This is a genomic window from Cohnella sp. GCM10012308, assembly GCF_042649185.1.
Taxonomy (GTDB): Bacteria; Bacillota; Bacilli; order Paenibacillales; family Paenibacillaceae; genus Cohnella.
This window is the reverse complement of record NZ_JBHRYU010000014.1, coordinates 57,672-115,342: the sequence shown is the minus strand read 5'-3', so window position 1 is coordinate 115,342 and position 57,671 is coordinate 57,672. Positions and strand designations below refer to the sequence as shown.

At 54.2% G+C, this 57,671-nt stretch carries 53 protein-coding genes (2 of these 53 cut by a window edge); 14 read left to right on the top strand and 39 right to left on the bottom strand.

All coding sequences use genetic code 11. The features are described 5' to 3' along the window. From dndB to ACFOTD_RS16775, 7 genes are all read right to left on the bottom strand, one after another. On the bottom strand, positions 1-837 hold the 5' portion of the coding sequence (gene dndB / locus ACFOTD_RS16805; RefSeq protein WP_378120725.1) for a DNA sulfur modification protein DndB. Its footprint begins 264 nt before the window's first position; the window shows 837 of its 1,101 coding nt (coding positions 1-837); it begins with the start codon at positions 835-837; its stop codon lies beyond the left edge, outside the window. Positions 838-1,907: 1,070 nt separating this feature from the next. Next, entirely contained in the window at positions 1,908-2,684 is a 777-nt protein-coding gene (locus ACFOTD_RS16800; protein WP_378120723.1) for a hypothetical protein, read from the bottom strand. Continuing rightward, the gene (locus ACFOTD_RS16795) at positions 2,665-3,213 is read right to left on the bottom strand and encodes an RNA polymerase sigma factor (RefSeq protein ID WP_378120721.1); all 549 of its coding nucleotides are present in this window, start codon (positions 3,211-3,213) and stop codon (positions 2,665-2,667) included. The genes ACFOTD_RS16800 and ACFOTD_RS16795 overlap by 20 nt, the downstream gene beginning before the upstream one ends. A gap of 113 nt (positions 3,214-3,326) precedes the next feature. Further along, positions 3,327-4,364: a hypothetical protein gene (locus ACFOTD_RS16790; RefSeq protein ID WP_378120719.1), complete on the bottom strand. Its 1,038-nt coding sequence runs from the start codon at positions 4,362-4,364 to the stop codon at positions 3,327-3,329. A gap of 35 nt (positions 4,365-4,399) precedes the next feature. Then, positions 4,400-4,660: an immunity protein Imm33 domain-containing protein gene (locus ACFOTD_RS16785; RefSeq protein ID WP_378120816.1), complete on the bottom strand. Its 261-nt coding sequence runs from the start codon at positions 4,658-4,660 to the stop codon at positions 4,400-4,402. Between the two features lie 278 nt (positions 4,661-4,938). Beyond that, a complete protein-coding gene (locus ACFOTD_RS16780; RefSeq protein WP_378120717.1) occupies positions 4,939-5,217 on the bottom strand; it encodes a TetR-like C-terminal domain-containing protein in 279 nt (92 codons plus the stop codon). A 78-nt stretch (positions 5,218-5,295) separates the two neighbouring features. Then, a complete protein-coding gene (locus tag ACFOTD_RS16775) occupies positions 5,296-5,472 on the bottom strand; it encodes a hypothetical protein (RefSeq protein ID WP_378120715.1) in 177 nt (58 codons plus the stop codon). Between the two features lie 116 nt (positions 5,473-5,588). On the opposite strand from ACFOTD_RS16775, the gene ACFOTD_RS16770 reads away from it, so the two are divergent. The 7 genes from ACFOTD_RS16770 (at position 5,589) to ACFOTD_RS16740 (ending at position 11,424) form a co-directional block, all read left to right on the top strand. Then, on the top strand, positions 5,589-6,632 hold the full coding sequence (locus tag ACFOTD_RS16770) for an SDR family oxidoreductase (RefSeq protein WP_378120713.1): 1,044 nt from the start codon (positions 5,589-5,591) through the stop codon (positions 6,630-6,632). Between the two features lie 153 nt (positions 6,633-6,785). Further along, complete coding sequence (locus ACFOTD_RS16765) at positions 6,786-7,769, top strand: DUF4303 domain-containing protein (protein ID WP_378120711.1); 984 nt, start codon at positions 6,786-6,788, stop codon at positions 7,767-7,769. Between the two features lie 74 nt (positions 7,770-7,843). Beyond that, positions 7,844-8,263, top strand: coding sequence for an Imm70 family immunity protein (locus tag ACFOTD_RS16760; protein ID WP_378120709.1), 420 nt, complete (start codon positions 7,844-7,846; stop codon positions 8,261-8,263). A 640-nt stretch (positions 8,264-8,903) separates the two neighbouring features. Continuing rightward, complete coding sequence (locus tag ACFOTD_RS16755) at positions 8,904-9,680, top strand: sigma-70 family RNA polymerase sigma factor (protein WP_378120707.1); 777 nt, start codon at positions 8,904-8,906, stop codon at positions 9,678-9,680. 121 nt (positions 9,681-9,801) lie between these two features. After that, a complete protein-coding gene (locus tag ACFOTD_RS16750; RefSeq protein ID WP_378120705.1) occupies positions 9,802-10,158 on the top strand; it encodes a hypothetical protein in 357 nt (118 codons plus the stop codon). Positions 10,159-10,221: 63 nt separating this feature from the next. Beyond that, entirely contained in the window at positions 10,222-10,572 is a 351-nt protein-coding gene (locus ACFOTD_RS16745; protein ID WP_378120703.1) for a hypothetical protein, read from the top strand. A gap of 288 nt (positions 10,573-10,860) precedes the next feature. Beyond that, positions 10,861-11,424, top strand: a complete 564-nt coding sequence (locus tag ACFOTD_RS16740; RefSeq protein ID WP_378120701.1) for a dihydrofolate reductase family protein — start codon at positions 10,861-10,863, stop codon at positions 11,422-11,424. A 79-nt stretch (positions 11,425-11,503) separates the two neighbouring features. Here ACFOTD_RS16740 and ACFOTD_RS16735 read toward each other — a convergent pair whose 3' ends face one another. Continuing rightward, positions 11,504-12,229: a VCBS repeat-containing protein gene (locus tag ACFOTD_RS16735; RefSeq protein ID WP_378120700.1), complete on the bottom strand. Its 726-nt coding sequence runs from the start codon at positions 12,227-12,229 to the stop codon at positions 11,504-11,506. Positions 12,230-12,505: 276 nt separating this feature from the next. Between ACFOTD_RS16735 and ACFOTD_RS16730 the strand changes: the two genes are divergently transcribed. After that, entirely contained in the window at positions 12,506-14,008 is a 1,503-nt protein-coding gene (locus ACFOTD_RS16730; protein ID WP_378120698.1) for an alpha/beta hydrolase family protein, read from the top strand. Between the two features lie 123 nt (positions 14,009-14,131). Here ACFOTD_RS16730 and ACFOTD_RS16725 read toward each other — a convergent pair whose 3' ends face one another. Both ACFOTD_RS16725 and ACFOTD_RS16720 read right to left on the bottom strand, forming a co-directional pair. Then, entirely contained in the window at positions 14,132-14,536 is a 405-nt protein-coding gene (locus tag ACFOTD_RS16725; protein ID WP_378120696.1) for a VOC family protein, read from the bottom strand. Between the two features lie 261 nt (positions 14,537-14,797). Continuing rightward, positions 14,798-15,376 carry a cupin domain-containing protein gene (locus ACFOTD_RS16720; protein WP_378120694.1) on the bottom strand — a complete coding sequence of 193 codons (579 nt, stop codon included), beginning with the start codon at positions 15,374-15,376 and terminating at the stop codon, positions 14,798-14,800. Positions 15,377-15,519: 143 nt separating this feature from the next. Here ACFOTD_RS16720 and ACFOTD_RS16715 point away from each other — a divergent pair, with 143 nt between their 5' ends. Further along, positions 15,520-15,807 (top strand): hypothetical protein, encoded by a 288-nt coding sequence (locus ACFOTD_RS16715; RefSeq protein WP_378120692.1) that lies wholly within the window; start codon positions 15,520-15,522, stop codon positions 15,805-15,807. Positions 15,808-15,901: 94 nt separating this feature from the next. On the opposite strand, the gene ACFOTD_RS16710 is transcribed toward ACFOTD_RS16715, so the two are convergent. From ACFOTD_RS16710 to ACFOTD_RS16685, 6 genes are all read right to left on the bottom strand, one after another. Next, the gene (locus ACFOTD_RS16710; RefSeq protein ID WP_378120690.1) at positions 15,902-16,831 is read right to left on the bottom strand and encodes an NHL repeat-containing protein; all 930 of its coding nucleotides are present in this window, start codon (positions 16,829-16,831) and stop codon (positions 15,902-15,904) included. A 247-nt stretch (positions 16,832-17,078) separates the two neighbouring features. Further along, complete coding sequence (locus ACFOTD_RS16705; protein WP_378120688.1) at positions 17,079-17,315, bottom strand: hypothetical protein; 237 nt, start codon at positions 17,313-17,315, stop codon at positions 17,079-17,081. Positions 17,316-17,438: 123 nt separating this feature from the next. Beyond that, positions 17,439-19,340, bottom strand: coding sequence for a glycoside hydrolase family 127 protein (locus ACFOTD_RS16700; protein ID WP_378120686.1), 1,902 nt, complete (start codon positions 19,338-19,340; stop codon positions 17,439-17,441). A 60-nt stretch (positions 19,341-19,400) separates the two neighbouring features. After that, a complete protein-coding gene (locus ACFOTD_RS16695) occupies positions 19,401-20,270 on the bottom strand; it encodes a carbohydrate ABC transporter permease (RefSeq protein WP_378120684.1) in 870 nt (289 codons plus the stop codon). After that, the gene (locus ACFOTD_RS16690; protein ID WP_378120682.1) at positions 20,267-21,193 is read right to left on the bottom strand and encodes a carbohydrate ABC transporter permease; all 927 of its coding nucleotides are present in this window, start codon (positions 21,191-21,193) and stop codon (positions 20,267-20,269) included. The genes ACFOTD_RS16695 and ACFOTD_RS16690 overlap by 4 nt, the downstream gene beginning before the upstream one ends. Positions 21,194-21,265: 72 nt before the next feature. Then, positions 21,266-22,684, bottom strand: coding sequence for an ABC transporter substrate-binding protein (locus ACFOTD_RS16685; protein ID WP_378120680.1), 1,419 nt, complete (start codon positions 22,682-22,684; stop codon positions 21,266-21,268). A gap of 324 nt (positions 22,685-23,008) precedes the next feature. Between ACFOTD_RS16685 and ACFOTD_RS16680 the strand changes: the two genes are divergently transcribed. Both ACFOTD_RS16680 and ACFOTD_RS16675 read left to right on the top strand, forming a co-directional pair. Continuing rightward, positions 23,009-23,899 carry a helix-turn-helix transcriptional regulator gene (locus ACFOTD_RS16680; RefSeq protein WP_378120678.1) on the top strand — a complete coding sequence of 297 codons (891 nt, stop codon included), beginning with the start codon at positions 23,009-23,011 and terminating at the stop codon, positions 23,897-23,899. A gap of 87 nt (positions 23,900-23,986) precedes the next feature. Next, positions 23,987-24,367, top strand: coding sequence for a hypothetical protein (locus ACFOTD_RS16675; protein WP_378120676.1), 381 nt, complete (start codon positions 23,987-23,989; stop codon positions 24,365-24,367). Positions 24,368-24,725: 358 nt separating this feature from the next. On the opposite strand, the gene ACFOTD_RS16670 is transcribed toward ACFOTD_RS16675, so the two are convergent. From ACFOTD_RS16670 to ACFOTD_RS16590, 17 genes are all read right to left on the bottom strand, one after another. Further along, entirely contained in the window at positions 24,726-24,977 is a 252-nt protein-coding gene (locus tag ACFOTD_RS16670; RefSeq protein WP_378120674.1) for a type B 50S ribosomal protein L31, read from the bottom strand. 99 nt (positions 24,978-25,076) lie between these two features. Beyond that, complete coding sequence (locus ACFOTD_RS16665) at positions 25,077-25,403, bottom strand: DUF3024 domain-containing protein (RefSeq protein ID WP_378120672.1); 327 nt, start codon at positions 25,401-25,403, stop codon at positions 25,077-25,079. Positions 25,404-25,433: 30 nt separating this feature from the next. Then, positions 25,434-25,703 carry a 30S ribosomal protein S14 gene (gene rpsN / locus ACFOTD_RS16660; protein WP_282912893.1) on the bottom strand — a complete coding sequence of 90 codons (270 nt, stop codon included), beginning with the start codon at positions 25,701-25,703 and terminating at the stop codon, positions 25,434-25,436. Between the two features lie 100 nt (positions 25,704-25,803). After that, entirely contained in the window at positions 25,804-26,664 is an 861-nt protein-coding gene (locus ACFOTD_RS16655) for an AAA family ATPase (protein ID WP_378120671.1), read from the bottom strand. 20 nt (positions 26,665-26,684) lie between these two features. Beyond that, complete coding sequence (gene rpmG, locus ACFOTD_RS16650) at positions 26,685-26,834, bottom strand: 50S ribosomal protein L33 (RefSeq protein ID WP_378120669.1); 150 nt, start codon at positions 26,832-26,834, stop codon at positions 26,685-26,687. Positions 26,835-26,947: 113 nt separating this feature from the next. Then, positions 26,948-28,156, bottom strand: a complete 1,209-nt coding sequence (locus tag ACFOTD_RS16645) for an MFS transporter (RefSeq protein ID WP_378120667.1) — start codon at positions 28,154-28,156, stop codon at positions 26,948-26,950. A 78-nt stretch (positions 28,157-28,234) separates the two neighbouring features. Further along, positions 28,235-28,822, bottom strand: coding sequence for a TetR/AcrR family transcriptional regulator (locus tag ACFOTD_RS16640; protein ID WP_378120814.1), 588 nt, complete (start codon positions 28,820-28,822; stop codon positions 28,235-28,237). A 454-nt stretch (positions 28,823-29,276) separates the two neighbouring features. After that, positions 29,277-29,657 carry a hypothetical protein gene (locus ACFOTD_RS16635; RefSeq protein ID WP_378120665.1) on the bottom strand — a complete coding sequence of 127 codons (381 nt, stop codon included), beginning with the start codon at positions 29,655-29,657 and terminating at the stop codon, positions 29,277-29,279. Positions 29,658-29,704: 47 nt separating this feature from the next. Continuing rightward, entirely contained in the window at positions 29,705-30,199 is a 495-nt protein-coding gene (locus ACFOTD_RS16630) for a hypothetical protein (protein WP_378120663.1), read from the bottom strand. Between the two features lie 225 nt (positions 30,200-30,424). Continuing rightward, positions 30,425-31,051, bottom strand: coding sequence for a hypothetical protein (locus ACFOTD_RS16625; protein WP_378120661.1), 627 nt, complete (start codon positions 31,049-31,051; stop codon positions 30,425-30,427). Between the two features lie 223 nt (positions 31,052-31,274). Beyond that, positions 31,275-32,636, bottom strand: coding sequence for a M56 family metallopeptidase (locus ACFOTD_RS16620; protein WP_378120659.1), 1,362 nt, complete (start codon positions 32,634-32,636; stop codon positions 31,275-31,277). 9 nt (positions 32,637-32,645) lie between these two features. Beyond that, positions 32,646-33,020 (bottom strand): BlaI/MecI/CopY family transcriptional regulator, encoded by a 375-nt coding sequence (locus ACFOTD_RS16615; RefSeq protein ID WP_378120812.1) that lies wholly within the window; start codon positions 33,018-33,020, stop codon positions 32,646-32,648. A gap of 202 nt (positions 33,021-33,222) precedes the next feature. After that, positions 33,223-33,699 carry a hypothetical protein gene (locus ACFOTD_RS16610; RefSeq protein ID WP_378120658.1) on the bottom strand — a complete coding sequence of 159 codons (477 nt, stop codon included), beginning with the start codon at positions 33,697-33,699 and terminating at the stop codon, positions 33,223-33,225. A 902-nt stretch (positions 33,700-34,601) separates the two neighbouring features. Then, positions 34,602-35,033, bottom strand: a complete 432-nt coding sequence (locus ACFOTD_RS16605; RefSeq protein WP_378120656.1) for a DoxX family protein — start codon at positions 35,031-35,033, stop codon at positions 34,602-34,604. Positions 35,034-35,086: 53 nt separating this feature from the next. Beyond that, on the bottom strand, positions 35,087-35,482 hold the full coding sequence (locus ACFOTD_RS16600) for a VOC family protein (RefSeq protein WP_378120654.1): 396 nt from the start codon (positions 35,480-35,482) through the stop codon (positions 35,087-35,089). 162 nt (positions 35,483-35,644) lie between these two features. Next, positions 35,645-36,439 (bottom strand): alpha/beta fold hydrolase, encoded by a 795-nt coding sequence (locus ACFOTD_RS16595; RefSeq protein ID WP_378120652.1) that lies wholly within the window; start codon positions 36,437-36,439, stop codon positions 35,645-35,647. Positions 36,440-36,668: 229 nt separating this feature from the next. After that, a complete protein-coding gene (locus ACFOTD_RS16590; protein WP_378120650.1) occupies positions 36,669-42,203 on the bottom strand; it encodes an Ig-like domain-containing protein in 5,535 nt (1,844 codons plus the stop codon). Positions 42,204-42,533: 330 nt separating this feature from the next. Between ACFOTD_RS16590 and ACFOTD_RS16585 the strand changes: the two genes are divergently transcribed. Together ACFOTD_RS16585 and ACFOTD_RS16580 are read left to right on the top strand one after the other, a co-directional pair. Next, complete coding sequence (locus tag ACFOTD_RS16585; RefSeq protein ID WP_378120648.1) at positions 42,534-43,388, top strand: helix-turn-helix domain-containing protein; 855 nt, start codon at positions 42,534-42,536, stop codon at positions 43,386-43,388. Positions 43,389-43,518: 130 nt separating this feature from the next. Continuing rightward, on the top strand, positions 43,519-44,427 hold the full coding sequence (locus ACFOTD_RS16580) for a haloalkane dehalogenase (RefSeq protein WP_378120646.1): 909 nt from the start codon (positions 43,519-43,521) through the stop codon (positions 44,425-44,427). An 868-nt stretch (positions 44,428-45,295) separates the two neighbouring features. Here ACFOTD_RS16580 and ACFOTD_RS16575 read toward each other — a convergent pair. Both ACFOTD_RS16575 and ACFOTD_RS16570 read right to left on the bottom strand, forming a co-directional pair. Further along, positions 45,296-45,673: a VOC family protein gene (locus ACFOTD_RS16575; protein WP_378120644.1), complete on the bottom strand. Its 378-nt coding sequence runs from the start codon at positions 45,671-45,673 to the stop codon at positions 45,296-45,298. A gap of 83 nt (positions 45,674-45,756) precedes the next feature. Further along, entirely contained in the window at positions 45,757-46,590 is an 834-nt protein-coding gene (locus ACFOTD_RS16570) for a DUF6597 domain-containing transcriptional factor (RefSeq protein ID WP_378120642.1), read from the bottom strand. 87 nt (positions 46,591-46,677) lie between these two features. On the opposite strand from ACFOTD_RS16570, the gene ACFOTD_RS16565 reads away from it, so the two are divergent. Next, positions 46,678-47,811, top strand: a complete 1,134-nt coding sequence (locus ACFOTD_RS16565) for a serine hydrolase domain-containing protein (RefSeq protein WP_378120640.1) — start codon at positions 46,678-46,680, stop codon at positions 47,809-47,811. Between the two features lie 263 nt (positions 47,812-48,074). Here ACFOTD_RS16565 and ACFOTD_RS16560 read toward each other — a convergent pair whose 3' ends face one another. The 4 genes from ACFOTD_RS16560 to ACFOTD_RS16545 form a co-directional block, all read right to left on the bottom strand. Continuing rightward, positions 48,075-52,433: an S-layer homology domain-containing protein gene (locus ACFOTD_RS16560; RefSeq protein WP_378120638.1), complete on the bottom strand. Its 4,359-nt coding sequence runs from the start codon at positions 52,431-52,433 to the stop codon at positions 48,075-48,077. A 194-nt stretch (positions 52,434-52,627) separates the two neighbouring features. Beyond that, entirely contained in the window at positions 52,628-55,681 is a 3,054-nt protein-coding gene (locus tag ACFOTD_RS16555) for an ATP-binding protein (protein ID WP_378120636.1), read from the bottom strand. After that, the gene (locus ACFOTD_RS16550; RefSeq protein ID WP_378120634.1) at positions 55,678-56,832 is read right to left on the bottom strand and encodes a response regulator; all 1,155 of its coding nucleotides are present in this window, start codon (positions 56,830-56,832) and stop codon (positions 55,678-55,680) included. Before ACFOTD_RS16550 ends, ACFOTD_RS16555 begins: the two co-directional genes overlap by 4 nt. Positions 56,833-56,996: 164 nt before the next feature. Then, positions 56,997-57,671: the 3' portion of a hypothetical protein gene (locus ACFOTD_RS16545; RefSeq protein ID WP_378120632.1), read on the bottom strand. The gene runs 87 nt beyond the window's last position; only the last 675 of its 762 coding nucleotides appear in the window; its start codon lies beyond the right edge, outside the window — the gene reads right to left on this strand; its stop codon occupies positions 56,997-56,999.

Below are 57,671 nucleotides of genomic sequence, written 5' to 3'. Positions count from 1 at the left end.
AAATGTCCCGTGTGCATTAATGTAATTAGCACGGAACTCTGTGGGCGACAGCTTCTTTTCAAGCACTTGGTTCCATTCGAGGATAGAAACACACAGCTTGTCCCAAAACTGAAGAAGAAAGGCGCTCTCTTCATCTGTGACGCTGTTGCCTTTTCGCTTATTTATAATTTTACTATTAGTATTATATAAGTTGCTCAATACAAAAAGCTTAGGTGACAATTTGGAGAGTGACTGCTTCTCCTTATCAGTATATCGTTCAAGAAGTTTTATCTGGCGGACAATCTCTTTCGTAACAGTCGCCAGTGGATCTCGATGTTCATAAAGTATTCCGAGAGAAGACGTTGTATTAATGGCATGACGATTAAGATCGGCAAAAATTTGCTGACTTTTCCTGAGCCCATCATCTTTGAAGAAAACAACAGAGATGTTTTCATGTCCGAGCTCCGGAGTAATTTTGAGTGCTTCTTCGATAGCTGCTCGTCTGTGCTGACCGTCATTGATCAGAAATCTGGCTTCTAATGAAATAAAAAGTCGCCCTAAATTTCGAAAATCAGGGTCGTCTGTATATGGTTTAAATTGCATTTGTCCATCAACAGAAGCCGTCAACGAACTGAACACATAGTCCGTCGGATTATTCAATATGTAGCTCGATATCTCAGGTATCCGCGAACGATTCAACGTACGTTGAGCCCGAAATTCCGGCGGAATTTCTTCTTCATCGAACAGAAAGATTTTAGGAATGAGCTTCAGTGGACACATCACAACGAAAAACTCACCCGATGCTTGAATGCCGCGCAAGGCTGGGAAGCTATAACTAAAGGTTGCATCCAACTGCATCTTCACCTCATTTACGTACGTATTTTACAATTACTATGTTAAGTGAAGTGTGAAACCTGGTCAATAGAGATTGGAGGAGTTGAGTTGCTGCTGCAAAACAACAAAAAACTTCGCTTTTCACATGCGATGGAGCCGCAACATCCCCATGAGTAAGCAAAGCGTGAAACTCGAAATGTCAAAAAGCCCTTTTCAATATCGTGCTTGGATTTTTCTTGTACTTCCGCGCACTGGAGTACTCCCCGGCCTCGTTGATCGCTAGCCTCACCTTCTTCACTCCGTTGTCACGCTTGTCTTTATCGTCATGATACTGGGCGAAAAGCTGACGGTTACGGACTATCTGGCGGCATTGCTGATCATCTTAAGCGTCCCGATCCAGAAGGCGGGCAATTGATCCATAAAAGACGAGCGGCAATCTTCTCCTCTTGCTCGTCAATGCCATTACCATTCTTTCCGCCGCATTCGCCATGCAGAAGGAGCATCCGTTCTTTTGAAACTGAAGGTAATCATCGCGGCTGACTTGGTCAGATGGACCGTGCTGCTTAGCGGAATTCTGTGTAAGATGAGGATCGCAAGATCCATCTGCAACTTTTTCCAGGGAAACCGTCAAATATCATAAATTCGAACTAAAGGGGTTGCTAAAAACCATGGGAGGGCGAGGGCTCAGGTCAAAAAGATCGAAGAAAATCGTGCTTACTCTCGTGGTGATCTTATTCGTCTACTTTTTATTTCTTCCCTCCATGACGCCTGAGCTAGCTGTACGAAAGCAACTGTTTATTTCCTTCCACCCCATTAAAGCAGTAACGTCTGAAGTGCGGCAAGGCAGCATAAAAAACGACCCGAAATATGGAACGCTCTATGAAGTAGCGGATCAAGCTATAACGGAACCATTCATCTATGTTAAAAATTCATGGTTAGGTTGGCGCGTGACCTCTGTTGGCTCAGGACCGTAAAGCGATCGCGACATCATGAAAAAGCTCCGCCGTCTCATAGGGACTGCGGAGCTTCTCCTCATTGTAGCTCGGTTGAATTACCACTAGTTTAATGCACTTGCATGGTTCTTTTCCCTGCTTCTACTCTCCATCAAGCTCAATCTGCTCCAATATCTCCATACATTCCTCTACAGTCCCTTCATTGGTCATGACCGTGAATATATGCTTGTCCGTTATTAAATGAGCAACTCTTCTTCCTTTGCCGTCTACGTAGATGACTGCATGTCCTTGAATCTCGGTTTGTTCCTTCTTTTCAGTTCCATAGGCATTGCTTGTCAAAAACCATTGAAGCGTCTCCTCTTCAGGGACCGGCTCAGCGGCCTGTATAAATAAAAACTCTACGCCATCCGATGTACGATAAGTAGTTCTGAGCGTGAATCCTCTTTCCGTTTTCTCAGCCGATATAGCCGATCCTTCTAAGTAAGAGGTTGCGTCTTCTTCGGATGCATGTGAGAGCTGAACCGACTTGGGCACGAAATTCTCGTCAACTGGCACCTCCGATAAATCGATGTGACCGAGCGGCAGATCACTAGTGATGTCCGTTGACTCCGGCACGGCAGGCTCTTGTTCCGGCAAGTCCTCCAAGCCTCCAGCTTGTGCTTGTCCGCCTTGTTTCACAATTGGGTCCGGTTGGTGCTCAATCCCCACCGATCGATGCGTAACGAACAGCACCGTCAATACGACGAGCAATGACGCCAGACTTACATGAACCAACCAGGAACGGATCGGCTTTGACGCTGTAGCTTCGGCATTTTGAGAACGCAGCACTATTTTTTGCAGCAACCGATCGTTAAACTTTTTTTGTTTAAAAATATCCGCCTGCAAGTCCTTATACCAATCAGGATCTGAATGGTTCATACGCGTAGTCCTCCCCCAATCGTACATTCATTTTTTTCCGTGCCGCGAATAGTCTCGATCTGACCGCTCCTTCCGAAATATCGAGCAGTTGAGCGATCTCCGGTATGGATAGCTGATATTTGGCGTGCAGGATCAGGATCTCTCTGGATTTAACAGGCAGCTTCAGGACAGCGGTCCAAACCTCATTCGCTGCCTCATGATCCAGGTAAGTCTGTTCTGCGGATCGGCTGCTTTCCTTTAAGCTCACGTTTCCGACAAGAAAAACCTTACGGATAAAAGCGGACTTCCGGTAGTTGTAGCTGATATTGCGCGTTATTTTCAGCAGCCAAGTCTTCATGGACGACTCGTTCCGGAAGGATACGACATGACGGAACACCTGCAGAAACACATCCTGGGTAATGTCCTCCGCCATGCTCTGATTTTTGACAATGGAATAAGCGTAGTTCCAGACCTCTTGACCGTATTCGTGCATCAGCGCTTCAAATGTGATGGGATCTAAATTTGCCATCGTTCGAATGGAGCCTTCCATCAATTCTCACCACCTCGATATATAGACAACTCAAACCAAGTTCTGTTTGCACAAAAAAACCAGCGGCATGCTTGGACCGGAAGTGAAGTCCCAGGATGCGCTGGTACACTCATCTATCGAACATTAAGGTTGGTCAAGTTTTTAAGTAGCGACTGACGCTTTGTATCTTTGTAGAACTGATTGCGATTTCCATCATAATAGAAAATGTTCTCCTGCTCTGCAGACTTCTGTGTCAACCGAATGCGATAGAGTCCCTCAGGCATCAGAAAAGTATCGCATGTAATGTCGTAATTCGTGCCGGCCGCAGACGGCTTGAACCCAAACCGCTTGGCAAATAGCCCCCTGACCTGCTGGAGATCCCACTCTAAATTCTCGCCCGTTTCCCCATAGAACACGGCCGCTCCATTCTCTACTTTAGCGTACCACCTTGCTATGACCGTATCGCTGCTTCTTGGCATCCCAATGACATATTCGTTCCATCCATTCTTGTTCTTTTCCGAGAACGATAAGACGTAATTCAGATACAGATCGTCGGGGTTGCTAGGCGCTGTTGATGAACCTGGCGAACGCCAGTAGAAATATCCCGTCTTCTTGTCTTTTTTAATCCACCGAGCGTTCGTTGCCGCATCAATCAAGTTGTATTCTTTGCGAAGCTGCTCCACATTCTGATCCTGGCCATCATAGGAGAGCCCCGTCAGCTGCCGCTCATGCGCTTTGACCACAATCAGATGATGCGGCGTGCGGATCTCAAAGTCCCAATATCCGTTTGCCTTTACCATGGCTTCTGTCGTCCCGTTCAGATAATCATTGATTACTTCAGCTAGGCTCCAATCATAACGCATATAAAAAACAGGATACGCTTTGGTTGGAAATTCAATTTTCATCAAACCTCTATCCATTAAATAGGGCTTGATCGGGTGATCCCAATGGTCGATATCGGAAATGATCACCGGGGAGGATGCGCTTTTCTTTGGCTCTTGTGGGGCAGTCGGCGACGGTAGATTCGTGTGTTGGGCTGAATGAGCAGCGCTGCTTGCCGTGTTTAATCCATTAATTTGCGATGAATGAGATGGATCTAATCCACCACAGCCAGTGATCACTTGCAGAATAAGGACTAAAAAGATGCCATATGCGATCAATGAACGCTTCATGCGGCCCCTCACCTGTTATCAAATTAAACGCAAACTTACAGTCCGTCCCAATCGTTTATTTGGGTCCAGGGACGGTTAATATCCTCTCGTTCGAAGGCAGTTCCGAACTCACCTCTAAGCGGCGTTATCAGGCTAGGATCCTTATCGAGTAATGCGTATACGTTTACGATGCTAATGTTTGAAGCATGGCTGTTATATTCATCGTTCTCGGTGCCTTCGAACAACCTCCATCCGCTGTCCTCCTCCCGATCTGGCTTTTCACGATAGAGCCAGCGGACACTGCCGCCTTCTTCCATGCACTTATTAGAGACTAGAGCCATTTGTTTCTTTCCGCACGAGGCTCATCCTCTTCCGGATGCTCGAGTACAAAGTGCAATCTGACCATATCGCCTTTCTTTTGCTTTTGCCGCTCTTTAAGACTTGGGATAAAAAATGTATTCGGATTGCATAGACTCGTTTGCTCGACGTCCTCTAAGCTCCATTCCAAATGAATATCCCCTTTCATCCAGGCAATTAGAAAACCGCTCCGCTTCACGCGTTGGCGTTGACGCAATCAATTCCTTCTAATTTGTTCTTATTTATGAAAAAGCCGAATGAGCGCTTTGATCTCTTCTATGCTTTCTTTTTGACCGTTTTTGATCCACATCAGCCAAACTTCAAATACGCCGGCGCTCATAAAGTCGATCCAATAGCTTCGCTTCGCCCCCGTCCAGTCGGGAAAGGGAATGATCTCATCGTACAGCTGCGTAACATGAGATTTGAAGATCTGATAGAGCAGTTCTGTGTAATCCCCTTCAATGGCCATTTGAAAATCCTTGGACAGCGCATTAAAAAAGCGGGTCAAATCCTCCATTTTCTCTTCGTGGCTCTTTTGAAGGGCAACTTTATTGAATATATCCGCAAATTTAGGTTCGTAGTACGCCCTCAATACTTATTCAAGACTATCGTAATTACGATAGAAGGCCATGCGGCTGACGCCAGCTTTTTTAACGACCTCCGATACGGATAATTTCGGTAACCGCTTGATCTGTAAAAGCTCCAGCAACGCAATGGCGATCCATTCTTTGGTGTCTTTTTTGATGCTCCGGGCGTGATCCGTAGCTGCCATTACACTTCCTCCATTCTGTCACAGATGCCTGTTAATCGCTTGTTTTCGATCAGGTTCGGCCTTAAACTAATCAAAACACGTTACACCTGTAACGTCAATAGAAAGGAAGGTTGACGATGCCGCAAGATAACAATCCTTTGGTGCTCGTGACCGGAGGCTCCGGATTTATCGCCGTTCATATCATGTTGAAGCTGCTTGAGCAAGGGTATCGTGTGCGAGCAACGCTTCGTACCATGAGCAGACAAGATGAAGTGAAAGCCATGTTAATGTCAGGCGGCGTAACCCATTTCGAAGGCTTGACCTTTATCCAAGCAGATCTATCTTCTGATCGCAACTGGGACGAGGCTGTTCAAGGGGCGGATTATGTCATCCATGTCGCTTCTCCGACGCCCAATAAAGTGTATAAAGATGAAAATGAAATGATTCAACCGGCGCGCGAGGGCGTATTACGTGTATTGAGAGCAGCACGGGATGCAGGCGTCAAACGCGTTGTTCTCACCTCTGCTTTCGGAGCGATCGGCGTGGGACATCACAATCATAAAGGACCGTATACCGAAGAAGATTGGTCCAATACGGACGCCAACCTTCATCCTTATCAGAAATCGAAAACCATCGCTGAAAAAGCGGCTTGGGCATTTATCCGCGAAGAAGGCCATGGATTAGAGCTTGCGACTGTCAATCCGGTTGGGGTGATGGGGCCGATCCTGGGTAACGATTACTCTCATTCAAATGATTCTGTTCGCCAAATGATCGAAGGCAAACTCAAGGCTGTCCCTAAAATTTATTCCGATTATGTGGACGTCCGAGACGTTGCCGATTTGCATATCCTGGCCATGCTGCGTCCCGAAGCAAACGGAGAACGATTTATCGCTTCCAGTGCGGAAAATCGATCGATGTTAGAGGTTGCACATATACTGAGGAAGCACTTAGGGGAAGACGCTAATCAGGTGCCGCGCAAGGAACTTCCGAATATCGTCGTGCGTATCTTGGCGATTTTTAATCCAAAACTAAAAATGATCGCTTCTCTCCTGGGACAAGACATGTCGACTAGCAATCAGAAAGCCAAGCGACTGCTTGGATGGACGCCGCGTTCGGCTGAAGAAGCCATCGCAGCAACCGGCAAGAGCATGGTCAAAATCATTAAAGGGCAAATGAAGTAGTAAAGACAGTCGCTCATTTCACATCAACATTTAATGAAACGAGTTAAAAAGCTTGCCGGACGATTGAGTCTGTTCAAACCTTTCCCGCTCACTCTTCATCTATTCAGATAGACTTCCGATAAAGGAAATATCTGGGCAATAAGGAGTTAAAACATGCCAAAATCAATCGACTTTGAAAAGCTAAAAAGATTATTAATCCAGCACGGAGAAAATACAATACGAGCCTTTGCGAAAACGCCGCAAAATAAAGAATTATACGCATTTGTTATAGATTCGCAAGCATTTTACGGCGTCATTAGCTTTAGGTGGAATACTAGTGAAGGGTTTGCGTATACACGCGCGCTTGACTGTTATAAACATTACCCTGACTATAGGCTTTTTGGGCATCGTGGACTTAAATATAGCGTTGGCGATTTTCGTTTTGAGGACAAGCGTAATAAAAAGCTTGAAAAATGGGGTATGCAGTACGCAGAGATATTAGAAGATCTTTGGGATGAGGAAGAGGAGGAAAAGGCCGATCAAGTCACAGATGCATTCATGGCAACCTTGATCGAAGTGATAAAGGAGTTGGAGCCTTCCCTCAGGCAACTTAACCTCACTGACGACTTTATCGCCTACGTAGTCGAACACGATGCGAGCGATATGACGTACCTCCCTGAGACGGTTTCCCCATCGCAGCTGGACAAAGCGTTTCCTGAGCTAAAAGCATATGAGACGTATAAGACCCGCCTGCAATCTTTACGGCCAGATGAGCAAGTGGCCTTTTGGTGCCAAACCCTTGCAGATTTTGAAGATGAGATAGAAAGCGAGGCTGTGATACAACTGCGGACCCTTTCACGTTATTCGTTCGATGCGAAGGACGAACTGGTGAAGCTGGGGGAGATTTCAGTACCGCTCCTCATTACATATCTAGAAAAGACAGTTGAAGAACTATTTGCACTAAAAGAGAACGTGAACTTAATGAAGGCATGGACGTTCCAAAGCACGATTATCAACATAGCTAAAGCAGGGGAAAACGAGATCAGCCGTCTGCAGGCACTTTATTCGCGCCAAAAGCAGGAACGCCCGGAAGCGCAGGACACGAGAAATACGGGACGAGTGCTTCATGCACTCGACCCGTTACGCTTTCCTGAATGAATAAATTTAATTAGCAGCCGATAGAGAATTAAGTAAAAAATAATCAGAGCTTATGTCATTGGAGGATTATTAAAATGGCTGTAGGACTAATGCTAGGTGGTCATAGTTGGTATCAAATCGGTTCAGGAGATTTCCTTCATTGCTTCTTCTCAACGGTCTGCTACCGCCTTGAAGCGAACAGTTGGGGAAGCAAATATCCTCTATTTATGAATAAGCTGTATCACGAAGCTTTGGAGAAAGAGGATAACGAAAAACTGCTTGAAGAAGTTAAAAGCATTCATAAAGCGTTTGAAGATTTTAGTCCGGACAATGTGGTTTGGGATGTAGAGGATCTATCGAAGCAACCGCCTTGGGGAACCAATATAGATCCATCCATTACGAGCCTAGCCAATTACTTTGTGACCAGCAACGGAGTAGACCTCTTCTTTTTATTCTATAGCGCGTTAAATTCAGCCATTCAGGATGATTATGACGTTAAAATAATTAGTCTTTAGTACGTCTGTTGATTATCAAAAAAATGGTAGCAAAAAGACCGCTCATTCTATAAGTGTTTGTACCCCTACAAACCCTACGGAAGGTGAGACGGTCTTATGAACCATTGTACAATGTTTGTCTCTAATCTTTAATCTCTTGTTCCTAACGAGGAGATTCAACATCTCGGACATACTCTGGATATGATTTCAACAGACGCCTGTTTACACAAATGGATTTCGTACGCCCAACTTGAATAAAAGACATGATTTTATCGGTATTCAATTATCTATGGCGTCTCCAATCACGACCAGATTCTCATTTATTCGATTCTCATACGTTTAACTACATATCCGTCGTTTTCAAGTGCACTCTTGTATAGCTGAGTATCTACTTTATGAAAAGAAGTCCATCCGGATGCTTCTAGCAACTCCCTCGTATTTCTTTTAAACTCCACCATGGTCACCTCCTTATTAGCATGAGCGATTCAATCTATAGACAACTGAAACTGGATATTGTTTTTACAAAACGTTGCTATCAAATCTTGATCGTCGAATTCACAATGAATATACAATGAATGAGGCAACTATTTTTTGATCTTCTTGAAACCCCACCCACCATCTCGCTCATCTAATATACGTCAATGTGAAAGGGGGGCGATCGGTGGACGCAGCTCAGCAATTCAAGAAGGCGCAAAGAGGCTACATGGCTGCCTTTGAGCACCTGATTCACGCGCACAAGACCGTCATGTATCGGGTAGCTAAAACGATCCTTGCGAGCGATGCGGATTGCGAAGACGCCATTCAGGAAGCCATTATTAAGGCGTTCAAGCACATCGGCACGTTAAGGGAGCCGGCCTACTTCAAACCTTGGCTGCTTCGGATCTTAATCAATGAATGCCATCAGATTCACCGGCGAATGAAGAAGGTCATCGAAATGAATGAATTCATGGAGCCTTACGCCAACGAGAGCGGATATGAAAATGTTGAGCTTAAGCAGTTGCTCGAGACGCTTCCCGAGGAAGATCGCAACCTGCTCAAGCTGTACCACATCGAGGATATCTCGATCAAGGATCTGGCCGAGCTGTATCGGAAGCCCGAGAACACGATTAAAACCTGGCTGCGCCGCGCGGTCACCTTATCGCAAGGGAAAGCAGGCGCACTGACCATTTTGGATGAGAAACGTGAAAATAACCAAATGACGCTCACCTATGAAGTGTCGGGCGCCCGTATCTTTGATCAGGTGCAACACATCTGGCTCGAAGACGGCAAAGGCAACCGATACGACAAGGAAAACGGCACGATTCGCAGGGAAGGCGGCAACAGGTATCAAGTTACTTTTTCAAATATAAGCGATGTCGATGCGCTATACATTTGCACCTATCAGTTAAACGTGCATTATCTGAAGGAGCTTGAGGTTACGGTGGATTTAGCGAAGTGATATTGCGGCAGCCTGTCAGAAGGATCGGCTGCTTTTTTCAATTGAAGTTTTGGGGAGGATTGCGCCATTGTTTCACGAATTTTCATGGATGAGACCATGAACGCGAGAAGGGGACATTGAGGTGGGTATTGAAGCAGTTCTCATTGGAGCCGAACTCTTTTGCGTAACTTTTGTTCGCGATTATGTTCAATTCGGATTTCATTGCAAATCGGAAGATGCAAGCTTAAGTGCTTATACATTACCAAAGGTTACGGTAAAAGGTAAACAGTATGCTTTTGCAGATATCGGCTATCGGGATGCCCTGTGTGGGCTCATTAACCAAACTGTAGAGGCTGTTTCTATAATGGCCGGTATATCGATAAAAATAAAGTTTAAAAATAGTGATGAACTGCTCATTAAACTTACTGATACAGAACATAAAACACTTGTTGAATTTGCTCAGTTTCAATGCGGGGATATCGTTCAAGTATGGAATTAAAATGTAAACGTTATGAGCCTTCAAAAATGTAAAGTAAAGCGAGAAGCATGAAAATAGGTTGAGGTGAAATTTATTTATTACTATATCAGCATCCATTCTGATGACTATACAAGAAAAGTAGAATCCAGCGTTTTGGAACAATTCTTGATTAGCAGCTTGGGTTTCAACAAGACGAGTCACCTACGATTTTGGAAAGAAATCAGTGGAGAACGTATTTATGTCAAAGGCATTTCCGCTGAATTAAATGGTAATTATGCGATCGACACCCAAGATGGGGTCAAAGAAGTCAATTTAATTGAAATTGATTTGCCACGATCTATTGATAACATTCTTGAGCTAGCCATAACAGGGATTGCTGTCCGTATTGCGAAGGAGTTTTCTTGGATCATTGACGAAGATCATGGCTTAGACTAACGAGAATTGAGCTCAGCGGTACGAAACGTGTCCTTTTGCTTCGCTGTATTTTCGATCAGGATGACGCCCAAGTTGTTTCTCGTAATCTTGGATGGCCGTCACCGGGAAGGAGCTTGATGTTGCGATAGATTTAGCTCAATAAGAAAGATAGCTGAGCCTGAACATGAGCAATCCATGAGAAGCCCGGCCTCCTTTGGGATGATAAGATGTTGTTGAATGACGAAGCCTGCCGGGTGCCGCCGGCGGGCCGTTCAACCAACGGTCACGAAAATGGGAGGCGTTATTGAAATGGCTAAACTAATCTATCCCATTAACCTATCCTTGGACGGCTACATGGAGGATGAGCGCGGCGATCTCGATTGGTCGATCTCCGATGACGAGACCTATGCGTTCTGGACCGGCTTCCAGCGGACGATCGGTACCTACCTGTACGGGCGACGGATGTACGAGTCGATGGTGTACTGGGAGACGGCGCACGTCGGCGACGACGAACCGGAGGACAAAGCGCGGGAATTCGCGCAGATCTGGCGGGCGGCCGATAAGATCGTTTATTCCGGGACCCTTCCGGCGGCAACAAGCGCCAAGACGAAGGTTGAACGTGAATTCGATCCCGATGCGATCCGGAGGCTGAAGGCGTCATCGGAAGCCGACATGACGATCGGCGGCCCCGAGCTTGCTGGACAAGCCATGCGCGCGGGACTGATCGACGAGTGCCATCTGCTTCTTAATCCGATCGTCTTAGGCGGAGGCAAGCCAGCATTGCCCGACAACCTCCGCATGCAGCTCGAGCTGCTTAGTGAGCGCCGTTTCCGAAGCGGCGTCATCCATTTCCATTATCGCGTGATCGTTTGACCGCCAGCTCAGCGACAATAAGCTGCCGGCAGATCGGCAGCTTGTTGCGTGAATGGTCACTTAACGGAAGGAAAAAAGATTAGAATAGACTGATCAACTTCGCCCCAAGTATGGCTACGGTCAATCGGGAGGATACCAATTGCGTGCCGTTCCACGTCAGTAGGTTCTCGACATATCCTAACGTATCGGCATTCGTCGTGCCAATAATGCGTTGAAGCGCAAGCAAATCGTATCCCACGCCTCTTTCGTTTGCCACGATCGGATACAGTCCGCCCAGAGCAAGAACCTCGCCCTGGACAGGCTGTTTCAGCTTGCCGTCGTCGTCGTAATACTGCGATAAATAGTCGTAGCCTTTATTGCTGATGTCTATCGTAAATAGTACGTCAAGCTGAGGACTCGATACGCTCACCTTGTAGAAGTCCTCATAATTCACGTTAAACTTGTACGCCTCGTTATATTTTTCAACGTCAAACATCTCGTGAAGAACATGGTTCTTAAAGGAATACAAATAAAAAATGCCGTACCCGCCGCTCCCTCCGGTATCGATGCTTACTAAGATGTCCTTCACGTTGTCCTTAGAAAAATCTCCAAGGAAGAGCCTAGCGTTGTACCCCGCGTTGTTCGGAAGATTGACCGCCGTGCTCCGGTTCGAATGTCCGTCTTGAATGATAAGCGTTATGTGATCTGCGAAGGGACCATCCGATTGATTGCCGTATAAATACACGTTATCGATGATTCCGTCCCGGTTGACGTCTCCTTGCTTCACATCGAGCAGCACAATGCTTCGTAAATGCGCGTGATACATTCGAACATCCCCTATCCGCAGTCGAATCCCCTATGCCTACAAATATGTAGGTCGATACCTAGCGGATTGTGTAGATGCCCAGGATAAATTGAATTTCTGCAGAAGAGCGCGGTTTATGCGCTCTCGGATAATACGACCTGCCGGCGATCGGCAGGTTGTATTATTCCGCGCCTTACAAAACTGCAAGGTAGATGTAAGGCAAATCGATAGCTCAGGCCCGCCCGCTCGGATAAAATTGGAAGGCAACATACCAATTTATTTTAAAGGAGCATCGGAATGCGGCTGTTTGAGCTGTTGCTTTTTTTGTCCGACATCGGCTTGTTCGCGCTAACCGTCTTTTTAAAAAAAGGACGCCGCAGAATGCCTGTATTCGTCGCAAGCGGGATCGCCATGCTGTTGCTGGTCGTTCATGGGACGGTGGAAGGCTACAGGGTTCAGCTGATATTCCCCTACTGCCTGACCATTCTTTTTTTAGCCATTTCAGGTTATCGCTATTTTAGTAAAAGTGGTCCGAAAAAAATCCCGCGATTCGTCACGGGCTTAGCTTACGCCGCTATAGCAATCATGCTGGTCGTGACGGCAGGTCTCCTGTATGCTTTTCCTGTATTTAAACTGCCTGCTCCGACAGGCGAATTTAAGGTAGCCACGCAGACGTTTCATTTCGTGGACACCCATCGGGAAGAGAATTTCGACCCATCCAGAGACGGGAACAGAGAATTGATGGTGCAGGTCTGGTATCCGGCTCAAGCCGGCAACGGCAAGTACGCCCCCTTTATTCCCGACACCCGGATTTTACGTTACATGGCCTCGAATTACGGCCTTCCCGGGTTTACGCTTCAACACCTGAAGTACGTATCCAGTCATGCCTATTCGGGGGCCGAAGTCTCTTCGGCACAAGCTTCCTACCCGCTGATCCTGGCGAATCCCGGCTTCGGCTCCTCCAGGTTCCTCCACACGTCGCAAGCGGAAAATCTCGCGAGTCACGGCTATATCGTGGCGGCGATCGACCACACGTACAATACGTTCGCAACCGAGTTTCCGGACGGCCGGATCACGACCAGCAATACCAACGATTTATTCTCGCCCAACCATGATTATCGGACAGAGAGTGGCAATCGCGACAAGCTGGGAAAAGTGTTGACCGACGATGTGGCGTTTGTGCTGGACCAATTCGAGCTCGTCCAATCGGGGCAGATTCCAAGCCGACTTAAAGGAAAGATGGATCTCGGCCATGTCGGGGTATTCGGTCATTCCATCGGTGGAGCGACGGCCTATGACGCTGCTTACGATCCGCGGATCGCGGTTGGAATCGACTTGGATGGCGCGCTTTATCGGCTACGTGACAGAGAGGGTTTGCAAAAGCCGTTTTTGTTTATCAACTCGCAAAGCGAATTCGACAGATTAAAGAAGGTGATGGATAACCATATTTACACGGATGCTGAGCTTAAACGGATGGGCAACACCAGAGCGTGGATGGATCAAGTAACGGAAGACAAAAAGCTGGAGCTTGAACGGATGCGCGAAACGGTGGCTTCAGGAGGGCAATTCCTCTATATCGACCGTACGGAGCATTTGAATTTTACCGGCGTCCAATACCTCTCTCCGGTATTCAAACTGCTGGGCGTTACGGGAAAGATCGCGCCAGATCGGGCGAACGCCGTTATTAACGCCTATATGCTGGACTTCTTCGATAGATATCTCAAAAATCAAGGCGGGAGCTTGATGAACGGACCGGATAGCCGCTACCCGGAGGTGAAGATTGTAACCTCGTTATTATAAATGCGGATCTTTATCGGACATAAAAAAAAGGGATGAAGCAGGCGCACCTCCGATGCATCCCGTACTTCATCCCGGCGATCCGCAAAATGAATCGCGATTCGCCTCGCTCACCCCAACTGTTCGTCAACGCCTGCCGCTGAACCGTTGGATCGCTTCCTCGGTCACCGGCGTGAAGAGGTTGATCAGGTTGCCGTCGGGATCGCGAAACAGTATGGCGCGGTTCCCCCAGGGCATCGTCGTCGGTTCCTTAACCCACGCGTCGACAAGCGGCTTCAAGCGTTCGTATTCGGCATCGACATCGTCGACGCGGAACTCGATGATGACCGTGCGATTGTCGGCCGCCACCGCGGAACCGGCGCCGAACAGCTGCACCGTCTGGGAGTGCCCGATCGCGAGGGTGCAAGATGGCAAGACGAATTCGGCAAAGACGGGTGCGGGGCGTTCAGCCGATACGTCCAGGACCTTCTCGTAGAACGCGACGAGTCGATCCACGTCGTCCGTAATGATGCGTACAGAAGCAAAATTCACGAGATTCCCTCCTTTTTGGAATACAGAATGCAGACCCGCATCTTATCATTTTTGGCCAAAATACTTTGCATGTAGTCCCACTCCTTAACGGTTATTTAATCGAAGTATATTAAAAGGCCGCTGACAACAGACTGTCAGTAGTTTGAGGTTTCCCTCAGCCAAACCATCCGCCCACGCGCAAACATAGACAAAGAAGCCCACCCATGGGGTCGGCTTCTTCGTCTTTACAGGTTTTTACGCGGCTTTACACGCAGTTCCCGTTCATTCGGCGGCCATCGCATCTGCCTTCGTCGCATGGATCGTGCCGAACGGATGCTGCGGCGGCGCATAAATGACGTAAACCTGGAGCGGCTCGCTGCCGGTATTGGTCACATTATGCCAGGTGCCGGCCGGAACCATGATCGCATCGCCCGCCGCGGCCGCCACCTGGTAATCCAGCCGGTCCTTCGTTTTCCCCATCTGAACCAAGCCTTGCCCCGCTTCGATCCGAATGAACTGATCCGTGTGCGGGTGCACCTCGAGTCCGATATCGCTGCCCGCGGGAATGCTCATCACGGTCACCTGGAAGTGCGCTCCCGTCCATAGGGCGGTCCGGAACGTATCGTTTTGCTCCGCCGCCTTTTCTATGTTGATGACCAGCGGTTGCTTGCCGTAATCCTTGATGGCCGTCCCGGCTGCGGGCTGCGAGCTGAACCGCTCATCGTAGTAAGAAAGAGAATATACAGGCGCATACCCTGCGGCGTAATAAGGGTAACCGCCGTTGCGGTACGGCTGCTGGTACAACTGCCAGACATAATAGGAGTACGCAAGGTTCTGATAGGCTTGGGGCAAAGCTTGCATCCGATTCATCCCTCCACTCGAATACCCCATTCTATGGTCCGGCATGGGTAAACGTACCTTGCTTAAAACCCGGTTGCCATTTTCCGGATTAACTAGATCCTGGTGACACTGTCAGTTACTATAAAGGTGGAGGTGAAGGTCCCGTGTCAAAAAGAATTAAAAAAATCGTGCTTACGGTTGTCGTCGTCCTATGCGTCTACTTTTTATTTTTTCCTTCCATAACGCCTCAATTAGCGGTAAGAAAGCAATTATTGATTTCTTTCCATCCGATTAAAGCCGTCACTTCCGAAGTGCTGCAAGGAAAAATCAAAAACGACCCGAAGTATGGGAACCTCTATGAGGTAGCCGATCCTGATATCACCGAATCATTTATATATGTGAAAAAATCAGGGTTCGGTTGGCGGGTGACCTCGGTCGGTTCGGCGCCGTAAAAAACAGCAACAGCGCGCAAAAATCCCCCGAACGGAAAACCGTTCAAGGGGATTCGCTGTCAGGCGGGAACGCGAGGCCGGGAGCGCTTCGCGATTAAGTCCCGAGTATTCGCTTCCGATTCAACACCGCCGCATTCGGCGGACCGTAATCGTGCATGACGTCGATCTTCGAGATCTCGTCGTCGTATACCTTGAACGAGCGGATGGCCGAATACGAATCGATCTCGGTGACATACACTTTGCCGTCGAAGTACGACATGTAATAAGGTACGCCCTTGAAGCCCATTTTCGTATACAGGTCCTCGGCGGTGCTAAAATCGGACAAGTCCTTCAGGCGAATGAACTGGTTCGAATACACCGTGATGTAGTAATACGAGCCGATCTTCTTCAGGTCGTTCATCGCGCGGTAGCCTTCCGGCACGTCGTACTTCTGCTGCAGAGCGAAGGTACCGTCCTTGTAGTTGGCCGCCAGAATCTGGTTCGGTCCGCTCACGAAATACATGAGGCCGTCGATAATCGAGAACGATCGGACGTAGGCCGCCTCCAGGTATGGGAGGTTTTTCTTGCTGTCGATCACGACATGGCCGTTCTTGACCGACAAGGTGTACATGTTCTGCGTGTCCGAGGTGAGGACGTAGAACTTCTGAGTAGCGGGGTCGTAAATGGTCCGATGCGGCCGGCTCTTGATATCGCTAATGGTCTGCGTTTTGACAAAGCCCTTGGTGGTCAGCGTGTAGACGAACAGGCGATCCCGGCCGGTGTCTTCGGCGATGAAGATGGTGCCGTTGCCCGCGATGGAGTGCGGAGCGGCTATGTAATCGTCAAGTACCTGCCATTGACTGATCGGAAGCTTAACGTCTCTGCTATAGAGAATTCGATGATTCCAGGAATCGGTGATGAAGTAGAGTCCCGAGATCTTGGTGATGAACATCGGAGAGTATAATCGGTCTGCATAGGTGGCGGTGGCGGCGTTCGTCGGCGTCGACTGGAAGACAAGCGCGATCAAGAACACGAGTATCGTCATACGCAATCCTGCTTTTCTCAAAATATCCCTTCCCCTCTAGTAGATGGTCATCCAATATATAACCGCAAACGACCTGTTTCGTAACAGGGGAGGACAATCTGGGACAAATTCTTGTATTGACCGATGCCTCCTTCCATCCCTTGACGAAAAACAAAGAACAAACGGGACAAAGCAGAGACCTTCCCGCTTCATCCCGTTTGCTATTTTTCTAGAGATTCATATCATCTTTTTGCGGTGCGCGTCAAATCTAGATCAGCGCGATCGCCAGCAACGTAAATAACGACAGCGCGACGATGCCGGCTCCCCAGCCGCCGTATCCGCCATAGCCGATTCCCCATGCGGACAACGTTAAGTCGCCCTTGGCAGGCTTCAGGTACAGATTATCCCAGTCCACGCCCACGATGGTACCCTCAAGGGCTCCATTATGCGTGTTCACGCGCACTCTGCGGTTTTGATGCTGGACGCAGAATTCGTACATTCCCATCGGTTCCCAACCTCCCTATACGTAAGCCGGCAAGGCTAATACCAGCGTATGAGAGAGGTCCGCGCCATGATTGGATAGATAGAGAAATGTGCGGTTGTCCAAGGCATGGTTGAACGGCATCCGTTATTTCTCCCGAATCCAAACCGTCATCTCGCCCGGCGCCCGATTCCCCCAGTAAGCGTAGGGAACCGCCGTGATCTCTACGCTGCTCTTCCCTCGGGCGACAGGCCTGTACAGCTCGCCTCCCCATGAAAGCTCCGAACGCAGCCCTGCTCCGGTCAGGACGACGGTGCCGCCGAGCAGGTCTTCCCGATATTCCGCGGTGAACTCGGCCTCCTCGGCCAGGCAAATATCCGTGAGGTCGGCGCCGTTGTCGACTTCCTCCAGGCAATAAACGATCGGACCGTATTGTAAAGCGACTTTGCCGGCGTTCTCGTGCACCTTGGGATTGGACTCGATCCGCTCGACGGCCATCGGGAAATTCAGCCGGATCTCATCGCCGTCCGCCCACGCTCTGCGAAGACGCGCATAGCCGCGCGCGACGATCGCGTCCAGCGCCACGAACTCGCCGTTCACCTGGATGCTGGGCTGCCTGCACCAAGCAGGGATTCGAAAAGCTAACGTGCAACCGGTCGGCGCATCGGCCTGCACGCGAATCTGAATTGTGCCGTCCCACGGATAACGCGTATCGGTGCGCAAGATGATCTTCTGTCCCTGGACATGGAAGCTGCTCTCATTGGAGCCGTACAGATGCATGGCGATCTCCGCTTCCTCTTGCGTAAAGAAATAAGTATCCAGGGACGCGAGCAGCCTCGCGATATTAGGCGGGCAACAAGCGCAGCCGAACCAGGCCACGCGCTCGGTTTTGACGTGCTGCATATCGTAACGGTATTGCGCGACGGCAGGATGCACCTCCAGCGGATTCACGTAGAAATAACGGGTTCCGTCCAACGACATGCCGCTCAGCACCCCGTTGTAGAGGACGCGCTCCATGACGTCTCCGAATCGGCTGTCCATCTCGAGCCGGAGCATTCTGGATGCCAGCATGACCAGTCCGATGGACGCGCAAGTCTCGGTATACGCCGTATCGTTGGGCAGATCGTAGTCGAGCGTGAAGCGTTCGCCATGGCCTTGCGAGCCGAGCCCCCCGGTAATATACATCCGCTTGGAGGTCATATGATCCCATAGCTTGCGCAGCGCCGCGGTCAGCGTATCGTCGCCGTAAGCGATCGCCAGATCCGCCATGGCCGCGTACAGATACATGGCCCGCACGGAATGTCCCTCCGCCGTTTCCTGCTCTCTCACCGGCGCGTGCGCCTGATGGTAATCCAGGTCGAACCAGCGGTCCTTGAATTGGTAACCGAATCCAGGGTCGTCCTTGAGAAAGCTCGGTTGTGTGCCCCGCTCCTCGATGAAGTGTCGGCTTAGGTTCAAATACCGTTCCTCCAGCGTCGCACGGTACAGCTTGGCTAGCGCAAGCTCGATCTCCTCATGCCCGCAATACAAATGCCGCCGATCCGACGACGGCCCCATGACCCGGTCGATATAATCCGCGTAGCGGCACATGATGTCCAAAAAAGCCCGCTTGCGCGTCGATTCGTAATACGCCACCGCCGCCTCGATCAGATGACCGGCGCAGTAGAGCTCATGCCCGAACGCAAAATCCGTCCACCGTCGTTCGGGTTCGGCGACCGAGAAGTACGTATTCAAGTACCCGTCAGGCCGCTGGGCTCTCCCGATCAAGTCAACGACCGCGTCGATGACGCCTTCGAGCTGCGGATTCCGAAAATGACGCAGGCTGTAAGCGGCAGCCTCGATCCATTTGGCCACGTCGCTGTCTTGAAATACCATGCCGTAAAACGTGCCTGTCTGCTCGCCCGCAGCGATGCGGAAGTTTTCTACGGCATGACTGGGCTCGGCGCCTTCGATCTCATCGTTCAACGCGCTCCACTGATAAGGAATCGTGGCGAGGGCGTTCTGTCGAACCTTGGGCTGCCAAAACTGATCGCTAAGTCTAACCTGCATGTCGATCTCTCCTTCAATGGGACAACAATGGGACAGGGCGATAGGAGGCGCGAGCTCGGACTAACTTTTCATGCCGGTCAGCGTGATGCCCTCTACGAAATACTTTTGGCCGACGAGATAGAAAATGACGCCGGGGGCAAAGGACATGCACGTGGCCGCCATCGTCAGCGACCAGTCCTGCTTCAATTGACCTCTGAAGTTGGTCAGCCCGAGCGCGATCGTGTATTTGTCGCTGGCGTTAATGTAAATCATCTGTTGGAGCAAATCGTTCCATAGCCCGATGAAGATGAACAAGGCGACGACGATCATGGCCGGCCGGATCGCCGGCATGATGATGCTGAACAAAATGCGGAAGTAGCCGGCGCCGTCGATCGTCGCCGCTTGATCGAGCTCTCTTGGGATCGAGACGATAAACTGCCGGATCAAAAAGATATTAAAAGCGCCGCCGCCGCAAAAATACGGCAGAATCAAGGGCAGATAGCTGTCATGGAGTCCCAAGCCTCGCGTCCACCCGATGTACAGCGGAATGAGCGTTACCATGGCAGGCAGCAGCATCGAACCGACGCATAGCGCCCAGATCACCTTTTTCCCGCGAAACCGCAATCTGGCGAAGGCATATCCGCACAAGGTGGCCGTAAAGGTCCCTGCCAGACAGGAAGGAACGATAATGATCATCGTGTTCGACAAGTACTTCCAGAACTTGAATATCTCCAGCGTTTTCCTGTAGTTGGAAAACAGCCAGTCTGCCGGCAGCAGCGAGGGCGGATATTTATAGATCTCCGCGTTCGTCATGAGCGACGTCCGGAAGATCCACCAGATCGGGAACAGCACGAGTACGGCAAATAAAACGACGACGACCAACGTTATGAGGTTTGCCGTCCGATCCTTGCGTTTCTTGCTCTTGAGCCTTCCGTATGCCGCCTCGCTCATTTGTCGTCGTCGCCTCCTTCGTCGAAAATCCATCCTTTGGACGTCTTGAACAGCACGCCGGTGAACGCCGCAAGTATCGCAAAAATGATAAACGTCGTCGCGCAGGCGTAGCCCAGCTTGTAGTTGACGAAGGCTTGATCGTACATCAGATAAGTCATGAAGCGCGAGGCATTGCCGGGTCCGCCATTGGTCAACGAGAGCGCGGGGGTAACTACCTGGAGGTTGGCGATCAAGCTCATCAGCAGGTTGTAAAAAATAATCGGCGTCATGCAGGGCAGCGTGATATGCCGGAAGCGCGCCCATCCGTTCGCGCCATCCATCTCGGCGGCCTCATGGTAGACGCTCGGTACATTTTGAAGTCCGGCCAGGAAAATGACGATCAGGTTGCCGGCCAGCCAGACGGAGATCAAGGAAAGCGAAGGAACGACATGGCTCGAGTCCGCGATAAACAGCACCTTGTGCAAGCCGACTTCGGAGAGCAGGTAGTTAAAAAAGCCGAAGTTCGCCTCGTAAAGCCAGGACCAACCGACGTAGATGGCGGCAGCCGGCAGCACGTAGGGCACATAAAAGACGGCTCTGAAAAAGCCTCTTGCCGGAATCTTGCGATTGAGCAGCATGGCGACAAATAAGGAATAAATCATGCTGCCGGCCACGGATAACGCGGCAAAGTAGATCGTCGCGATAATGGAATCTTTGATATACGGGTCCGAGGTAAACAGCCTGCTATAGTTGCCGAAGCCGATAAACTTGGGCGCGGACAGACCTGTCCAATTCGTCAGGCTGATGCCGAACACGCTAAGCAGCGGCACGTAAGTAAGAAAGATCAGGCCGATGAAGGCGGGGATCAGGCAAATATAAGCGACGCGCGCCTCGGCTGAATAGATTCGGGAACGTCGTTTGACCGATTTGTTGATGGTGTCCATAGCTCGCTCCCCACCTCATGTTTAAAGGATGACCGCCGCCTGCGCGAACCCGGCGGTCATCCTATTTATCTCTTATTTGCTGCCGGTATGCGCGGCCTTGAGCGCGTCTAGATTTTTGGCGATCGCGTCCTTGGCGGTCGTCTTGCCGGTCCATACGTCTCCCAGAATCGAGCCGAGCAAGGTGTTGAAGTCCGTGGTGTGATTCGTGTAGAACCAGGAGGCCGGTCTCGCGGCGGACGACTGTGCGTAGTCGACGACTGCGGACTTGTATTCTTCGTAAGGCGGGAAGTTCGGATTGTCGACCCATTTGTGGGTAAGGGTTTCGTCCTTATACCACTTCTCGAGCGTCGGCATCCAGATGCCCGAGCTGATCAATCCCCAGTTGTTTTCTTCGGAGTTATACCATTTGAGCCATTCCATCGCTTCTGCCGGATGCTTGGTCTGGGAGAATACGACGTTGGCGCCGCCCGTGTTGAGCGTCACTTTATCCTTCATGTAAGGCAGCACGGCAACGCCGTATTTGAGGCCGCCTTCCTTGGCCGTGTTCAGGCTGGTGCCCACGTTCCAGGCGCCGTTCGTTGCCATGGCGACCGTGCCCGCGATAATGGTGCGCTGGATGCCGTCGTCGGTCTGGCCGACGGACAGCGGCGCGACATGATCCTTGAGGTACAGATCCGCGACGCGCTGGATCGCTTCGGCGCTGGCGTCTTCCCCGATTTTCACCTCTGTGCCGTCTGCGGAATAGAAGCCGCCGCCGTTGCTGAGCGTCCACGTCTCGAGCTGCCAAGGCAGGTTTTCGACGGATGCGCCATATTGCACGATGCCGTCCTTATCGAAGCCGTCTTCGCCGGGATGCTTGCCTTTCTTGTCGTTCGTCAGCTTCTTGGCCGCCGCTACGAATTCGTCCCAGGTCCATGCCTTATCGAGCGCGGATGGCGGGTAGGCCACGCCGGCTTTGTCGAACATGTCTTTGTTGTAATAGAGAAGGAGCACTTCGTTGGCGGCCGCGTAGGCGACCGTCTTGCCTTGATATTTGTAAGCCAGGCTGTCCAGCGGCTTGCTGTCGCTGCCCTCGTACATGGAACTTACGTCGTTCAGCATGCCGTCGGAGGACCACTGGATGACGCCGTCTTCCTTGAGCATCCCCGTGTCCGGCAGCTGATTGCCCGTTGCCTGCGTATTGAGCTTCGTCATGTAGTTCTCCCAAGGAATCGCGACCACTTCGACTTCGATCTTGTCCTGGGAGGCGTTGAATTTGTCCGCGATCTTCTGCGTGACGCTGCCTTCCTCCGCGCTGCCCCACATCGAATACGTAATCTTGACCTTCTTCGTCTTGGCGGGCGCCGTCTCGGCCGCTTTGGTGCTGGCGCCTCCCGTTGCTGCCGGCGATGATGCGTCTGTCTTGTTGTTGTCATTGCTCCCGCAGCCCACGGCACTCATTGCCATTGCTGCCAGGAGAACGCCTGCCCCAAGCTTCTTTCCTGTGTTCATTGCCCCACTCTCCCTTTAATATTCGCATCATGACTGCCTTACCGTTCGATTGATTAGCCCGGGAGACCCAAGCGAATGCGTCAAACGTCGAGCGCCCGCCTGCTTCAAGCCCGCAAGCTTTGTTCGCCTGTTTTGCAAGCAGAATTTGGTAAGCGCTTTAATCGTATTGTGACATGAGTGAACCTCAAAATAAACAAATTAATCCAACCTAATTTTTAATAATTTCAACCTTTTATCTTTTTATAACGAGAGTCATCAAGTATCATAAATTATGAAACGTCTTCCAGTTCAATACGATCGATATGATGTTTGGGAGGAACGCGCATGGACACGGCAATCTTGCACTTCATCTCTCCGCCGATCCCTTATTTCGTAGACTTCGGTTATGCCAATTACGGCGTCGGGGATTCCCATATCGAGCGGAACGAGATCCGCGTCTTCGATCTGATCGTCGTCCGCAAAGGCGTGCTCCCCATCGGCGAGAACGGACAAGACCGGGAGATCCATGAAGGGGAAGCGTTTATTTTATTGCCCAATGGCCATCACTATGGCAGCGCGCCCTGCAAGACGGATACGGAGATCATCTGGATCCACTTCCAGACGTTCGGCAGCTGGCAAGTGTGCCTGGATATGGACGAGTGTATGGGCAACCAGATGGCCTTGATCGAGGAGCACAAGAAGCTGGCGTATCTCAATCACGCGGATGTCAGCTCTATATTCATACCGAAGCATATGAAACTTTCGGCAAAAGCGATGGAGGTGCTCGAGACGTTCTTCCAGCAGGCGCACGAGCCGCAATCGCTGCGGAACTGGAAGCGGCAGGCGACCTTCCAATCGTTCCTCCAGCATCTCAACCGCGAATCGTCCTCGTCCGCGAACAACACCTCGATCGAGCTCGCCGACCGGATCGAGCTGTTCATTAGACAAAATTATGCAAGCGATATCACGAACTCGGTGCTGCAGCAGAAAATGAACTACCACCCCAACTACCTGGCCAAAATGATGCTCAAAGTGTACGGCATGACGCCCATGAACTATCTCCAATACTACCGTCTCGAACAGTCCAAGCGGCTGCTGCTGCAGACGCCCTGGCCCATTGCTCGGATTGCGGAAGAGGTGGGGTTCCATCACGTGTCGCATTACTCGACGTTTTTTTCTAAGAAAGAGGGGCTGTCGCCGTCGGGGTTTCGAAGTAAGTTTGCGAAGAAGCATTAGTTGGGGCGGGGGCTCGGACGAGAGACTGCGCGAGAGGCTGCTGGAAATTAGGGCGGGAGGCTGGCGGACTGGGGCGGTGGCGCTCGATTGGCGGCGCAGTCGGGCCATGTGACGCTGTACAGCGTCTCTTTGCCTCGGTTGCCGACGCGGTCCGGCTATGTGACGCTGTACAGCGTCTCTTTGCCTCGAATGGCCGCGTGGGGCGGCCATGTGGCGCTGTACAGCGTCTCTTTGTCTCGGTTGGCGGCTTGGTCCGGCTATGTGACGCTGTACAGCGTCTCTTTGCCTCGCTTGCCGACGCGGTCCGGCTATTTAACGCTGTACAGCGTTACTTTGCCTCGATTGGCCGCGCGGGGCGGCTATGTAACGCTGTACAGCGTCTCTTTGCCTCGATTGGCCGCGCGGTCGGGCCATGTGACGCTGTACAGCGTCTCTTTGCCTCGATTGCCCGACGGTCCGGCTATGTAACGCTGTACAGCGTCTCTTTGCCTTGATTGGCCGCGCGGGGCGGCCATGTAACGCTGTACAGCGTCTCTTTGCCTCGATTGCCCGACGGTCCGGCTATGTAACGCTGTACAGCGTCTCTTTGCCTTGATTGGCCGCGCGGGGCGGCCATGTAACGCTGTACAGCGTCTCTTTGCCGCGGTTGGCCGCGCGATCCGGCTATGTAACGCTGTACAGCGTCTTTTTGCCTCGAATGGCCGCGCGGTCCGGCCATGTAACGCTGTCCAGCGTCTCTTTGCCTCGGTTGGACGCGCGGTGCGGCCGTGTGACGCTGCGCATAAAAAATCGCCGCCCGCTTCCATCGGAAGAGAGCGACGACGCTTTACTTTATAGCTTGTGACAATCTCTGGTTGAACTTGTCGATCCGCCCGCCCGTCTCGGCCAGCTTCTGCTTGCCGGTGTAGAACGGATGGGACGCGGAGCTGGTGTCGACCCGGATGACCGGGTACGTCTCCCCGTCTTCCCATACCATCGTTTCATTCGAGCTTCTCGTGGAGCCGCTCAGAAATTTGTAACCTGCGCCGGCGTCATAGAAGATAACCTGCTGAAACTTGGGGTGTATGCCGTCTCTCAACGTAATTCCTCCTTCATCTGGGTTTCGGCCCATTGCGCAGCTCACCTCACGAGGTGCGATGGTGCGTGTCGGCTGCCATCCTCGCTTCGGTCGCTAGCATCAAGCTGTCCAAAATATGCCTTGTGGGTCCGCCTCGACATGTTCAAGCTGGGATTCAAAATCGAAATGCGGCTCAATAACCTCGACTGCCTCCCACTCGCCCGCGCTGCTTTTCGCGCATACTTGCCACAACGACCGCTGCCGGCGAAATTGAACAATCGACACGCCCTGCCACCCGGCCGTATCCGGACGCTCCTCCGTCAAGGTCACGCCATTTTCGTCCCATCTGTAGGACAAGCGTACTGAGGAACGCATGTTGCGGGGCACCTTGAGCGCGATGTAGCCCTCCAATATTTTCTCGATCCTGCAGACTGTAAAGGTGTCCATCCATTTATCCTCCGCCTACGGCGCAAATCCCTACCAGCTTGCTTTTTTGACGCCCGGTATCTGACCCTTGTAAGCCAGCTCGCGAAACGCGATCCGCGACACCTTGAACTTCCGGAGGTACCCGTGCGGCCTGCCCGTTAGCTCGCAGCGGCTGTGCAATCTCGTTGGCGACGCGTCTCTCGGCAGTTTTTTCAGCCCTTCGTAATCCTTGTTTTCCTTCAGCTGCCTGCGGATTTCCGCATAACGCGCCACGGTCGCTTGCCGCTTGCGCTCTTTGACGACCTTCGATTTTTTAGCGATGACGAACACCCTCTCATCCCTTATTCACACGATTAGCGTCTGTAAAAATCGTAATTATTACGATGTAATCCCACAGCTGATTCATTCTGCACCCGACCATCTACTTCACCGCAAGCTGCGTCGAATCCTTTGCCGTATCCTTCCTTTGTCGCAATTCACCCTGGTCCGGTTTGTACTCGGCATACGAATCCTTCACATGGCTTTCGTGCAGCGGACGGTCCTCGATGATCGCCTTGCGCTTGGCCTTCAGCAAAATCTGCTCCATATCGGCATAGCTGCAGCCGCTAAGCAGCTCGCTCGCGCTCCGACCGACGCCGTCCTCCTGCGCAAACCCGCCGAGCAGCTGGCCGATATATTCGGCGCGCGTCAGCTCGTCCGGCATCCGATACGACATCTTCGTATCGAACCGCCGCCAGACGGCCTGATCCAGCTCCGTCTCCAGGTTCGTAGCCGCCATCAGCACGCTGTCCCCGTCGAACGCGTCCAGGCATTGCAGCAGCGTATTGACCACTCTCGCCATCTCCTTGACCTCATCGTTGTTGTCGCGCGTACGGGCGAGCGCGTCGAATTCATCCAGGAACAGCAAGCAGGGCGACGACTGAGCATGCTCGAAAATTTTGCGCACATTGCTCCCCGTCTCACCAAGATGGCTATGGATTATCGCATCCAGCCGCACGACGATCAAGGGAAGCGCTAGGCGCTCGGCGATATGATAGGCGGTCAGCGTTTTCCCCGTGCCGGGCGGACCGTACATCATAATCTTGTTAGGGATCGGCACCTCAAACTTCGCAAACTTCTCTTTCATCCCCAAAATGGCGATGAATTCCTCCACGATCTTCCGGTTGTGCGGCGGCAATACGATATGTCTTGCTTTTTTGGCGCATTCCTTGGGCGTATAATAGGTCGCCATGTCAATTCCCTTAGCCCGGGGAAGACGGACGGCTGCGTTGCTTTTGCTCATTTGCAGGCTGCTCCTCGGATTTAACGCGTCTCGCGGTGAAGCGTATGCCGCTTAAGCCTCGGGCAATACTTCATCAGTTCGATGCGGCCCGAATGCGTTCTTTTATTTTTGGAGGTCGTATAGTTCCTGTCTCCGGTCTCCGTACAAGCAAGCGTGACAATAACGCGCATGGGTCATTCTCCTTTAATCGTAATATTTACATATTAGGAAGATACCTTTTCCCCTTGCCTATGTCAAGGGGAGAAGATTGAGGACACTCAGGTGTCCGCTTCGAATACTATTCTTATATTTGGTCCCCCGTCGTCGCCGTCTCTTTCCTACGCTTGAGCGACACCGCAAAGCAAATCAGCAGCACGACGGCCGCAAGCGCATACGGCGCATTAATCTCGATGTCGAACAGCACGCCAGCGATGACCGGACCGAGGATGTTGCCAAGGCTCGTGAAGGCGGAATTCAATCCCGCTACGTAACCCTGCTGGTCTTTGGCCAGCTTGGACATCTGGGTGCTGACGGTGGGACGCAGAATATCGGTGGCTAGAAATACGACAAAGGTGACGGTGAAAATCAGCCAGAACTTGTGCACGAACAGCATCAGCAAGACGAAGATACCCGCTACGAGCAAGCAAGCTGTAATGATGCGCTTTTCTCCGAACCGGTTCAGCAGCCAGCTGAAGATCGTGAGCTGCACGACCGCGCCGGCGATCGAGCCGAACGTGATGACAAAGGCGATGTCCTTGGGATCGAAGCCGAACTTGTGATCTACGAACAGCGAGTAGATCGTCTCGAAGTTGGCGAGGCCGAACGACATGACGAAGACGATAATCAGGCTGAGAAAATAAGGCTCGCGGTACGAATACTGCAGTTGGGTAAGCAGCTTGCCGCGTTTTTCGACCATCTTTACTGGAACCTCGGTTGCCTTTCCTTTTGCCGGAAGAGATTCCTTAAGGAAAAATAACGTTACGAAGGCTGCGATCACGCCGCCTACCCCAGCCGCATAGAACGGCGCACGAATGCCGAACTCGGCGATATAACCGCCAAGGCCCGGACCGATGATAAATCCCGTCGTTATCGAAGCATTCACGTAACCCATCCCGGCTGCCCGTTCCTCGTCCGTCGTAATATCCGCCGCATACGCCATGACGGCCGGCATAATCATCGCCGCGCTAAGACCGCCGAGCGCCCGCGACACGAACATCAGCAACGGCGATTGCGCGATGCCGAACAAGCCTTCGGATACGGCGAACACGAACATGCCGATGACGATCATCCGTTTGCGTCCCACCGTATCGGCCATGCGTCCGGCCAGCGGGGAGAATACGAACTGCGCGAGCGAGAATACCGCGATCATCAGCCCCATGAGGCTGCCGCTCACGCCCAGCTCGTTCATAAAGCTCGGCATGATTGGAATAATAAGACCGATGCCGGTGAATACCAGAAACAAGTTCAGCATCAAAATAAGCAGCGCGCCCTGTTGTTTTAGCAAGATAGCCATTTCTAAAGTCCTCCAAGTTCCTATCACGGATACTGAATATTCATTCTAGATGTGGGCAAAAAAAAGGAAAAGCGGCGGCTATGCAATTCCATGCAGGAACACGTCCACCGCCAGGCGATAGGCAGTGAGCGCCGTTTCTCGGTCCATGCGCCGGGTATGCTGGCTGAGCCCGAACATCAGGCTGTCCAGAATGATGGCCAGTCCGGTTACGTCCGCTGCCTTGAATTCCCCGGCGTCGATGCCCCGCTGCAGCAGCTGCTTGTTGAAGTTAACATACCCTTTCACCATCTGCTGGATCCGTTCCTCCACTTCCGAGCCTTTCTCGGCGTTGTTGAAGAACTCGTCGATCGCCTTGGTCAGCGGATGATTGATCTGATCGAGCGCCAGATGCTCGGCCACGCCGTACAGCTTGTCGGCCGTCGTCGTATAGAGCGCCTCCTTCGCGAGCCACGTTTCCTCCCACTCCCGGTCCCATTCCTCGATCAGATACAGGAAGAGCCCTTCCTTGCTCTTGAAGTGGTAATAAATATTGCCCGCGCTGCACCCGGTCGCCTTCACGATCTCCTCGATCGCGGTCGCTTTATAGCCTTTTTTGATAAAAAGCGCCTTGGACGCCTCTGCGATTTTCTTTTTAGTTTGCTCGGTTTGGAGTTGTTTTTTGTTGATGGGGATCACCTCGAATGCGATGTGGTGCTGGGATGTTGAGATACTGAATGATTATTCAGTATTATAGCGTGCTTAAAAATACTTTGCAACGGTTCAAGCAAAAGAGAGAAACAATCACTCCTCTTCCCCGGAATGATAGGGTGAAGTCCAAGGTTCCGCAAACAAGCCGGATTTAATGATTTTACTGATTACGGCGGAGCACGCTAAGTCACTGCCGATGTACATATAATAGTCGTATCCAAAATGGACGAACAACTTGTCGCCCGCAATAAGTTTAAACCATAAATCTTCTCGTAAAGCCAGCCTGCTTAATGAGCCGCTGTAGGGTGCATTGGGCTTAGCTATATCAGAGATCGAAGTCCAATCGTTTTTTTGGTATCGTCCCCACGCATCGCGATTTTGTGGATCGTACTTCGTTATTCTCCATTGATAGTTGTATGGCAAGGTTAACCCCTCACGTTCTTCTGCCTTTCAAATAAATGAAGGCCATATGCGTTGATTTTTCTAATGCAAAATACAACACAAGCTGAATACATGCTACTTCGATCAGCGCGCTTCCCAAGTAGAAGTCCAGACCTATCCAAAGGAAAACCCATGCCAGAAAAACCGCTAAAACAATTAAACAAAAAAGCTTGATAGTCATTTTAAAAAATAATCTTATATTTATAAATTTAGAGCTTACATAAGTTTGAATAGGAAGAACAAAAACAAAGAATAAAGGATATGCAAACAAAGCATAGATGTTTAGCGTCGTCATAGAGATTTGATCGTAATGATTCAAGAGAAGATAGCCCACGACATATACAGATATTAATCCTACAATCAATTTTCTCAATAAGAGACGCCCCTAAGTTTTTAGTTTTACCGGACGGTCGTTACCTTCTATCGTTTGGTTGATGGATTTAGCTCGTAATAGGTCTTCCCGTCGATTACTACTTTGCCGGCTTTAAAATTAGCATTTTCCGAGCTAAAGCTAGCACAATTGGGATCATTGGGATCCTGCTCAAGGTTCACCTGCAATTTCGAAGGTTTTTCCGGATAATAAGCAATTTGCTGCTCGGCCACAATCTTGTTATCGGATACAAATATGATTCCGCTCATCAGGTCTGTACTTCCGTGATATTCAAAGCCAAGCGCATGACTGACTTCCGGATTTGAGCTCCCGACTTGAAACACAACAACCTTATCCCATTTAAAATCAGTAATATCCCTCATTGAGATGCTACAGCTAGAAAGTTCGCCACATCTAAGGTCAATGCCTTTCATTATGGAGTCTGCTAACGAAATTGGAGCGCTGCAGCCTGCAATTAATAAAGTCATGGTTATCGCTGTGACTAATAAAAAATAATACGGCAACCTAAGCCTTCTTTTAAACATATGCCCCCGCCTCATCTCCACCGAACCGCATATTATAATTATATTAGAAATACGCTAATCCATAATCCCAGCATCGAAAACAGAAAGGATACCACGATGACGAGCACTCTATTCCTCATTCTTTTTCCTTTAGATAATCGCATGCTAATTGCTCCTGCAATGATCAAAAGAGGAATATAAGGCGCAATATCTCCTTTCACTTTATCTAAGTTATGGAGTTAATTATCATTCCATCCTTTTAGATGTCCCCGCCACCATATCGATTTCAAACTTCTCTTCCGATCGTTGAAGCTCTTTTGTTGTAACCAAGTCGTAATGGTCCCGCGTATCCGTTTTCTCTAATACAGCCCAATTATTAACCCGTTTGACTCCCAACCCCACGATTCGGTTGGTTTGAATTTCAACCGGGATCGTTTTAATCTTTCCGTCCGAAACGCGCTTCAGATATAATCTCGCCTTACTGTTTCTTTGAAATAGATTAATTAGTTCAAGTCGATATTCGTACTTGCCGTCTGTCGTGAATTTCATGGAATCGCTTGTTACCTTTTCGGACAACCAACCTTCCGTATGTACATTTCTCAACAACAAAACTGAAAGCGCAAGTAGCAGCATCATGCCCATCAGCGCTCCTGCTTGTTTTATCCCGCCAATGGGAGTCCAGCTTTTAAGCAGCAAAAATAAAAATATTACCGAAATGACCAAACAAGGAATACCTGAATAGACCAAAATAACAGTAGCTACTAAATCCAACGAACGTTGAAACCCGGCAGTTGTCCCTAATAAAAACCAAACGAACGAAAACAACCCGAACAATGAAGAGCTCCACCATAAGACCTTGGTCCATAACCGCACGCTCTTACAGCTCTCCTTTCCACCTTGTAGGCCTACATCAGCCCGACGCCGCCCTCCACTCCCGACTCAAGTATGCCATACAGGTGTCATCGTTGACAGCTTATGCTAAATAAGTCATTCCGGAAGTCGAGGTATGGGTGCCGGTTCGGAAAAGGTAAAAAGAAAAACCACATGGAGCCGATGCGCTCGCATGTGGTGAAGGTCATTCGCATTCATTCAAAAGTCACTTTTTAGAAGGAACCGCTTGGGGTTCAGTAACAGTAGCCTCTATTGCCGCCGGGGCTGCCGTCGCTTGCGGAACGGCATGTACGTCGTCAGCGGGAGCCGACTCGGCCAAGGGTTCAGTCGCTTGGGCAGCCATCGGTGATGCCGTCGCCGTTGGAACGGCATGCACTTCGTCGGAGGGAGCCTCAGATGCTTGCGCAGCGGCCGGAGCCGCTGTCGCATGCGGTTCGCCTGCGGAACTCGCTGCTGCTTCGCTTGCAGCAGCAACTGTCGGAGCTGGCCCCGTCACTGCCGCCCCGGCTGCAGCTGGAGCCGCCGTCGCCGTCTCCGCTTCAGATAGTGCCGCTTCTTCTTGGGCGACTACGGTCGGCGTATTGTCCGAAGCCCATACGGCCGCGGTCGTGCTGACCGCCGCAATCAAGAACACGGCGGACACGGTCAGAAACATCGTTTTCTTTTTCAACTTTTTTACGTTCAACATGAGCGTTAGTCTCCTTTTAAGCTGTTTACCGTCCCCCGATAAGGAAGCGCAGAACCGCATCGGTAAATTCCCCGAGCCTGCCACGACGTTAAGCAGCGTGCTGCCGTACCTTTTCCGCTCGGCATAGGACATGCCCACGACGACTTCCTCGTCGCAGGACAACTCGCTCCAGAGCTGAATCTCCTTGCGGAGCAGATGAACCAGCGGGTTATACCAATGCAAGGCGCCCACGACCAGCGCAAACGCCTTGATCCACAGGTCCTTCCGTTTCAGATGCATCAACTCGTGACGCAGTACCATGTCCAGGTCCACTTCCCTGCCAAGCGCTTGAGGAAGATAGATCGTCGGCTGCCGCAAACCCGCCAGTACGGGACTTCGAACGATAGAGCTGCCGGCGAGCGCGACTTCAATTTTTAGGCCTAGCTCTTCCTTTAGAAAGGATAGCCTTACGGCGGTCTCGCCACGATTCGTCAGATTGACGCTCGTACGGGACAGCGCAGCGGTAAACCTGCGATAATCGTACAGCTGCCGCGCCGCGAAACCGATCGCTCCGATCGCCCATATACTAAGGAGAATAAGGGCTGCAATGGCCGGAATGGTTCGCAAAGACACGAACGAGTCCGGTATGAAGCCTGCATGGGCGATGGACGGCGAATTATGCACGGTGGTCGTGGTCGTATGCGCGTCGATTAGCGGAAAAATCCACGAAATGCCGACGGCGACGGGTAGCAAGTATAACAAGATCGCGATTTTTTGAAGCCGATAACGCCACTTGGCAGGGAACATGTGAACAGGTATTTTTCGCAAAAACAAATTGCAGACGGTGACGACACTCCCGGCTACGGCCAGCGTAAACAGCAATTCAAGCATCGTGTTCATCGGCAGCACCTACTTTTCTGAAAACCATTTTTTCAGATCGGCGATGTCCTGATCCGACAACTTGTCGCCGTCGTACATGGCCGCAATCAGGTTTTTCACGGAGCCTTGGTACAACCCGTCCAGCACTTGCTGCGTCTCCAGCAGCTTGTAATCCTCGGGCGAGATGCGCGGCACGTACTTGTTGGTCCGTCCGTCCCTCGTCGCCTCAAGCGCGCCTTTCTCCACCAACCGCGATAAAAAGGTGGAGATGGTCTGCGCCTTCCACGCTCTTCCCTTTTGCGCAAACATATTCAATAATTCCGTGGAGGTGACCGGAGGCGTGCACGCCCAGATCGCTTCCATGAGCTCCATTTCCGTATCCGACAGCTTCTGAACCGGGGCCACTGGTAACACCTCATTCATCCGCCATGCGTCCATGACGGCATCTATTACTACACTACGTAGTAATAATAAACTACTACATTGCGTAGTAGGTAGTCAAGCGAGGCGTCGATAATGTAAAAATCCCCTACCGCACGGAACGCGTCCGACTGGAGGGGATGAAGTGACAGGCTTATTTAGTTTCGTAATATTCAGTTTCGTAAGATTACCTACGGGCGTGGGCCTCCGCAAAATCGCGCGCGCACTTCTCCATCAGCATGCAGAAGGAACGGTTGTGGCCGATCAGAAACGAAGAACAATCGTACCGGCCGCGCTCAGGTTCGAAAGTGACCAGCAAGCGCCGCGGCATATATGTCATCGCCGCCTGCACGAACCGGTCCGCCAGCGGAGAAGCGATAAAGGTAATGTAGGCGTACATGGAGTGGTCCTCAGGCTCGTCCAGCACGCTGACGCCCGCACACGAATATTCGGTCGCGATCCCGATTCGCTTAAACTGCACCAGCGCGCCCAGCAGCTCGGCATCGATCTCGACGGGTCCGAGCCAGGCCGTCTGCTTGGCCCTCCGCCGGACCTTCGGCCGCTCCGTCCACTCGGCGAGCTCCAGCCGCCGCTTCCGCCACATCTGATCGTCGTGCTTGCTGACGATTGTCTCGCCATCTTCCGATAGACTGGTATCGGCCATTTCCCTCACCTCCGGGCTATCTAGTTCTATTATTGTAAAGGATAATCCGGCCCGCCGCATGCCGGGATAGGTTGAAGCGCTAGTACGTTGCCCCGCCTGAACCCCAATAACGACTATTTCATAACCGCCTCAACTAAGAGTAATAATTACCATTAACAAAACTTAGAATATCCCTTTCCTCCTACGCTGTCAACATGAGGCTGAGTAAATGTCGCTTGCTCATTAAGGGGCGCTGGAGAGGCTCCGGAAATGGCTCCTGTCGATTGATCTAACCGAGCGCTGCATCGATTTGATGGCCTATGCAGCACTATCATGGCTCCCTCGCCGTAATAACTGCAGGACAAGTCCGACCGGCCTTGCGTATGAAGCGCCGCGGTGTTCCTAAGTAGGAACAAATCCGGCGGGCCTTGCGTATGAAACGCCGCGGTGTTCCTAAGTAGGAACAAATCCGGCCGGCCTGGCGTAGAGGCGCCGCGGTGTTCCTAAGTAGGAACACATCCGGCGGGCCTTGCGTATGAAACGCCGCGGTGTTTCTAAGTAGGAACAAATCCGGCCGGCCTTGCGTAGAGGCGCCGCGGTGTTCCTAAGTAGGAACAAGTCCGGCCAGCCTTGCGTATGAAACGCCGCGATGTTCCTAAGTAGGAACAAATTCGGCCGGCCTTGCGTAGAGGCGCCGCGGTGTTCCTAAGTAGGAACAAGTCCGGCCAGCCTGGCTTATGGCGGCTTGGAAGTTCCTAAGTAAGAACAACTTCGGCCAGTCATGCGTATGGGGCGCATCGATGTTCCTAAGTAGGAACCATTAGCTCCGGCCTTTCGAGCGCGTGCGATATGCAGAGCGATCATTACAAAAAAGACCGGAATCGCCTCCGGTCTCCTTTGCATTAATTTATGGATGGCTGGCGTCACGCGCCGCCGCTCAGCAGCTTCCGCAGGCGCTCGTCCCGCAGCCAGAGCGCGCCCCATACGAGGATGGCTACGTAGACCGGGAAGAGCGTGTTCGAGAAAAGCGGGGCGTCGACTCTTACTTGCGCTGCCACGGCACCGCCCAGATACGCCGTCAACAGCAGCGCGCCCAGGAAGGCGGTACGAGGCACGATGTACAGCAAAGTCGCCAGCAAGCTGAGTATACCCATGATCGCCAGGTGGCTCTCGGCGAATCCGAGCTCGCGCGTGGCCTCGACGACCGGCGCCGGTCCGACAAGCTTGCCGATCCCGTCAAAAAGCATGAACAAAATCGCGATACCGCCCACCGCTCTCGACGTCCAGCGACTTGCGCCCGATCGGTCCGCCGCCCGCGCGTTTGCCTGCATGTTCAGTTCCCGTTCGATCATCATATGGAATCATCCTCTCGATTCATAATAGGAATGCGCAGCGTGGAATGAGCCATTTACTGCTTCACGATCTGCCAATGAATGCCGTACTTATCCTCGACCTCGCCGTAATAGACACCCCACGGCTGCTGCTCGAACGGGAACTTGATCGCTCCGCCGCCAGCCAGATTTCCAAACGCTTCGCGCGCCTCGTCTTCATCCGCAAAGGTAAGCGCCAGCGAAACGGTACGCCCGCCGCTAGCCGCCGTGAAGGTATCGGACAAAAACAATACGTTTCCGTCCGCCACCTCGAGTACCAGATGCATCACCTTGTCCTGCATGTCGGCCGGCGCGCCCGGCAGCTGCCCGTGCGTCATGACGGACAGAATCCGCCCGCCGAGCGCCTCCTGATAGAACCCTGCCTGCGCTCTCGCATCCTCCGATTGAATATAAGCGTTCAGTTGTGCCTTCATGTTCAACATCCTCTCCGATTTGTTTATTTGGCTGCTTCTAATTGGACAACGAACGGCCGACGACGAAATCGACATACCGGCAAAAACTTTTTTGATTAAAAAAATCCGCCCGAATATTCGGACGGATCGCAGGTTGAACGGAAGGAAGATGCAACTGCAGGTTTACTGGAAAAATTCCGTCAGGACGGGCGCCAGCGCGGCGGGCTTGACGATATGCGTCTGACCGGGGAGCGTCCGATGCTGCGCATTCGGAAGCGTCTGCGCGAGCGAATCCATGCCATGGCGCATCCAGGCGGGGCTCTTGCCGCCGACCGCGACCAACGCAGGCGTCCGGACGGCAGACCATCGGCCGAGCGTTTCCTTGCGGCCCTGCTGCTGATCGATCGTCAGCCGCGTATCGTATGCAAGCGTGTGCGCCACCGCCTTGAGCTCGGACCAGGCCGGCATCAGCGGCATGATCGCCACGATCGGCGCGGGCAGGCCCACGCCTTTTCGCATGAACAGCTTAACCGCGTCGCCCCGCCGCTCCTCCCGGATCAGCGTCTCCATTCGCCGCTCGTATTCGCCCGGAACGGGCTCGCGGCTGCCGTCCGTCACGAAGGGCGCCTCGTACAGCGCCAGCTTCCGGATCGACGGCAGACGAAGCGCCGCATCCAGTGCCAGTGCCGCGCCCGAAGAAATGCCGTACACGAACGCGGTCCCTCCCGCCTCTCGAATCAGCGCATCAAGATCCTCGACCTCGCGTTCCACGTCATAAGTCGCCTGATCTCCACTCTCGCCGCGCCCTCTGCGGTCATACGTATACACCGTATAATGCTGCTTGAGCAGCGCCGCCAACGCGCCGTTGGGACCGTTCGTCCGGCTGCAAAGCGCTCCATCGACTAATATTAGCGGCGCTCCTTCGCCGATCCGATCGTACGCGATTCTGGTGCCGTCCTTCGAAGTGACTGTTTTCATAGCGACCTCCCGATTGATATTGAACTCTATGAAGACAACGAACGAGCGAGGCTGCAATCGACTTGCTGTGCCTATTTTTTTCGACGGCCGAGGGAAAGAACCCTGCCGGCGAGCAGGCCGCGTACCAACTATCGATCTACGTGCATACTTCAGCCGCCCAGCCCGCCCTATAAAAAAACGCGCCCGCATCCATGGATGCGAGGCGCGTCCCAAACTCTCTCTCCCTGCGCTAAGCTTCGAATACGACCGCAGGCGAGACAGCCGTATCCTGCACAAGCGAGCGGACCGTGCCGCCGTAGGTCATCGCGAACGTATAGCTCACGGGCAGCAGCTTCTTGCGAACCTCGCCGTCTGCATCCGTCGTGCCGAACGTCCGCCAGCCGCCTGCATAGAAGCTGACCTCGCCGCCGGCCAACGGACTCCCTTGGCCATCCTCGAGCCGGACCGCGACTTCCGTCGTCCGGAAGACGACGTTCGCGTCGGTCCCGACGTGCTGCTGCTTGCTCAGATTCGCGCCTTCGTACGACACGTTAAACGTATAGTTCACGGGCAGCAGCTCCTTGGTCGCTTCGCCGCCGGTCAAGGCGCCGAACGAATGCCAGCCGTTCATATAGTAGCTTGCTTCGCCGCCGTCGAGCGGCTGGCCCGCGTTGTCTTCCAGCCGGACCTTGACGCTCGCCGTCTGGAAGACAACGATCTGATCGCTGCCGACATCCTGCGCCTTGCTCTGATAAGCGCCCGCGTACGACAAGTTGAACGTGTAGTTCCCGGGCAGCAGCTCCTTGCTTGCTTCGCCGCCGCTCGTCGTCCCGAACGTTCGCCAGCCGTCCGCATAATAGCTGACCTCGGCGCTGCCGCCAAGCGGCTGGCCCGCGCTGCTTTTAAGCTGCACCTTGACGCTCTTCGTCTGGAACACGACATTCCCGTCGTCTCCGGTATTCTGCGCCTTCTGACTTCGCGTGCCTTCATAGGAGACCGCGAAGGTATAGACTTTGTCCGGCAGGGACTTGCTGACCGAACCTGAGGCGCCGGTGACGCCGAAGTCCTTCCAGCCGCCGTCGTAGTAGGCTACGGCAGCGCCGCTAAGCGGCTGGCCGGCGCTGTCCTTCAGCGACACCTTGACGGCGTCGGCAGCATCGTCGGCCGAAGGCTGATAAAAGTACACCTCTCTTACGCTGAAGAACAAGCTCTTCGAATTGCCTTTTCCGATAATCCGAATATAACGCGCCTGCACATCGTCAAAGGCATACGTCTCCGTCCCGGAGCTCACGCTATCGCTCTGTCCGGCGTACGCGGTCGTCCAGTTCACGTTGTCGGTGGATACGGCAATTTCGAAAAACAGGTTTCTGCCTATGCCGTTATACCAAAGGATGCCCGCCTCGTTCACGGTCTTGATCTCGTTCAGATCGAACTGCGCGTAAGGATAGCCCTGCGGATACTCGTTGTAATCGGGCTTGACGCTGTCCGACCAATACGTGACCGGGTCTTCGTCGTAGGCATTCGCTGGCCCCAGCCCGGAAGGCGATACGCCGTTGGACGTAACGCCGTAAATCTGCAGTAGCCTGGACGGATGGATATGCACCGTGTAGGTCCGCTCGGTTCCGTCTCCGGCGGTGACCTGCAGCTCGGCCGTGCCGGGGATGGCGCCGTCGTAATTCACCTCGACGGACGCGGCGGCCGATCGCGGTAAATACGTGATTACCGGCGTCGGTTTGTTGCTCGTATAGTCGACGTCATACGTGAGCGTGTCCGCGGAAAAACCGGTCACGGCCTTGCCGCCGACCGAGATGGAAGCCAGCCCGGCATCGCTCTCGTCGTCGCCGCTCCCCGAAGCTTCGACCTCCGTCACTGCGCCAGTCGCCAGATCCAGCTCGACGGCTGCGCCGTTCGCCTCGAACGTCCATTTGTCCCCGTCCCGGACCAGCGTGACGTTAGGCGGCGCCGCGTTTTTTTTGTTCCAGCTGAACGCGACCGCGTTCTGCAGCGCGCTCTTGTCTTCGCCCAACACGCGGAAGGCGACGCGATCGCTGTTCGAAACCAGATTCGTGTAGGGGACCGCCTCCGCCCTGAGCTCCGCCGCTCCCGGCGTCAAATCCTTGAATCTTAATTCGTTCTTCGCGCTGGATATCGAATATTCGCCGGCGGACAAGAGGTTCGCCGCTTGCTGCTCCGGGAAAAACCGCAATTCCAGATCCTTCGGCGACGAAGTCGCGATATCGTCCACGACGATCAGAACGTCAGGCTTCAAATAGATCAGGTGGCGATTGTACTTCGTCAATCCGGTGCTTGACGGATACGTTTGCGCAGCTTCCCCCATCACGTAGTCGAACGTCTCGTTCGATATCGGATTGCGAATATAACCGATCGCGCGAGCGTCCTTGGCGGGCTGAGACAAGAAAAAGTCGCTTCCTTCCCCGACCTGCCCGACGCCGTCCACCAGCAGCGTATTATGATTGGAGGTCCGCTTGGCCGCATAACCGTCATCTCTGATGAGATATTCGCCGTTGGCGTAGATCATAAAATGATTGGCATCCGGGTGCTGATGCCCGCCGCCGAAGTAGCCGGTCATGTCCATGTCCTTATGTCCCATCGAAGGGCCGGACTTGAAGGCGACGATGCTCTCGTCTCCCGACCAGTCGGAGCGAGAGACGACCAGACCGAGGTTGTCGAAATGGTGCATGGTCGGTTGGGCGCTCGCCGGCGTCGCCGCGACGGTCGGATCGTAATACAGAATGCCCAGCCATCTCGAGCCGCCGTTATAAGCCTTCTTGCCGTCGATCTCCTCCGCGAGCCGCTGCGCCAGTCCGTCCCGGTGCTCGCTTGCCATCACGCGCATGAGATGATCCGGTCCGGAAAGGTGGTAGTCCGAGCTGTCCGCAATGTTGAGAAAGCTGCTGTTAAACGTCCAATGGTCGGCGCCGAGCATGGAATACGCGACATACTGGCTGCTGTTTTTATAAAAATCGCTTTGCAGCAGGTTCCAGCCCACGATCTTCTGAGCCAGCTTCGCGAACTTGATGTCCGCGTCCGTGCTCAGCTCCCAATAGCCGAGGCCTTCATAGCTGGCTCCGTCGTCCGGCGCCCAGGCGTCGAACGCGGCGAAGGCGTCGATGCTGTAAGCGAACCAGTCGGCCGCCTCCGGCGCCTCGTCGTAGATGGCCAGCGCCGCGGCGGCAAGGCCGGTCACGATGACATGATAATAATTGTGTCCCGGCGTGGAGGACCACCAGACCTTGACCGTCTGCCCATTGTAAGGCTGACCGGTCGCTTTGCTGTAGATCTCCTTGCCATGCGCCTTCAGCGCATTGAGTATCGTCGTTTTCTGCCCGGCCGTGAGCTCGTCGTACAGCCAGTCGTAGACGGCGGCAAGGGCGAACAGCTGATTGCCCGCCGCGAGGCCGGCGTTGGTCGAGGCCGGATCGCTTGCGGTGCCGATCCCCCAGAAAGGATAACCGGCGGATGCGACAGCGTAACTGACGGCGGCATTTTTATACTTGTCGTCTCCGGTCATCAGATACGCAAAAGCAAAGTTTACGGTTTTGTCGGCAGCAACGCCCTGCCATCCCATCTCGCCGCTCGCACCTTGAGGATATTGCGGCACGGCCTCCAATACCTCGTTGTCCACAGTCTGCTTGAATTCGCTCCATAAGGCAGCATGCGTGCCTCCGGGCTGGATCGCCGTCTTCAAAGCGCCGATCTTCGCGTCGTCCAGCATCACCCGGGCATGAATGCCCGCGAAGGCCTGCAGCGCCTCCGCCACGCTCTGAACCTGAATCGTCACGGTCGACACGGCCGAGTGGCCGGCCGCATCGACGACGCCTGCCTTGAATACATCCTCGCCGGTATATCCGCTCCCGGGCATGTACGTCCACGATCCGTCTGCCAATACGGTCGCCGTGCCATGCGCGGCAGGCGCGATCATCGAATAGGAGAGCGCGCCGTGATTCGTATCGACGGCCGCGAGCTGTCCGCTGACGGATACGCCGATCTTCGTCAGTTCGGTATAATCCGGCATGCTGATATTCGTGCCTGCGCCAACTTGAACCACGGCATGCCGTTCATGCCCGCCGTCCGCCGTGCGCGCGGTAATGCGCGCCAGTCCATTGCCGACCGCGGACACTTTGCCGAAAGCGTTAACGGACGCGACAGCCGCATTCGAAGAGGTCCAGGTCACCTTTTTGTTGTTGGCATTGACTGGCGACACGCTGGCTTGCAACTGCAAAATGTCGCCGATCTCCAGCGATGCCGCTTCGGCGCTAAGCGCAACGCCGGTCGCGGCGTTCCATTCCTGAAGAACGACGCCGTCGAACCAGGCGGCTCCCGCATTGCCCGCAGCTCCATTGTAGCTATTCGCTATGACGACGACCGCCGCCTTCTCGGCTGCGGTCGCGCCGTCCGGCGCCCTGACGATAACCTCCGTCAGCTGCCACTCGCCGTTTTGACCGCCTGCCGGCACGTAATAGAAGGCCGTACCATTCGTGTAGATAGGCGCATTGCTTGCGTTGCGAAAAGCGTACTCGAGCCCCGCGTTCGCATTCGTCGCCTCGTTCGTCCGGGTCCACACAGACAGCTTGTATGTTCGGCCGGCTACGACGGTGGCAGACTGGTACGCCGACATTTTCACGCCGGCATCCGCCGTTATTTTCAGCGAATAATCGCCGTCATGATGCACGTCGCTCACTCGGGCAGCACCGTATTGGCCGCCTGTCGGCTGCAGGTATCCCCAGGTGGCAGGACGTCCGTTCGCGCCGAGCGTTTCAAAGGAGCCGTTGACGAGCAGATTGACGACCGGCTGTTCGGCGGGGGCTTCCACCCCGATGACGGCCTGATCGACAAAGCCGCTCTGCTGCAGACGGCATCCGGCCGGCGTCTGAATCGAGCAGCCCGAACTCGCATATCCGCGGTCCTCGGTCGTCGCCGCGATCGTTGCCGTCCCCGCGCCGACTGCCGTCACCTTGCCAGCCCCGTCCACGGTCGCGACCGCCGGGTTCGAGGAAGTCCATGACACATTCGGATTGCTGGCGCCCGCCGGCGCTACCGCCGCGGACAGCTGCAGCTCCTCGCCGACGGTCAGGTCCGCTTCGTTCGCATTTAAGGCGACGCCGGTCGCCGCGATCCAGGCTGGGTCCCATTCCTGCACCTTGACGTCGTCGAACCAGGCCGCGCCGGCATTGCCCGCGGTTCCCGTGTACGCATTGGCAATCGTCAAGACGGACGCCTTGTCGGCTGCAGCCGGACCGTCCGGCGCCTTGACGATGACCTCGGTCAGGCTCCACTCGCCGTTCTGCCCGGCAGCGAACTCATTGTAGAAGGCTCTCGAATTGGTATAAATAAGCCCGTTACTTGCGTTGCGAAAAACGTATTCCAGCTCCGACTTCGCGTTCGTCGCATCGTTCGTGCGCGTCCATACCGACAGCTTGTACGTTTTGCCGGCCACGACCGGCACGGACTGGTACGCCGACATCCGCACGCCGGCATCCGCCGTGATCTTCAGCGCATAATCGCCGTCATGTCGTACGTCGCCGACGCGGACCGCGCCGTATTGACCGGTGCCCGCCGGTTGCAAAAAACCCCAGCTTGCCGGACGCGCGTTTGCGCCCAGCGTTTCAAACGAACCGTTGGCGAGCAGATTCGGTCCAGCCGCGCTTGCCTTTACCGGCCGGGCCATCGTCCATGCGCCTCCGACCGCCAACGCGCCGAAGATCATGCTGACGACGAGCGCCATCGACAAACTCTTTTTCAGCATTGCTTTGACTGTATCCATCGCGATAATTCCTTCCCTCCATAGTAAAAGTAAATTGTAATCGTTTTCAATATTGCGTGAGTCCAATCCGTCTCTCGCTCATTCTTCTTCGCCGTGAACACCGCCCGCCTGAAGCAGCACGCCGAGCCTCCTTTCGTTCCTCTTAAGCGCAAGGGCTTTTTTCACCATTATCCGGCTGTATCGTCCGTAATCATAGGGGAGCCGTTTGACATTCGGGAAGCATTTTTATGACATTCGATAAGGAAATGGCCTGCCGGTTCGGGTAGAATGAAGCTTAAGAAGATAGATACATACCGGTCGGCGGCAGCGCCGGCGCGAAAGGAAATGTCGATGTTCGTTCAAAGATTCGCGCCCCTGCCCGTTCTCCGGCCCTACGTGGACAGCATCCTTGTGCAAGAGGACCTGAACCCGGCCAACTTCGCCAACCGGAATCCGGTGAAGGTGCTGCCGACCTCGATGACCGTCATCGGCATTCAATACGGGCAGCCGATGAAGTCGCTGTCGCAAGACGGCGCGGTGCCGCTCGGCACCAGCGGCATTACCGGCGTGCACGGAGCAGTCAAGGAGTACTTGAGCACCGGCGCCATCGGAACCGTCATTATCCCTTTCAAACCCGGCGGCTTGTCCCGGTTTACCCGATACCCGATCCATGCGTTTCAAAATGCAGACGTGTCGTTGGAGCTTGTATTTCCCGGCGCCAGCGTCCGGGAGATGGAGGAACGGCTGGCAGGCGCCTCCGGGGCGGAGGCGCGCGTGGGCATCGTGCAGCAATTTCTGATCTCGGCGCTGCGCGACCAAGAGGAAGAACGATGGCTCCTGCATGCGGCGCATCTGATTATGCAGCGGCAGGGCAATCTGTCGATCGCGCAGCTGGCCGCACAGCTGTACGTGAGCAAGCGCACCCTGGAGCGCAAGTTTAACGCCCTGATCGGCGCATCCCCCAAGCAGTTTGCGAGTATTGTCCGATTTCAGCATACGATCCAGCTTCGCCATGCCGGCTACGACTACTTGGACATCGTGCAGGCATGCGGCTATACGGACCACGCCCATTTTGCCAAGGACTTCAAATCGTTCGCAGGCATCCGTCCCGACCAGTTCTTCCGCAGCGAAGTCCAGCCGGAGCTCAAAAAATCGTACAACGAAATCGACGAAGACTCGAAGAAACGCCAGCACCTATACTATTGAACGCGTCCGCCGCGCCATGGGCGGGCTTGTTTTTTATGCGCCGAGATTGTCGCTTTTTTACAATGAGCGCTATGCGGGAAATGATAGGATATGGCTATCAACCGCCCATACGAAAAGGAGCTGTCCCGCCTTGACCACTTCCGATACGCTGCCGATCGGCGCCGCCTATCCATTCGAATCGCGCTATATGACCGTGAACGGCCATCGGCTGCATTACATCGACCTGGGAGCCGGCGACCCCGTCGTCTTTCTTCATGGCAATCCCACCTGGTCCTACATGTATCGCAACATGATCCCCTATGCGCAGGATGTTCGCCGCTGCATCGCGGTCGATCTCGTCGGGATGGGCCGCTCCGACAAGCCGGACATCGGCTATACGTTTCTGGAGCATGTCGATTACGTGACCCGGTTCATCGAGCAGCTTGGGCTGAACAACATGACGCTGGTCGGGCATGACTGGGGGATGGCCATCGGCTTGCAATACGCGATGCGGCACGCCGGGAAGATTAAGGCGATCGCGATGCTCGAGCCGCAAGCGCTGTATCCAAATGCCGCCTGGTCCGACTTCTCTCCCCCGGAGGCGCAGCCTTTGTTCCAGAAGCTTCGCGATCCTGTAGAGGGCTGGCCGTTCATGCGGGATCATAACGCGTTCGTCGAAGGCATGACGAATACGATCATCAACCGGACGATCTCGCCGGAGGAGCACGAGCAGTATCGGGAGCCGTTCCGCCGTCCGGAGGACCGGAAGCCGTCATGGGTGTTCCCGAATCAAATCCCGATCGAAGGACGTCCGGCCGAGGTTGTGGAAGCCGTGAACGCGCGCAACGAATGGCTGACCGCCTCTCCCGTTCCGAAGCTGCTGTTCTACGCGACGCCCGGATGCACCGTACGCGAGCCGCAGCTCGACTGGTGCCGCGCGAATCTGCCGAATCTGACCCTCTGCGATATCGGTAAAGGCTTCCACCACCTGGCGGAGGAAAATCCGCATGCCGTGGGGAGCGAGCTGCGGCGGTGGTTGCGGGAGGTGGACGGACGCTGAAGCAATGTCAGGGTAGATTGTGAATACAACGGACCGCGCAGCTCCTCGGGAGTCACCCGGCAATGATGTGTGACCGAGCGACGCGTACCTGGTGCGCGATCCGCGATGTGTGACGGGGCGACGCTCTTGTTTGCGCAATTCGCGATAAGTAACGGACGCCCTCCATTGTGCGCGATTCGCAATAAGTAACCGGACGCTCCTCCATTGTGCGCGATTCGCGATAAGTAACCAAACGCCCTCCATTGTGCGCGATTCGCGATAAGTAACCGGACGCCACTCCATTGTGAGCGATTCGCGATAAGTAGCCGGACGCCACTCCATTGTGTGCGATTCGCCTAATCAATGGCTCACAGACGAAAACCTGCAAATTTACATCTTTTTCACGGGTGACAGGTCTGCAGCCGATAAAAGATGCGAATCTGCAGGCTTTTCTCTCTTTTCCACAGAAATTTCGGCTTTCGCCGCTAAAAGGATGCTGATTTGCAGGCATTTCCGCTCCGGCTCCTTGAATCGGCAAAAAGCCTGCACGGATGCAGGCTTTTATGAACGGTGACCGGACCACGCCTCCCCATGCGCATGATCCGATGTGCGACGAGGCATCGCCTCCAAGTGCGCAATCCACCTACACGAGGGCTTACAGATGAAAGCCTGCAAATTTACATCCTTTTCGCGGGTGGCGGGTCAGCAGCCGATAAAAGATGCGAATCTGCAGGCTTTTCTCTCTTTTCCATAGAAATTTCGGCTTTCGCCGCTAAAAGGATGCTGATTTGCAGGCATTTCCGCTGCGGCTCGTCGAATCAGCAAAAAAGCCTGCACGGATGCAGGCTTTTCATAATCGTCCCGACTTTTTTGTCTTCCTCCCGCACTCCTACGCGACCAGACTGATCAGATTGCCGTCGGGGTCCCGCACGATCGCATAGCGCTCGCCCCACGGCGTATCCCTCGGATCGAGAACGCCGCGATGTCCGAGCGCCGTCAACTGACGGTACACGCCATCCAGCGCTTCGCGGCCCTCCAGCTCGAAGGCGAGCTCCGTCCGATAGCCCACCGGCGCCTCCCAGCCTTCGATGATGCTTTTCACCGACTCGACCTTGTCAAAAGCGAAAACAATCCCGTCTTGCTCCACATCGACGTGATGCGCATCGTCGGCTCCGTCCGGGATAACCAGCCCCAGCGTTCGGTAAAAGTCCAGCGCCCTTTTCATCTCTTCGACGTAAATCGATACGCGCTTCATCTTAACCGTCATGGCTACCAACTCCCATTCGCTTTTATTTTCACCCCCATTGTAACGATTGGCGCACCTCTGGAAATAGTAAAAAACGGCCCTATTCAACCGCTTTGCTTCAGCTGTTTGAGGGGCAGCCCGTAATAGCGCGCGAACGTATTGGCGAAGTGCGATTGATCGTAGTACCCGTATTGAAGCGCCAAGTCCGTCAAGCTGGGATAATCGCCTCTGCTCAACGCCTCCAGCACGCTTTGAAAACGGACGATACCCATCATCTCTTTCGGGCTAAGGCCGAGCTCCCGTTCAAAGGCCCTCCGCAAATGCCTCTCGCTGAAGCTCACTTTATTCGCCAGATCCGAAACGGAAAGATTGCCCTTGCAATCGTAGATATACTGCATGCTCTGATACATTAAGGCTGGAGCAGGCGCGGCCACGGCGGTCAACATGCGCTCCAACTGCCGTTCCGCAAGCTCGATCCTGTCCGCAACCGACTTGGCGGCAAGCATCTTTTCGCACCAATCCAATGCCTCAGGTCCCCAGACTTCCTCTATAAAAACGCGATTGGCGGCAAATTCCGTCAGTGGTGCACGCAGAAGGGTACGGGCGGATTCCGCGTACAGTCGAATGCCGAATACAGAGCGCGCCTCGGCAAACCGCATCACTTCCGCGTGCGTCTTCAGCCCCACGACATAGGCGGCCCGTCGGCTTGAAGCAGCACGAAGGTCCAAAATAATATCGACGCAGCCGTCCGGGATGGCCCGATGACCGTGATTGCCCGGCACCGGCTGGAAATCGACCGCCCAATAGGCGGCGACATGCGGCGCCAAACGGTCGCTTGGCGCATATTCCCGGACACTGTGCGAGTCGCGATGCCATTGCGGCTGCAATTGAGGCGCGTGAAGCGGGCGATAGGGATGCATCGCGTAAGGGTGCGTCATCTGCTTCTCTTCTTTCTGTGCGATTTGCAGGAACGGTTCTCCCTGCACAATAATAGATACAATACCTTTTGTAAAGGATGAGGAGCTATGGACTTCAAGCCGTTGTCCCGGTTCATCGATCGCATCGTCGCCTGGCGCATTCCGTGGGCGGAGGTGCTTGTCATGCACCGCAACGAGACGGTTTTCCGCTATCGTGCAGGCTACGAGCATCTGGAGGCGAAGACCCCGATCGGCGAGGACCGGATGATCTATCTCTATTCGTTGACGAAAATATTGACGTGCACGGCCGCGCTCCAGCTGGTTGAAAAGGGCAATCTACTGCTCGGCGACGCGCTCTCGGACTATCTGCCCGAATACGCCGAGATGAAGGTGCGAAAAACACAGCCGGACGGCAGCGTCTCCGTCGAACCGGCGGAGCGGCCGATCACGGTTCGCGACTTGTTCACGATGACGGCCGGCTTTTCCTACGACCTGACGGCGCCAGCTCTAGCGGAGGCCGCGAAGCGCACGGACGGCAGGCTGCCTACGCGGGAATTTGCGGCGGCGCTCGCCAAGGAGCCGCTGCTGTTCGAGCCGGGTACCCGGTGGAATTACAGCCTGTGCCATGACGTGCTCGCGGCGCTCGTGGAGACGGTCGACGGCCGGCGGTTCGGCACTTACGTGCGCGAGGAAATTACGGAGCCGCTCGGCATGCGCGACACCGGCTTCTTCTTGTCCGAAGCGCAGCGCAGCCGACTCGCCCCGCAGTACCAGTACGATGACGAGTTGGGCATAGCCGTGCCTATGGACGGAGATTGGCATCGGATCGGAACGGAGCTCGAGAGCGGCGGAGCCGGACTGCTGTCGACCGTGAGCGATTATACGCTGTTCCTGAACGCGCTGACCAACCGGGGCACAAACCCGGACGGCGTGCGCATCTTGTCTGCCGCCGGCGTCGATCTGATGCGCACGGACCATCTAAGCGAGCTGACACGCGGAGATTACAACTGGTCTCAGCTCGCCGGCTATGGCTACGGGCTCGGCGTTAGAACCCACATCTCCAGAGTCGGCAGCGGCTGCCTGTCTCCGCTCGGCGAATTCGGCTGGAGCGGCGCCGCCGGCGCCCTCGCGATCATCGATCCCGAGTCGCAGCTGACCGTCATGTACGCGCAGCATATGGTGAACAATCCAGAGCCGTACGTGCATCCGAGGTTAAAGAATGTAATCTATGGTTGCTTGTAATTTCGTGGGGGCGGGGACGCGGGGCGGCGGAATTGCACGTTTTTTCCGGGTAACTCGCTTCGAGGCGGCTCGATGTGGCGTAATTGCACGGTTTTTCCGGGTAACTCGCTTCGAGGCGGCTCGTTGTAGCGGAATTGCACGGTTTTTCCGGGTAACTCAGCTTCGGCGCGGCCGATGGTCCGGAATTGCACGGTTTTTCCGTGCAATAAAACAAAGGGTACAGCCCCCTCATCACAATGAGGATGCTGTACCCTTTTATCTGCTTAAATCAAGCCCGACTTTTGCAGGAGCCGCTGCACAAGCGCCGCGACCTCGGCTCTGGTTACGGCTTCCTTCGGCGCAAGCCTCGCGTCGCCGCGCCCCGTTGCGATGCCGGCCGTCACGCTTGCCGCAGCGCCTTCCTGCGCCCATGCGGAGACTGCCGCCGCATCCTTGAACGGACGAAGCGTCACATCGGCCGACGGCGTCGACAGCTTGCCTTGCAGTCCGGTGATCGTCATCGCTTTGGAGACGATGACCATGGCTTGCTCCCGGGTGAGCTTGTCGTTCGGCCGGAACGTGCCGTCCGCAAAACCGTCGATCAAGCCATATGCGCTCGCCGTGGCGATCGCGGCGCCGTACCAATCCCCCGCAGCCACGTCGGAGAATGCGGACGCGCCGCTCTCCGGCTTCAGTCCGAGCCCGCGTACGACGATCGCCGCAAATTCCGCGCGAGTCACTTCGCGGTCCGGGCTGAACAGCCCGCCGCCGGTACCCTCGACGACCATTCGGGAGCCCATGTCTTCTACCGCAGCCTTGGCCCAATGAGTGGTCATATCGGCAAAGGCCAGCTCATGCGACACGACCGCATACGTGCTGTTGGTCAAACTGTTGATCTTGGCATAATAACGGCCGTCGATGACGACGACTTGCGTCGGCACGTGGCGCGTCGTTCCGTCCGGATCGATAATCACGCCCGTCGTAATCTTGCTCGCATCCACGCCGTCCGGTATCGCGATCGCCCGCTCCACATAGGCGTTAAAGGACGTCACTTCTACGGACTCATTGCCATAAGCCGCGCGAACCGTAAAGCTGACCGGCGGAACGACAAGCGTGAACTCGCCGTTCGCGGCTGCCGTCTGCACCACGGCTTCCGTGTCCGCAGACGGATCGGCAATCTCGATCTGAACCTGGATGTCTTCGAGCTTCAACGCTTGTCCCAGCTTCCCTGACAGAACGTCGATGTTGAACTCCTTCGCCGGAATCGTATAACTCGCGTTGTCTGTCCGGAGAACGAGCGTAGCAGATGCATTCTCCATATTCTTGACCAGCTGGCCGGTCAATTGACCGACCTTCAGCGCCGATTCTCCTGCAACCGGTATCGTCACGACTGCATTGCTGCCTTCCGCGTCCAGCTTCGCTTGCAGCTTGGCCGCATCCACAGTGACGGTCGTCGTTTTCACGCCGCCGGCTTCGGAGGTTTTCGACTTGCCTAGCTTCTCCACTTTGCCGTTGACGAGAACCTCCACTTCATCGGTCGGGACCGGGTTCGAAGGTACATAGATCGGCGGAACGTACCCATCTTCCTCCTTCACGACGACGGCTGTCGTCTGGCCGAAGCGAACGACCGCGCCCGCTGCGTCGATTTCCGCAACCCCGACTTTATCGCCGTTCGCCGCCCCGATCAGGCCGTCTGCAGGCAAGTCCGCATATTCGGCCAAATTGAGGACAACAGCCACATCAGGCACGATTACAGGACCGCTGCCAAAGTTATAGTAAACCAGCTTGTTCACCGACACAGGCTCCGGCGTTACCGTTAGCCGCGTCTTGCCGTCGTTCTCCGCGCCGCTCGGGTCGTTCGACACGACCGTCAGCCCGGACGCCGGAATCGGACCCGGTCCTTCGGGTTCATCCACAGCTACGGCCGTCGTTTGACCGAAGCGAACGACGGCGCCCGCTGCGTCGATCTCCGCTACAGCGACTTTATCTCCGCTAGCCGCCGCGACCAGGCCGTCAGCCGGCAGGTCCGCGTATTCGGACAGGTTCAGCGTATCGCCTACATTTGGAACGGACACATTACCGCTTCCGAAGTTGTAATATACCAGCTTGTTCACCGATTCTGGCTCTGGCGTTACAGCCAGCCGCGTCTTGCCATCGTTCTCCGCACCGCTCGGATCGCTCGAGACGACCGTCAGCCCGGACGCCGGAACCGGACCCGGCCCTTCCGTCTCGTCCGTCGAGACGGCGATCCCCTGTCCGAAGTGAACCACGTTTTCCGTTGCCGCATCGATCTCCACGACGCCGATATGATCGCCGTTCGCCGCCGCAATCAATCCGCTCTCAGGAAGATCCGCATATTCGGTCAGGTCCAGCGCCTCGCCCACGACAGGCACCGTCGCATCGCCGCTGCCGAAGTTGCGGTACACGAGCTTGTCGCCCGACGCCGGTGCCGGCGTAACGGTCAGCTTCGTCTTGCCGTTGTTGGCCGCGCCGCTCGGATCGCTCGCTTCGACCTTCAAACCGCTGATGACGATATCCAGCGTTCCCTGACTCCCGCTTACGGCATAATCGATTCCGCTAAATTTACCGACGTAGCCGGAATAAATCGCCTTCAGCGTATGCGGACCTTCCGAGAGGCCGCCGAGATTAAAGGTAAACACACTGTACGATCCCGTTGACGAGCCCAACTGCACGTCTTTTTGATGCAGAGCGCCGTCGATGTAGAAGGATAACGTTCCTCCATAACTAAGCGAGCCGATCCCCGAAGAGGTTGGTGCGCCCGTTACATTGGCCAGGAAGAAGCCGGTGCTCTGGCTGAACGTAATATTTTTCAGACCGCTGATCGATGTCGTCGAAGGCGTGCCGCCGAAGGAAAGCTTCGCGCTCTTGTTCCCCGCCTTGTCTACCGCTTCGACTTCGTATACGGCATTCGCCGGCGGATTGCTTACCGTAGTCGTCGTTCCGTTCACTTGGGTAGCCGTGCCGTTTACGTACACATTATAATAGGCCACGCCGCTGCCCGTGCCGTCGATGGCACCGTTCCAGGATAGATCGATGTTGCCGCCGTTCTCGCTCGGCGCGATCGAAGCGCCGTCCGGCCACGTCGGTTGCGTATTGTCTACCAGAACCTCGGGATAAAAGACGCTCGTCCGGCGGCCCTCTTGATCTACCAGGTAGTAGCCGTCGTCTAGTCTCAGCTTCCCTTCGACCGCGCCGGTCGTATCCAGCGTAACCGGTATCGATGCGCTCCCTCCGGGGCCGAAAGTGCCGACATCGGCATCATCCGCGGCCCGATAGACCGTAACCGTTTGGCCGTAAGCGACATAACCGGAGTTTGTTTTAATCGTCAGCTCGTGCGAATGCGAGACCTTGTCCGATACCGCACTCGGATCCGGGCTGAAAGTGATGTCCATGCCGCCGTACAACTGCGGATAGCCGTCTGCCTGCATGAACCAGTAATGCTCGAAATCCCACTTTTGATTCGCTGCCGAAGCCGACGTGAACGTCGCCTGTTCCTGCATTTCGGACGTGCTGCGCCCAATCCCGTGCTGCGCGGCGTCGGATTCGTCCGCGTCCGGCACGCCTGACGTGCTCGTGTCCCAATAAGACGCGACGACCGCCTGCGTCAATCCGACATTTTCGCCGATTAAACCTTTGGTTAAACCAGTCGCACTGACGCTTCCTGTTGCGTAGTTATGCAGGATACGGTCCCCGGTCGAGATGCCGATCAAACCGCCGGCCACCGAGCCCGTCACGTCGCCGGTGGCGTAATTCATTTGAATGTCGTTCTCGCTCGACGCGCCGATGAGACCGCCGATATTGCCGCCGCCAGAAGACGTGACACTTCCCGTCGCATAGCTTCTTGTCACCTTCGTACCCGTGGCATAGCCGAGCAGGCCGCCCATGGCTTCGCCGTTTTGAACGGACGCCGCGGACGAGGAATTGTAAACTTGGGTCTTGCCGGACCATCCCACCAGTCCGCCGACGCTTCTAGTGCCGGTTACGACACCCGTTCCCATACGGTTATAGGCAAATATAACGTAAGGAGAATTGTTCGCTTCCGCATAACCGACCAAGCCGCCGACGTTTCTATTTCCCGTCACTTTACCGCTCGCCTTGATCAAAGACACCCACGCTTGCTTGTATTGATTCGTCTGCGACACCTTTCCCGCCAGCAAGCCTACGCTATTTTTGCCGACGACGCCTGACGCGGGATCCGCCTCGATCGTCAAGTCATATACGGCTCCATTGGTAATCTGGGAAAACAGTCCGATATTGTCCGCCGCCGGCAGATCGATCGACAGCCCCGAGATCGTATGGCCGTTGCCGTCGAACGTGCCGGTGAAGCCGTCATCGGAACTAAAGCCGATCGGCGTCCACGCTTCCGTCAGCGCGATATCGTTCTTTAAAATATAATAGCCGCTTAGCGGATAATCGCTTGAACCGATGAGGCCCAGGTTAAACGAATTCGTGACCTTCCAGGGACTTTCGGCCGTGCCTTGTCCACTCATGCCGCTATCCGCATAAGCGCTCCCGCCTGCGGAGGAAAACAGAGAAAAGACCAGCGCCAGGCTGGAGAGGAACGCAAGCCATCTCCTGTCACGCCAAGCTTTACTCCATCGCGCGCCGTATCGTTTATTCACGTCGTACCCACCTTTATCCAATAGTATCCAATCCTTGCTCAGCTTATCTGACGGCACCTTAAAGAAACCTTAAAAATCGACATTTTTCTAAATCGATCGCAAATAAAAAACAGGCTTTGCCGTTCTAAGGAACGGAAGCCTGTTCGTTTAGATTGATTTGTTTAGATTGATCCTTCATTTGCTTATCGCGTGCTTTAAGCAGACTTAGCCGGAATGCGCACCGTGATGGCGGTGCCGACACCTGGCTCGCTCGCAAGCTCCAGCGCAACTCCGTATTCGTACTTCAGACGTTTGTTGATATTCAGCAGGCCCACGCCCTGGGTTTCCTTCGCATCGGCGCGATCAAGCAGCTTCTTCAATTGTTCGGGCGCGATGCCGACGCCGTCGTCGGTCACGACCAGCTGCCATTGTCCGTCCGACAAGGCTGCCGTCAGCTTGACCGTCCCTCCCTCGATCCGGTTGCCGATCCCGTGCCGTATCGCATTTTCGACCAGCGGCTGCAGCAGCAGCGGGGGCAAGCGGAGCGCATAGGCTTCTTCCGGAATGTCGTATTCGAAGCGGATCCGGTCCTTGAACCTGGCTTGCTCGATATCCACATACGTTCGAATCAGCTGAAATTCCTCCGCAAAGGCGATCCGTCCCTCCGCGTTGCTGAAGCGGAAGCTGCCCCGCAAATAGTCGGAGAGGTCGACGATCATCTTGCGCGAGCGATCCGCGTCCGTATAGCTGGATGCCGCGATGCTGTTCAGTACGTTATGCAAAAAATGCGGCTTAATCTGCGATTGCAAAAACGCGACCTCCAGATAGACCGCCCGGCCGAGCGATTCCTTCATCGCCAGGAGGCTGCCGATTCGGGCCTTCAGCTCCTCCAGATCGAACGGCTTGGGCAAGTAATCGTTGGCCCCGGCCTGGAAGGCGGCCACCTTCTCCTGCGGCTGAATGGCCGCCGTCACCATCAGGACAGGCAGCTCCAGCAGCGTATAACGCTTGCGGATCTCCTGGCACACCTCGTAGCCCGACATGCCCGGCATCATCAGATCGAGAATGACGAGATCGATCCGGCCCGGCCGCTCGATCTCCGACAGCGCCTCGTACCCGTTTTGGACCGCGATCACTTGGTAATTCAGCGGCTGCAGCGCGTCCAGCAGCACCTTCAGATTCACGTGTTGATCGTCGACGACGAGCACCGTACGCTCGCCGTCCGGATTCGAGTAATGCGGCGTCGCAAAGGAATATTCGGCTGTCATGGGCTCGGCTCGGGTACTTGATCGTGATGTCGACGGCGCCGCTGCCGCTTCAAGACTTCGAGCCGCGATCGGGAGCGTAAAGGTAAACGTCGAGCCGACGCCAGGCGAGGAAGCGACCGTCAGCGTGCCGCCCTGCAGCTCGACCAGCTGCTTCGCGATCGACAGCCCCAAGCCGAAGCTGCGTCTCTGTGTGGACTCCAGCGATCTGAACGGCTCGAAAATGAAGGGAAGATCCTTCGGCTCGATTCCCTTCCCCGAATCCTGCACCGCAATTTCCAATCTGCCGCCGCGGTCTGCACCGGTCACGACGATGCTGCCGCTCTCGGTATGCTTGATCGCATTGTCCAGCAGATTGCCGATGATCTGACTCAGACGGCTCTCGTCGGCGAGCGCGAGCGGCAAGTCCGCGGGAACGCGATTTTCCAGCGCGATGCTGCGATCCATGCACAAGTAGGAATAGAACTGCACCTGCACCCCGGCGACCGAGCGGACGTCGATCGGCGCCGTCGCGATCCCGAGCTCGCCTCGCTTCAGCTTGGAGAGGTCCAGGATGTCGTAGACGAGCTGCGAAAGCCGCTTCGTAATATCCGTAATCAACCGGAGCTTATCCCGCTGATCTGCGGTCGGCGGAGACGCGGCATTATCGAGCATCGACTGAGAGATATTCATCACGCCATGCAGCGGCGTCTTGAATTCATGCGAGGTGCGGGCCAGAAAGTCGTCCTTCATCTTGTCCGCTTGCAGCAGCTGACCGGACAGCTCTTCGATTTTGTGAAAAGCGTTCGAGAATCGGAGCGACATGAGCAGGGCGAGCATCAACAGCACCAGGAAAGGCTCGACCGGCGGGAACGCATAGATCGGCATGCCGAAGTAAAAGTTCATATTCAGGCTTAGCGCCATCACGTTCAAGGCCAAAGCCGCCACGGCCAGATACCGGCTGCCGGCCACGCGGTGGAGAGCGGCCAATATGAACACGTAGGTAGCGTACAGCAAAGCAAAGGTAGCGAATAGAGACGTCAGCGGGCGAGTCAGTCCTCCCGATAGCTGAGGCCCGAAGCCGGCATCCAGCACGCCCAGTATCGTTCCGATCGCCACGCTGCATCGAACGAGCCATTTAAAGCAATAGGGCCGAAACGCCGTATTTAAATATAGGAAAAATCCGAGCCCAACGCCGATCGCCGAAGTCAGCTGGATGCGATAATAAAGCCGGAACGGGAGCCAGCCGGCTGCATGGAGCAGCACCCGCTCGCCGCTGACGCTAATAAACAGCGCGATGCAAAGACAGACGATGCCGAATACGGCAAGCGAGAAATCGTTCCTGCGCTGCGTATACAGACCGAAAAAATAAAGCCCCATGATCAGAAAAACGCTGACCGAAATCCAATCGTGCGCGGTCGCCCGATCGCGAAGCTCGGTAATCTGGCCGGCCTTGCCCAGCCGAATCGACTCGACGATCCCGCTGTTGGCGCGAAAATCGAAGTTGGCCACTTGCAGCAATATCTCGTTCCAGCCCGGCTGCAGCGTAAAATAGCTCACGTACGGCCGATTAAACGCCTCGTATTGCCGCTCCTCCGCCGGATTTCCGCTCGAGCCGACGACCTGGCCATTGACGATGAGACGATTGGAGACCGGGATCGACGCCGTTTTTAAACCGTAGACCTCGCCCGGATCGCGGACCTGGACGCGCAATCGATAGGTGGCCATGCCGAGCGTATCCATCTGCTTCGACCAGGATCCGGGCACCTGCGTTATCGCGGGCGTCAGCGGCTCTCCGTCTGCGGCGAAGTCCCGTCCGGTCAGCAGCTTGCCCGGATACAGCTCCCACTGGCCGTCCAGCGGTAGGATGCCGTCCTCCTCGAATCGCCATGCGCTGAGGTCCATCTCCCCATTCACCGCTGCTGGCGCGGACTTCTGAAGCTGGGAGGAGAAGGTCAACAACAGACTGAAGGTCGCGAATAACAAAAGGAGCGTGATGAGCGCCGCAGCGACTTTTTTTCTCATCGTACGCCTCGTGAGGCTTCGTCCGTCGTCTGCCGGATCAGCCGCAGCGTCTCGTCCTCCAGCTCGGCAGCTAGCTGGATCCGCACCGCCTGCTCAAGCTGCCGACCGACGCGGTAGGCTTCATGACGATCGCCCGCCTCCAGGTGCAGCCGCATCAACTCGCGTCCGTCCGGCTCGGACTCGGGGGCGAGCGCCAATATGCGCTGCAGGCTGTCGGCCGCGAGCGCTTGACGGCCCTGGCTCCGAAACGACGAATGCCAGCCGCGAAGCGCGCGGATGTACGAGGCTCTCGTCTCGAGCTGCCTGGGCACGGCCCAGCCAAAATCGCAGGCCTCCATGTATTCGCCCTGGTACAGCCGATTCATCCGGCCGTATGCGCTTACGTCTTGGGTCGGCGCGGAGCCTTCCAGATATCGTTCAAATACCGCGACATCGACTGTCACGCCTTCCAGTTCGGCCATGAAACCTTGATCGAACTTGTGGATACGGATCGGAACGCGGTGCTCCGTCAAGGTTTTCCGCAAATAGGACAGGCACGTATACAAATACGTCTTCGCCTTGTTCAGATCGTAGCCCGGCCATAGCGCTTCGATAATCGCCGCCGCATTCGCGGACTTTCCCTCGTAATGAACGAGATACGCGCATAGCTCCTTTTCCTTTTTCGTTTTCCAGGACACGCCGCCCTTGCCGGCGTCCGGCGCTTGAATCTGGAACCCGCCCAGGCATTGAACGACAGGCTCGGGGCACGGCTCGACGCTTGGCGTCCGGTTGGCTTGGAAAGTCGGTTGCGGCAAAGTTTGCCGGATACGCGCCACCGCGTTCTGCAGTCGATCTATCGTAAAAGGCTTCAGCAAATAGTCGGTCGATTGAATCTCGAACGCTTCCACCGCGTACTCCGAATAGGCCGTCGTGAAAATGATAGGCAGCGTAGGCAGCGTTTGCCGGATCCTTCTGGCCGCTTCCGTCCCCAGGATGCCCGGCATCTGATTGTCGAGGAAAACCGCATCCACGGCGGAACGTTCCAGCGCTTCGAGCGCCTGAACCGGATTCATGTACCTGCCGGCGATCTCGACATCGCCCATCTGCCCGAGCAGGATCTCCAGCAAATCCAGGGCATCTTCTTCATCGTCAATCAGCATCACGCGAATCATGCGGGCTTGTCTCCCTATTTCCATTTCGCCAAAATTTGACTCTTTTCTTGCCTTTCGACAACGAGGGGGCGGTTCCCTTCTTATTTCGGGTAGTTAAGTGCAAACTAAAAGAGAACGCTCCGAAAAGGACGTTCTCTCAAGGTTAAATCAGTTATAGATCGCGTTCATCGCTCAATTTCAAAGTAAATGAGCTCATTTTGTATATCGAAGTAAAAGTTGCCTATGTAATTCAATGACTTTATATCATTATTAAACTGGTCGCTGTATTTCCAATGATGCTCCTGGCCTTCATCGTTAACCAATGGAAACGAGGTCGTTAACGTCACGTCGCTCCATACGTAGGAGTTCTTGAATTTCTGAGCAACACCAGATTTAAGATACGCGTAACCCTTCATCCAGTAAGAGGATGGTCCGAATCGGTTTTCGCCGATCGAATCTGCCTGCCAGTAAGTCTCGTCAATTTGCTCTAAGCTAGGAAACCTGTCCAATACAGGTTGAATATGGGTCCTGGTGGGAACCGTCAAAGACTCGAATACCTTCTTCTCATCACTCGTAAAGCTATCGTAATCGCTAATGTAGGTTATGGGGCTATCACTTTCCGGATCACCTTCGACTCTTGTCGCTGATGGCGAATACAACTTGCAGACATTCGTTTCCCCGAACACCACGGTTAAAGAATCGCCGACTACGTATAAGGTGTTTTTTACTTTCTTATACTTTTTAACGTTTTCTTCAACAATTAAAAAAGAATGATTCGAAACGAATACTTCAAGCTTTAATCCATCAACGAATCTTCCTAATTGAAACTTTCCGTCCCCAATAAGCATGGCCGTATCTTT

Excerpts from the sequence above, each read along its gene's own strand:
- ACFOTD_RS16800 (WP_378120723.1), bottom strand. The coding sequence starts at position 2,684 with ATGAACCATTCAGATCCTGATTGGTATAAGGACTTGCAGGCGGATATT.
- ACFOTD_RS16795 (WP_378120721.1), bottom strand. The coding sequence starts at position 3,213 with ATGGAAGGCTCCATTCGAACGATGGCAAATTTAGATCCCATCACATTT.
- ACFOTD_RS16790 (WP_378120719.1), bottom strand. The coding sequence starts at position 4,364 with ATGAAGCGTTCATTGATCGCATATGGCATCTTTTTAGTCCTTATTCTG.
- ACFOTD_RS16785 (WP_378120816.1), bottom strand. The coding sequence starts at position 4,660 with ATGGAAGAAGGCGGCAGTGTCCGCTGGCTCTATCGTGAAAAGCCAGAT.
- ACFOTD_RS16780 (WP_378120717.1), bottom strand. The coding sequence starts at position 5,217 with ATGGAGGATTTGACCCGCTTTTTTAATGCGCTGTCCAAGGATTTTCAA.
- ACFOTD_RS16775 (WP_378120715.1), bottom strand. The coding sequence starts at position 5,472 with ATGGCAGCTACGGATCACGCCCGGAGCATCAAAAAAGACACCAAAGAA.
- ACFOTD_RS16770 (WP_378120713.1), top strand. The coding sequence starts at position 5,589 with ATGCCGCAAGATAACAATCCTTTGGTGCTCGTGACCGGAGGCTCCGGA.
- ACFOTD_RS16765 (WP_378120711.1), top strand. The coding sequence starts at position 6,786 with ATGCCAAAATCAATCGACTTTGAAAAGCTAAAAAGATTATTAATCCAG.
- ACFOTD_RS16760 (WP_378120709.1), top strand. The coding sequence starts at position 7,844 with ATGGCTGTAGGACTAATGCTAGGTGGTCATAGTTGGTATCAAATCGGT.
- ACFOTD_RS16740 (WP_378120701.1), top strand. The coding sequence starts at position 10,861 with ATGGCTAAACTAATCTATCCCATTAACCTATCCTTGGACGGCTACATG.
- ACFOTD_RS16735 (WP_378120700.1), bottom strand. The coding sequence starts at position 12,229 with ATGTATCACGCGCATTTACGAAGCATTGTGCTGCTCGATGTGAAGCAA.
- ACFOTD_RS16730 (WP_378120698.1), top strand. The coding sequence starts at position 12,506 with ATGCGGCTGTTTGAGCTGTTGCTTTTTTTGTCCGACATCGGCTTGTTC.
- ACFOTD_RS16720 (WP_378120694.1), bottom strand. The coding sequence starts at position 15,376 with ATGCAAGCTTTGCCCCAAGCCTATCAGAACCTTGCGTACTCCTATTAT.
- ACFOTD_RS16710 (WP_378120690.1), bottom strand. The coding sequence starts at position 16,831 with ATGACGATACTCGTGTTCTTGATCGCGCTTGTCTTCCAGTCGACGCCG.
- ACFOTD_RS16705 (WP_378120688.1), bottom strand. The coding sequence starts at position 17,315 with ATGGGAATGTACGAATTCTGCGTCCAGCATCAAAACCGCAGAGTGCGC.
- ACFOTD_RS16700 (WP_378120686.1), bottom strand. The coding sequence starts at position 19,340 with ATGCAGGTTAGACTTAGCGATCAGTTTTGGCAGCCCAAGGTTCGACAG.
- ACFOTD_RS16695 (WP_378120684.1), bottom strand. The coding sequence starts at position 20,270 with ATGAGCGAGGCGGCATACGGAAGGCTCAAGAGCAAGAAACGCAAGGAT.
- ACFOTD_RS16690 (WP_378120682.1), bottom strand. The coding sequence starts at position 21,193 with ATGGACACCATCAACAAATCGGTCAAACGACGTTCCCGAATCTATTCA.
- ACFOTD_RS16685 (WP_378120680.1), bottom strand. The coding sequence starts at position 22,684 with ATGAACACAGGAAAGAAGCTTGGGGCAGGCGTTCTCCTGGCAGCAATG.
- ACFOTD_RS16680 (WP_378120678.1), top strand. The coding sequence starts at position 23,009 with ATGGACACGGCAATCTTGCACTTCATCTCTCCGCCGATCCCTTATTTC.
- ACFOTD_RS16665 (WP_378120672.1), bottom strand. The coding sequence starts at position 25,403 with ATGGACACCTTTACAGTCTGCAGGATCGAGAAAATATTGGAGGGCTAC.
- ACFOTD_RS16655 (WP_378120671.1), bottom strand. The coding sequence starts at position 26,664 with ATGAGCAAAAGCAACGCAGCCGTCCGTCTTCCCCGGGCTAAGGGAATT.
- rpmG (WP_378120669.1), bottom strand. The coding sequence starts at position 26,834 with ATGCGCGTTATTGTCACGCTTGCTTGTACGGAGACCGGAGACAGGAAC.
- ACFOTD_RS16645 (WP_378120667.1), bottom strand. The coding sequence starts at position 28,156 with ATGGCTATCTTGCTAAAACAACAGGGCGCGCTGCTTATTTTGATGCTG.
- ACFOTD_RS16630 (WP_378120663.1), bottom strand. The coding sequence starts at position 30,199 with ATGTTTAAAAGAAGGCTTAGGTTGCCGTATTATTTTTTATTAGTCACA.
- ACFOTD_RS16620 (WP_378120659.1), bottom strand. The coding sequence starts at position 32,636 with ATGAACACGATGCTTGAATTGCTGTTTACGCTGGCCGTAGCCGGGAGT.
- ACFOTD_RS16610 (WP_378120658.1), bottom strand. The coding sequence starts at position 33,699 with ATGGCCGATACCAGTCTATCGGAAGATGGCGAGACAATCGTCAGCAAG.
- ACFOTD_RS16605 (WP_378120656.1), bottom strand. The coding sequence starts at position 35,033 with ATGATGATCGAACGGGAACTGAACATGCAGGCAAACGCGCGGGCGGCG.
- ACFOTD_RS16600 (WP_378120654.1), bottom strand. The coding sequence starts at position 35,482 with ATGAAGGCACAACTGAACGCTTATATTCAATCGGAGGATGCGAGAGCG.
- ACFOTD_RS16595 (WP_378120652.1), bottom strand. The coding sequence starts at position 36,439 with ATGAAAACAGTCACTTCGAAGGACGGCACCAGAATCGCGTACGATCGG.
- ACFOTD_RS16590 (WP_378120650.1), bottom strand. The coding sequence starts at position 42,203 with ATGGATACAGTCAAAGCAATGCTGAAAAAGAGTTTGTCGATGGCGCTC.
- ACFOTD_RS16585 (WP_378120648.1), top strand. The coding sequence starts at position 42,534 with ATGTTCGTTCAAAGATTCGCGCCCCTGCCCGTTCTCCGGCCCTACGTG.
- ACFOTD_RS16575 (WP_378120644.1), bottom strand. The coding sequence starts at position 45,673 with ATGACGGTTAAGATGAAGCGCGTATCGATTTACGTCGAAGAGATGAAA.
- ACFOTD_RS16570 (WP_378120642.1), bottom strand. The coding sequence starts at position 46,590 with ATGACGCACCCTTACGCGATGCATCCCTATCGCCCGCTTCACGCGCCT.
- ACFOTD_RS16565 (WP_378120640.1), top strand. The coding sequence starts at position 46,678 with ATGGACTTCAAGCCGTTGTCCCGGTTCATCGATCGCATCGTCGCCTGG.
- ACFOTD_RS16555 (WP_378120636.1), bottom strand. The coding sequence starts at position 55,681 with ATGAGAAAAAAAGTCGCTGCGGCGCTCATCACGCTCCTTTTGTTATTC.
- ACFOTD_RS16550 (WP_378120634.1), bottom strand. The coding sequence starts at position 56,832 with ATGATTCGCGTGATGCTGATTGACGATGAAGAAGATGCCCTGGATTTG.